This is a genomic window from Pseudomonas sp. KT_2_4, assembly GCF_041410225.1.
Taxonomy (GTDB): Bacteria; Pseudomonadota; Gammaproteobacteria; order Pseudomonadales; family Pseudomonadaceae; genus Aquipseudomonas; species Aquipseudomonas paracarnis.
On record NZ_CP166962.1, the window covers coordinates 2,973,568 to 3,028,183 of the forward strand.

The window sequence follows — 54,616 nt, forward strand, 5'->3', positions numbered from 1 at the left end:
TGTCGTAGTCGGGCATGCCGACCATCAGGCGGGCGGCCTGACCGAGGTATTTACCGAGGCGACTGATGTCATTGAACATGCTTGCAATCCTCGTTTACGCGTCCGGTACAGCCTGGAACGGGGCTTCTTTATCCGTACGTTCTTTGTTACCCCAGGCGGCGACGCCGACTTTGAGCGCATAGAACAGGATGCTGAACACCACGAACAGGAACAGCGCCGTCAGCGTTGCGTTGGTGTAGGCGTTCCAGATCACGTGCTGCATCTGGTCGATGCTCTTGGCCGGGGCGAGGATCTGGCCGTTAGCCAGGGCATCGCTGTATTTCTTGGCCAGCGACAGGAAGCCGATCGCCGGGTTGGCGTCGAACAGCTTGATGAAGCCTGCCGTGGTGGTGCAGATCAGCAGCCAGACAGCCGGCAACATGGTCACCCAGATGTAGCGCTGACGCTTCATTTTGATCAGCACAACGGTCGCCAGCATCAGCGCGATACCGGCCAGCATCTGGTTGGAGATACCGAACAGCGGCCACAAGGTATTGATGCCACCCAGCGGGTCGATCACGCCCTGGTACAGCAAGTAACCCCACATCGCCACGCAGCCTGCGGTAGCAATCAGGTTGGCAGTCCAGGACTCGGTGCGTTTGAGCGCAGGCACGAAGGAACCGAGCAGGTCTTGCAGCATGAAACGACCGGCGCGGGTACCGGCATCCACTGCCGTAAGGATGAACAGCGCTTCGAACAGGATCGCAAAGTGGTACCAGAACGCCATGGTGTTTTCACCCGGCAGCACGCTGTGCAGGATCTGCGCGATACCTACCGCCAAAGTCGGCGCGCCGCCGGCACGTGCCAGGATGGTGGTTTCACCGATATCGTGGGCAACGGCCGACAGCGCCTCAGGCGTAATGGCAAAGCCCCAACTGCTGACGGTTTGCGCCACGGTGACCACGTCGGTGCCGACAATGGCAGCCGGGCTGTTCATGGCGAAGTACACGCCAGGCTCAATCACCGAGGCGGCAACCATCGCCATGATGGCCACGAACGACTCCATCAGCATGCCGCCGTAACCGATGTAACGGGCATGGCTCTCACTGGCGAGCAACTTGGGCGTGGTGCCCGAGGAGATCAGCGCATGGAAGCCCGAGACCGCGCCACAGGCAATGGTGATGAACAGGAACGGGAACAGGCCGCCCTTCCACACCGGGCCGGTGCCGTCGATGAACTGGGTGAGTGCCGGCATTTTCAGATCAGGCATGGTGATCAGGATGCCAATCGCCAGGGCGATGATGGTGCCGATTTTCAGGAACGTCGACAGGTAGTCGCGGGGCGCCAGAATCAGCCACACCGGCAGCACAGCGGCCACGAAACCGTAGCCGATCAGCATCCAGGTGATCTGGATACCGGTGAAGGTGAACGCCTTGGCCCACACCGGATCAGCGGCAATCTGCCCGCCCAGCCAGATCGAACCGAGCAGCAACAGCACGCCGATGATCGAGATTTCACCGATGCGGCCCGGGCGGATGTAGCGCATGTAGATGCCCATGAACATCGCGATCGGGATGGTCGCCATCACCGTGAAGATGCCCCATGGGCTCTCGGCCAGGGCTTTGACCACGATCAGCGCCAGCACCGCGAGGATGATGATCATGATCAGGAAGCAGCCGAACAGCGCGATGGTCCCGGGAATGCGGCCCATCTCTTCGCGCACCATATCCCCCAGGGAACGGCCGTTGCGACGGGTGGACAGGAACAGGACCATGAAGTCTTGCACCGCACCGGCCAGCACCACCCCGGCAATCAGCCACAGGGTACCGGGCAGATAGCCCATTTGCGCCGCCAGCACCGGGCCGACCAACGGGCCTGCACCGGCAATCGCCGCAAAGTGGTGACCGAAAAGAATGTGTTTGTTGGTCGGCACGTAGTCCAGACCATCATTGTTGACCACCGCAGGGGTTGCCCGCCGGGGATCGAGTTGCATCACGTTGTTGGCGATGAACAGACTGTAGTAACGGTACGCAACCAGGTAGATGGCCACCGCAGCGACCACAATCCACAAGGCGTTGATCGCCTCGCCGCGGCGCAAGGCCACTACGCCCAGGGCGCACGCTCCTACAATTGCCAGCACCAGCCAGGGTAAGTGGCGTAGCAGGCTATTATTATTTTTCATTTTTATATTCCAGCCAGGGTGGACAGAAAGGACAGCCAGCCCGAGTTTAGCGCTACTGGCCTTAAAGACCAGCCCCCTACGTTGGTCTAGAGCCTTCAACCGTTAAAAAAAGCCGAAATAAACGCCCCTTGATGGCCCCGGGCTACACTCCTCCCATTCACAGAGGGCTATACCATGACCGAACATGCGTCTGAACGTCGCCGTTTTCGCCGAATCGCCTTTGATGCCACGGCCGAACTTCGGCAAAACGGCAGCGAATGGCCGGTGAAACTGGTGGATCTGTCACTCAAGGGATTGCTGGTGGAACGGCCTGACGACTGGAAGGGGAATAAAGCGCTGCCCTTTGACGTCGACATACGCCTGGAACAGAAGACGCATATAAAGATGCAAGCGCGGCTGACCCATGAAGATCAGGGCCAATTGGGCTTTGTGTGCAAGCACATTGATCTGGACTCGATCAGCCATTTGCGTAGGTTCGTTGAGTTGAACCTGGGTGATGAGCAAGAACTGGAGCGCGAGTTGGGCGCCCTGCTGGAGCTCTAGCCGCCAACATGAATCAAGGGTGGGAGCTGGCTTGCCTGCGATGGCGGTGTATCAGACAAGGATGGGTAAGCTGACCCGCCGCTATCGCAGGCAAGCCAGCTTCCACAGGTGTTCAGCAGTGTTGCGGATTATTCGAACAGCGCATCCAACGCCTGTTCTAAGCGTGTCACTGCAATAATCTGCAACCCCGGCGGCGCCTCCTTCGGCGCATTGCCCTTGGGCACAATCGCCCGTTTGAAGCCATGCTTGGCCGCTTCCTTCAAGCGCTCCTGCCCACTCGGCACCGGGCGCACTTCGCCCGACAACCCCACCTCCCCAAACACCAGCAAGTCATGGGGCAACGGCCGATTACGCAGGCTGGACATCACCGCCGCCATCAACGCCAGGTCGGACGCGGTCTCCAACACCTTGACCCCGCCCACCACGTTGAGGAACACATCCTGGTCGTGGGTCGGAATGCCGCCATGCCGGTGCAGCACCGCCAGCAGCATCGCCAGGCGGTTCTGGTCCAGGCCCAGTGTGACCCGCCGTGGGTTGGCCAAATGGCTGTCATCCACCAGCGCCTGGACTTCCACCAGCATCGGCCGGGTGCCTTCCCAGGTGGCCATCACCACACTGCCTGGGACTTCTTCCTGAGCGCGGGTGAGAAAAATCGCCGAGGGGTTCGAGACTTCTTTCAGCCCCCGGTCGGTCATGGCGAACACCCCCAGTTCGTTGACGGCGCCAAAACGGTTCTTCACCGCTCGCAGCAAGCGCAGGCGACCGTCGGATTCCCCTTCGAAATACAACACGGTGTCGACCATGTGTTCCAACACCCGTGGCCCGGCCAGTGCGCCTTCCTTGGTCACGTGGCCGACCAGGAAGATCGCCGTGCCGCTCTGCTTGGCGTAACGCACCAACAGCGCCGCGCTTTCGCGCACCTGGGACACACCGCCGGGTGCCGATTGCAGTTGTTCAGTGAAAATCGTCTGGATCGAGTCAATGACCATGACCTTGGGCTTTTCGATGCGCGCCGTGGCGATGATGCTTTCGATGCAGGTTTCGGTCATGACCCGCAGTTGGTCCTGGGGCAAGCCCAGGCGCCGGGCGCGCATGGCCACTTGCTGCTGGGACTCTTCGCCGGTGACATACAGCGCAGGCATGCGGCTGGCGATGCTGCACAGGGTTTGCAGCAGGATCGTGGACTTGCCGATGCCCGGGTCACCACCAATCAATACCACCGAGCCGTCCACCAGGCCACCGCCCAGCACCCGGTCCAACTCGCCGGAGGCGGTGGAAAAGCGCGGGATCTCTTCGACGCTGACTTCGGCCAGGGTCTTGATCTGCGCCTGTTGCCCGGTCCAGCCGGCACGACCGGTGGGGGCCGCGGCACCGCCGCTCTCGATCATGGTTTCAGTCAGGGTGTTCCACGCGCCGCATTCGGAGCACTGGCCCGCCCATTTGGGAAAGGTCGCGCCGCACTCTGTGCAGCCGTACATGCGCTTGGCCTTTGCCATATGAGAACCTCCAACCGAAAAACCGCGATGATAGCTCAGCGCGACGCTGGGGTCCGGATTTCGCCATTAGCCAAACGTGAAGCGCTGTTACCTACGGGGTCTTCGGCGTTCAGGTCGGCGCCTTTGGCTTGCAGCGCCCCCAACAATTCGACGCGCTTGAACAACCCGGCGTACATGGCAGCGGTCTGCCCTGCGCCGTTGCGCTGGTCGGGGTTGCAGTCGGTGGCCAACAGGCGCTGGGCGATTTTCAGCTCACCTTTGAAGATGGCGCCCATCAACGCTGTGTTACCGCGCTTATCCTGCACGCAGGCGTCGGCGCCGGCATCGAGCAGACGCTCCACATACGGGCCCTGGCCGTGATAAGCAGCCAGGATCAATGCGGTGTAGCCCTTGTCATCCTGGGCATTGAGGCCGTAGCCGGACTCTATGAAGGTGTTGAGCATGTCGAGGTCGCCACGACGGGCGGCGTCGAAATAGTAGTCCTGCAACTGTGCCTTGAGCGCCACCGGGTCGGGGGACTCGGCATGGGCAGCGAAGGCCAGCATGGCCATCAGTAAACCGATAGTGATGCGCATAGGGTGTTCTCCTGCCAAAGGTCGACGCCCGTGAAGGCGCCGACCATAACCAACGAATCAGTCAGTCAGTTTTTCCGCCAGCGCCTTTACGCGAGCCAGGTCGCCCTTGGCGACCTTGGCCACGCCAGTGCCGTACTCGGGATCGGCCTTGTAGAGGAACGACAGGATGATGTGCTTGCTCTCGTCATCGGTGGTGGCCAATGAGCCGCCGAAGTTGTTGATCAGGTCTTCGCGCTCTTTCTTGGTGTAGGAACGGTACAGGTCACCGGCCTGCTTGAAGTTCTGCTCACGCTGGATCTTGGCCTGCTGGGTGCTGCCCGACAGCGGCGCCTGGCTGTAGCGTGCGGCTTGCGGCTCTTCGCGCGGCAACAGGCGGCTTGGCTGGTAATTCACACCGGTGGTGGTCTTGCCAAAGTTCATCGCGCCATCCTGGTTGCCGTTGTTGACGGTGACCCGTGGAGCGTTGATCGGCAACTGCAGGGCGTTCGCGCCCAGGCGGTACATCTGCGTATCGGCGTAGGAGAACACCCGCCCCTGCAGCAAGCGGTCTTCCGACGGCTCGATACCCGGTACCAGGTTGGCCGGGGCCATCGCGACTTGCTCGGTTTCCTGGAACACATTGGCCGGGTTGCGGTTCAGCACCATTTGCCCGACTTTGCGCTCGGGCACATTCGGCCAGATCTTGGTGGCATCCAGTGGGTCGAAATCAAACTTGGCCAGGTCTTCAGGCTTGAGCACCTGCACATACAGGTCCCACTTAGGGAAGTCGCCTTTGTTGATGTGCGTGACCAGATCATTGGTCATATGGCTGTAGTCACGCCCTTGTACTTCGGTAACTTGCTTGGGATCAAGGTTCTTGATGCCCTGCAGGCTCTTCCAATGAAACTTGACGTAGTGCACTTCACCTTTAGTGTTAATCAACTTGTAGGCATGTACGCCATTGCCGTCCATTTCGCGGTAACTGGCGGGGGTGCCGGAGTCCGAGTACAACTCGGTCAGTGTACGAGTGGACTCTGGAACATGGGAGAAGAAGTCGAAACGGCGCGAGTCATCGTCCAGGTTAGTGCGCGGGTCCGGTTTAAAGGCATGGACCATGTCCGGGAACTTGATGGCATCGCGAATAAAGAACGTTGGGAAGTTATTACCGACCAGGTCCCAGTTACCTTCGGCGGTATAGAACTTGGTGGCGAAGCCCCGTGGGTCCCGCAGGGTTTCCGGGGAGTGGTTGCCATGCACCACCGCCGAGAAGCGCACGAACACCGGCGTGGTTTCACCGGCGGCGAACACTTTAGCCTTGGTCAGGTCGCTGAGGTTGTCGGTCACGGTGAAGGTGCCATGGGCGCCCGTGCCGCGTGCGTGCACCACGCGCTCCGGGATGCGTTCGCGGTCGAAGCGCTGCAGCTTCTGGATCAGTTGCACATCCTGCAGCAACACCGGGCCATTGGCGCCGGCGGTCTGGGAGTTCTGGTTATCACCGACGTTGGCCCCGTTATCGCGGGTCAGGTTGGCGGCTTGCACAGAGAGGGAAAGCAGGCTGGCGGTTACCAGTGCCAGCGCATGGCGCGCCGACACGGGCCTGCGGCTGATTGGAGTGTTCATCGAGGTTTCCTCTGGTTTTTTTAGCGCACATTCTGTTGTGCTTGTCAGAGGCTAGTGACCTGCGAGTCAGAAGATAAATAGAAAAACACCACAGACCCGATTAAGAAAAAAATCTGGTAACTCGCTGAAATAGCGGCTAATTCGCGCGCGATTGATGGCACTTTGCAAACTATTTGCGATTTGATGTGTCGATAAAAACCGACAGTGTTAACAGTTGTGTCGAGCAAGCGCTGTTCGACTGAATTACACTGACCTCCACCCTCCTCAACTGTAACAAGGAATAACCTATGGGCGTGATCAGTGAGTTCAAGGCCTTCGCGGTCAAAGGTAATGTGGTCGACATGGCCGTCGGTATCATCATCGGTGCTGCCTTCGGCAAGATTGTTTCCTCATTTGTAGGCGACGTGATAATGCCTCCCATCGGCCTGCTGATCGGTGGTGTGGACTTTGCCGATCTGGCCGTCACGCTCAAGGCCGCACAGGGTGATGTCCCCGCTGTTGTCCTGGCCTACGGCAAGTTCATCCAGAGCATCATCGACTTTGTGATCGTCGCGTTTGCAATCTTCATGGGCGTGAAGGCGATCAACCGTCTGAAGCGCGAAGAAGCCGTGGCCCCAAGCCTGCCGCCGACGCCGAGCAAGGAAGAAGTGCTGCTGGGCGAGATCCGCGATCTGCTCAAGGCACAGAACAACAAGCCGCTTTAACCGGCGGATGCAAAAAAGGCGCCTCGCAAGGCGCCTTTTTTCTACCAATAATTTTCTACCGCCACCTGGCCAGGCCGTCGGCTCAGGCTCAGTTGCATGTCCCGCTGCTTGAGCAACTGGCGCGTGTCATCGACCATCTGCGGGTTGCCGCAAATCAGTACGCGCGAATCCTGCGCCGTCAGCTCCACGCCGGCGGCCCGCTCCAATTCGCCATTTTCGATCAAGGCCGTAATACGCCCATTCAACGCGCCCGGATGCTGCTCGCGGGTGACGATGGGAATGTAGGTGAGCTTGTGGGCGTACTCGGCCAGGTACTCGCGCTCACCCAGTGTGTCGATCAGCGACTGGTAGGCCAGTTCCTTGGCTTCCCGGGCGCTGTACACCAGGATGATGCGCTCGAATTTTTCCCAGACTTCGAAGTCCTGCAGGATCGACAGGAACGGCGCAACGCCCGTACCGGTTCCCAGCAACCACAGGTCGCGCCCGTCGACAAAGCGGTTGAGGGTCAGAAAACCCGTAGCCTGGCGCTCTACCAGCAAGGTATCGCCCGCCTTCAAACGGCTCAGTTCACTGGTGAACTCACCACCGGGGACCACGATGGAAAAGAAATCCAGATGCTCGTCAAACGGCGAAGACACGATGGAATAGGCACGCCAGACGGTGCTGCCATCCGCCTTGGTAACGCCCAGGCGCACGAACTGGCCGGCGGTAAAACGAAAACCGGCATCGCGGGTGGTGCGCAGGGTGAACAGGCTGGGGGTCAGCGATTGCACATCGAGCAGGGTCTGGCGGGTAAATTTTTCAGCACTGGCCGTCATGGGGGGCTCCGTTTTGCACAGGCCTTTAGTGTCCCTCAAAACAGCCCGCGCAAACACCGATGATTGGTACTGGCTTTGCAATCGCTCAAAGCACACTCAGCTGGGCTGCACGTTTTTTGCCCATCACGGGGTCAACCATGCACTCCACTCCGGAACTAACTATTTGGCTATTAACGTGCCCCGAATACCTCACTAGAAGCAACGGCACTTACAGCGACATCATTTTGATACCACCTTCAAAACATTGAAAAAAAAGCCCCTGCCAAGCGCTCCTATACAAAACTTCGAGTCTTGTACAAAACCGGCGAACTAAACGAGCCCTGTAGATAAATTTTTTTTTAAACTCAGTTGTAGGACTTACCCTACACTTCTTTTCGAGCTGCATTGGGAGATCAGGACGTACCCAGGTTACATAGACACCTATGGAGAGTCACCGATGGTCAATTGGCATAATACCCGGCTACCTAAGCTGGACGGCGAGAGTGAAATCACCAGTGTGTTTGAGATGGTGATAAACCACACCTATGAACTAGGCTTCGAATATTGCTCCTTTACCATGAGCACCCAATCACAATACCCCCCTACAAAACCAATTTTATTCAATAACTATCCAAATGAATGGCTCAGTATTTATAAAAAAGCACACTTCTTCGATGTAGACCCCGTTGTAACCCACTGTAAAACTTCGGTACTGCCCATTCTCTGGGAGCAAAAAACCTTTGCTGACGCCCCCCAGCTGTGGGAGTTGGCCCAGGCATGCGGAGTGCATTTCGGCTGGACCCAACCTGTGCATGATTTCCAGGGGGTGTTCAGCATGCTGACCTTGGTTCGCAGCAAGGGCAAGGTCACCCCTGCAGAGCTCTACGAAAAAACCGCCCAGGTGTTGTGGCTTTGCCATGTGATGCATGCGGTGGTCGCGCGCAAGTACGCCAACGCACCCGAGATCAAAGCGCCCAGCAAATTGACTGCCCGGGAAACAGAAATACTCAAGTGGTCCGCGATGGGCAAGACCGCCTCCGAGATTGCCGCGATTCTTTGCCTGTCCGAGCGCACCGTGGGCTTTCATATCAGCAGTACCTTCAAGAAGCTGGGCGTGCATAACAAGATCCAGGCGGTGCTGCGTGCCGCTAAAGCCGGGCTGTTTTAGCCCACGCAAAACACCGCATGTCATCGCGTTGAAAAAAACGTAATATTTACGGCCAATTCTGAGTGTTGAGGGTGCGCTTCGCGTGGCCCCCGCCGTTCACTCAGACGGTCCGTCGATTACCCAGAGCCTTGCCCCGCCATGCCCCTGCTTGACAGCCCTTTCGCCCAGCTCGACCTGATTCGTCAGCCAGAGCAACACAATGATCCGCTGCAAGCCTTCGATGCCGCCGACGAATACCTGCTCAGCCACCTCGCCGCGCAACAGCCCACTGCCGCCACCCGCGTGCTGGTCCTCAATGACAGCTTCGGCGCCCTGGCGGCCAGCCTTCAGGGCCAGGTACAGGTAACCTCCAGCGGCGATTCGTTCCTCGCCGCCCAGGGCCTGGAAAAAAACCTGGTGCGCAACGGCAAGCCCTTCGATACCGTGCCCTTCATACCGGCTAGCCAGCTCGCGACCGGGCCGTTCGATCGCGTGTTGATCCGCGTGCCGAAAACCCTGGCGTTGCTGGAAGAACAACTGATCCGCCTGCAAGGACAACTGGCGCCCGGCGCCGAGGTGATCGCAGGTGCGATGGTCAAGCATTTGCCCCGGGCCGCAGGTGAATTGCTGGAGCGTTACATCGGGCCCATGCACGCCTCATTGGCGGTCAAAAAGGCACGGTTGCTGATCGCCAGCGTCGAGCAGCGCCCTGCCGCGGTCTCGCCCTACCCGACCCGCTATACCCTGGATGCGCCGGTCATCGAGTTGTGTAACCACGCCAACGTGTTTTGCCGCGAAGGCCTGGACATCGGCACCCGTGCCTTCCTGCCGCATCTGCCAAAAAGCCTGGGCAGCGCCCGCGTGGCGGACCTGGGCTGCGGCAACGGCGTACTGGCGATTGCCAGCGCCCTGCAAAACCCCGACGCGCACTACACCTTGGTGGATGAGTCGTATATGGCAGTGCAATCGGCCGCCGAAAACTGGCAAGCCGCCTTGGGTGAACGGGACGTCAGCGTACGTGCCGACGATGGCCTGGCCGGCCAGGAGGCGCAATCGCTGGACGTGGTGCTGTGCAACCCGCCGTTCCACCAACAACAAGTGGTCGGTGACTTCCTCGCCTGGCGTATGTTCCAGCAGGCACGCGAAGCACTGGTGGTCGGTGGCGCCTTGTACATCGTCGGGAATCGTCACCTGGGCTACCACAGCAAGCTGGCGCGGCTGTTCCGTGGTGTCGAGCAAGTAGCGGCCACGCCCAAGTTCGTGATCCTCAAGGCGCGTAAATAAAAAAGCCCTGCTTTTCGATCAAGAAAAGCAGGGCTTTTTCGTAGGAGTATCAGTGCGTGCCCAGGCCTGCCGCATTCATGAACATGCGCATCAGGCTGGCCACCACGAACAGGGCCAGCACGCTGCCGGTCCAGATCATCGCCAGCCATCCCAGGCGCCGCCACAATGGCTGCTTCTCGGCCTGTTCAATTTCGTGCAACGAAGGTTTGGACATGTTTCAATCCTCCTAGTGATAGCCGTCTTCGTGGGTGACCTTGCCGCGGAACACGTAGTAGCTCCAGAAGGTGTAGCCCAGGATGAACGGGATGATGAACAACGTGCCCACCAGCATGAAGCCCTGGCTTTGCGGCGGCGCGGCGGCATCCCAGATCGACACGGACGGCGGGATGATGTTCGGCCACAGGCTGATCCCCAGGCCACTGTAGCCGAGGAAAATCAGCACCAGCGTCAACAGGAACGGCGTGTAGTGCGCATTACGTGCCACGGCGCGGATCAGCCCGTACATGGTAACCAGCACCAGGATCGGCACCGGCAGGAACCAGAACAGGTTCGGCAAGGTGAACCAGCGCGACGCGATTTCCGGGTGGGTCAGCGGCGTCCAGATGCTGACGATGCCGATCACCGCCAACACCACGAAGGCCAATGGCCGCGCCAGGTTGTGCATCTGCTCCTGCAACTTGCCTTCGGTCTTCATGATCAGCCAGGTGCAGCCGAGCAAGGCATACGCCACGATCAGCGCCACGCCGCAGAACATCGTGAAGGGTGTGAGCCAGTCCAGTGAGCCGCCGGCGAACTGGCGATCCACCACCGGAATACCGTCGATAAAGGCGCCCAACGCCACCCCCTGGAAGAAAGTCGCCGCCAGCGAGCCGCCAATAAACGCCTTGTCCCACAGGTGACGCTTGTGGTCCTTGGCCTTGAAGCGGAACTCAAAGGCCACGCCGCGGAAGATCAGCCCGATCAGCATCAAGATCAGCGGCAGGTACAGCGCCGACAGCACCACCGAATAGGCCAGCGGGAACGCGCCGAACAACGCCGCGCCGCCGAGTACCAGCCAGGTTTCGTTGCCGTCCCATACGGGCGCCACGGTGTTCATCATCACGTCACGGTCGACTTTGCCCGGGATAAACGGAAAAAGAATGCCGATCCCCAGGTCGAAGCCGTCCATGACCACGTACATCATGATGCCGAAGATGATGATCACGGCCCAGATCAGCGGAAGATCAATACCCATCTCAATTCCCCTTGTGCTGGATGTGGTCGTGGTCGTTATCACTGCCATCGTCGGCAGCAGACAACGGACGCGCCGGGGTGCGTTTCTGGCCAGGGCCACCGTGGGCTGGCTCGGTGCTGTCGTGGGTCACGGGGCCTTTGCGTACCAGGCGCATCATGTAGCCCAGGCCCGCACCGAACAGCGCGAAGTACACCACCACGAACAACACCAGGGTAATGGTCATCTGCGTCAGGCTATGCCCGGAGGAGGCATCCGCCGTGCGCATCAACCCGTAGACCACCCAGGGCTGGCGACCGATTTCGGTGGTGAACCAGCCGGCAAGAATCGCAATCAGGCCAGACGGGCCCATCCACAACGCCAGGTACAGGAACGGTTTGGACGTGTACATCTTGTCGCCCCGGCGCAGCCACAGGCTGAACAGACCGGTGAAGATCATCAGGAACCCCAGGCCGACCATGACCCGGAACGACCAGAACACAACGGTGGAGTTGGGGCGGTCTTCAGGCGGGAACTCCTTGAGCGCCGGCACCTGCTTGTCCAGGGAGTGAGTCAGGATCAGGCTACCCAGGTACGGAATCTCGACCGCGTATTTGGTTTTCTCGGCTTTCATGTCCGGCCAGCCGAACAGGATCAGCGGCGTGGGTTCGTTGCCGATATTTTCCCAGTGGCCTTCAATCGCAGCGATCTTGGCCGGCTGATGCTTGAGGGTATTGAGGCCGTGGAAGTCGCCGATCACCGCCTGGATGGGCGCAACGATCAAGGCCATCCACATCGCCATCGAGAGCATTTTGCGGATCGCCGGGTTGTCCTTGCCGCGCAGTAGATGCCAGGCCGCCGACGAGCCGACGAAGAAGGCCGTGGCCACGAACGCCGCTGTGGCCATGTGCATCAGGCGGTAGGGGAACGAGGGGTTGAAGATCACCGCCAACCAGTCGGTCGGTATCACGCGGCCATCGATGATTTCAAAGCCCTGGGGCGTCTGCATCCAGCTGTTGGAGGCGAGAATCCAGAACGTGGAGATCAACGTACCCACGGCCACCATCACGGTGGCGAAGAAGTGCAGCTTGCGCCCCACCTTGTTCCAGCCAAACAACATCACCCCCAGGAAACCGGCCTCGAGGAAGAAGGCCGTGAGCACTTCGTACGTCAGCAACGGCCCGGTGACGGCACCGGCGAAGTCTGAGAAGCGGCTCCAGTTGGTGCCGAACTGGTAGGCCATGACCAGGCCCGATACCACACCCATGCCGAAGTTGACGGCAAAGATCTTCGACCAGAAATGATAGAGGTCACGGTAGGTGTCGTTGTGGGTCTTGAGCCACAAGCCCTCCAGCACCGCAAGGTAACTGGCCAGGCCGATGGTGATCGCCGGGAACAGGATGTGGAATGAGATGGTGAACGCGAATTGAATTCGGGCGAGATCTAGCGCCTCCAAACCGAACATAAGTCTTCCTCTGTCAGGTAATACCGGCTGCTGGCTGGGAGCCTGCACCCACTGCCCCCACGGATATGGAGTGTGGCGAATTTCAATTCGTTTCTTTTATTACCCATCGCGTGGGGAATCTGGCCTTTCGGCCACCAGAACAATCCCGGGGCAGGTTTTGATCTGGATCAAGCATCGTTGAAAGAGTAGTCCCATTTTTGCCGTAGGACTGTGTGGTCTTTTGCCGCGTGACAGCTTGCCTCAGCTCAGTTCTTGCAACTATTTGTTACAGCTTGATGCTAATCTCGCCATTCTCCCGTTGCCGACCTGATTCCCGATGCCCAGTGAACCTGCGTTGCTGTTACGTCACCACCGCCCTTTCATCGCGTTCTGGCTGGCGCGGATCTTCACGGCCAGCGGCTTCCAGATGCTCACTGTGGCAATTGGCTGGAACCTCTACCAGCTGACCGGCAACGTCCTGGACCTGGGCCTGGTCGGCCTGGTGGAATTCATACCGCGCGTACTGTTCATGCTGCACACCGGTCACGTGGCTGACCGCTATGAACGGCGCCGGGTCGCCGCTATCTGCCAGACGTTACAGGCACTCATTGCCTTGTCCCTGGCCATCGGCGGCCTGACCGGCAACGTGACCCGCGAGATGATCTTTATCCTCGCCTTCCTGCTGGGCGCCGCACGTTCGTTTGAAATGCCTACCACCCAGGCGCTGTTGCCGAGCATCGTGCCCAGCGCGCTGTTCCCCCGCGCTGTGGCCGCCTCGCAATCGGCCCAGCAACTGGCGACCATCGTCGCACCGGCCGTGGGCGGTTTGCTTTATGCGTTTGGCAGTGTGTGGGTGTACGGTCCCACCGTGGCGCTGTACCTGATTGCCTGCGTGCTGACCCTGAACTTGCCCGCCCGCCAGACCCCACTGAACAAAGCCAAGGCCACGATGGACTCGCTGCTGGCCGGTATTCGCTTTATCCGCAGCCGCCCGGACATTCTCGGCGCCATCTCCCTGGACCTGTTTGCCGTGCTGCTGGGCGGCGCCACCGCGCTGTTGCCGGTGTTCGCCAAGGACATCCTGCTGACCGGCGCTTGGGGCCTGGGCCTGCTGCGGTCGGCCCCGGCCGTGGGGGCATTGCTGATGTCATTGTGGCTGGCGCGGTTCTCGGTAGACCGCCAGGTGGGCCGCGTAATGTTCACCGCCGTCGGCGTGTTCGGGGTGGCAACCATTGCCTTCGGCCTGTCGACTTCGTTCTGGTTTTCACTGGCGGTGCTGGTGGTACTGGGCGCGGCAGACATGATCAGCATGGTGATCCGTGCGTCGTTCGTGCAGTTGGAAACGCCAGATGAAATGCGCGGGAGGGTGAGTGCGGTCAATGGCCTGTTTATCGGTGCGTCCAATCAATTGGGCGAATTCGAATCCGGGATTACCGCCCATTGGTTTGGCACCGTGCCTGCGGTGGTGATGGGCGGGGTTGGCACTTTGGTGGTGACCGGGGTGTGGATCAAGCTGTTCCCGACGCTGGCCAACCGTGATCGTATGCACGTACCGGTCGAAGAAAAGAGTACTTGAGAACGTTTTGACCATTGCACGTTTACCGGGGAGGATAAGTAGGAACCAAGCCGATCCCAAAGGTTGCAAAGAGCTACACAGCCAATGGAACTTTACCTACAGCATCACCACTCAGGGGCTACCTAGTTCAGTCATAAAACCTGAGGTTTTTCATGCTAGTCGGCTCCCCTCGCCCTAACACCTACCCCGCACTGCCCGAGCCTGCTTCGGCAAATGTTGGTCAGCGCCAGAAACGCTCAATCGATTCCAGTCCACCTCAAAAACAGGAACTAGTGAAGGAGACCGTGCCAGACCCAGACTCAGGCAATGGATATACTCAAATCACTGTTAACCCTGATCCGGGCAAAAGCGTCGGGGTGGGGCAGAAAGCCCCCGCGACCGTCGACCTTGGCCCAAACACCAGCGTCGACCCAGTCACACAAAAGATAAGTGACGACTTCAAAAGCGTTCAACAAGAAGCCTCGATTTACCTGAAGAACAAATTTGCCGAGATGGCGGCCAAAGCCAAGACCCCTGCCGAAAAAGAAAAGTGGGATATAGATCCCGATAACACCTACATAGTGACGTACGACTACAACACCCAGGGTGAAAGACCTTATCCCGCGAAAATCATCAAGCGCATCTCATTGACCGAGGCACTCATTACCAACGATCAGGACGTACCAAAGGGTAATGGTTACCCAGTCGCTTTCTACCCAGGCGGCCCTGAGGTCATCGTTAAGCCTGAATTAAAAACGCATACACCTGGCATCTTGAGCTTCAGCCGGTTCAACCCCTACACTGAAAAGGCTGACACTACCCATACCTTTCAAGGCATTTACCGAGAGTCCGCCGAAGAACCTGCACTGGTTTACAACGCAGGAAACCAGAGTGCGCTCACTCCCGATGAGTTCAGGAAAATGATTTGGAAGGCGGACTATAAAAAGCCTTACGATCAATTCCTGAATGAGTTCTGGAACCAGAACGAGAAAAACTATCCGTTACTCTCCAAAGCGTCTCTGATCAAGGCCGCCAAAACCCAGCATCAAGAGCACAGCCTCACTAAGGACGCCCACGACTTGGTCATGCGGGCCCTCGGTTTGTCAGGCGAAGAGACCGCCTGGCCGGACATCAAACTTGAAGACCTGCAAAAAAAACCTCCAAAAGATCCCAACATCGAAATGGGGATGCTGAAAGTCGGAAACTTTCAATCTACCGATCTTATGTACATCACGGACAAAAAGGTCAGATACGATGCCAACGGCAACAAGCTTCCACCCCTGACGCTTTTGTACATACCCGGAAACTCTTCCCCCATTCACACTTTCAACAGCCAGGCTGAAATGAAGGCATGGTTCGCCAAGCAGATGGCCGATCCCGTGAAGCGCGAAGCGATGGTCGCGCACTTCCCCCTCAAAGATAAACCTAACGGCTATGCGCAAGCAGGCACAGAAGAGACGCTGACCGGGCTCGGTACCTGGCCTGAAAAGCGCGAGACCCCGGGAGGGTTATTGTCCTATGACCATCGGGCGTTCAGCGGTTACTGGGACCCACAAAACTACATTAAGGCAGAACCCAGCCATTCGCCCTTCGACGAACTCACAAAGCGTCAGAAAGACCGATCTTATGCAGATGCTGCCGTGGATATCACCAGTGACAGCGACGTCACCAAGAAAAATATTCTCTCTGGTTTTGAAAAGGCTACAAAAGTAGCGATGTTCCTGACTCCACTGGCTTTCGCGATGCCTGAAGTGGGACTGGCATTGGATGCGTTCTATCTGGCCAGCGGAGCCACCAATACGGGTATTGGTATCGATGACAAAATACATGGCAAACCGACTGGCAACCAACGAATCATATTCGGCGTGTTCAATGCCGCAACTGTGGCGATACCGCGTATCGTAAAGGCTGGCAAAGCGGGGGAAGGTGCCGTTAACGAACTCAAGGCGCCTACGGTAAAACCCGGCGAGGCACCTTCGCCCCCCCACTACCCGCCAGATACCGCCCCCCCCTGTAGGGGCCGGCGAATCGACAGTCAATCGTCTACGTCCATCTCAATGGAAGGACATCAGCAGCCATGTGGTACCAGAGGGTGAGCAACTGATCTCAGGCGTTACCCCAAACGCCAAAGGCATCTATCAAATCAAGGGGCCCAACGGCGAAGACCGATGGATGATCCGAATAACCGATGACGCAGGAAACAGCCAAGTACATGAGATCGACGGCCGGTTTAAGCTCAGTGATGGTTATGCCCAGATCATTGACCCATTGACCAAAAAACCTGTGATGACCGTGCAGGCCACTGCGCAGGGAGAGTGGACGCCGATCAATGGGCCTGGGGGGATAAAATTCCCTTGGCAATCAGGAAGCTCTCGAACGCAGCCATTTGATCCCGGCGCTTACGACTATCCCCGCGAGGGGGAAGCCTCTTCATCAGAAGCGTCCGGGAAAATAGATAAACGGCTGAAGCAAGATGCAGATCACTACCTAAAAAAAGCAAAACCGAAAACGATGCCCATTCATTCGGACCTGCCATCCAACACACCGCCCAAAGAAGTCATCAATTCCGTACTCCAAAAATCACCCGGTATGATTTTTGGCGAAGACCATACGCAATCGGCGGTGTTGCGAGTGCTTATGGATGAAGCGCCTACATTCAAAGCCAATAATGTGAGCCTGCTGTATTCAGAGGGCTTTGAACACTCTTTGCAGCCAGACCTTGATAGGTTTTTCGAGACGGGTGAGTTTTCTCAAGCATTGAGGGAACGGTTGAGGTTAATTGACCGCGCGCATGTCGCCCATGAGCCCTACACCAATAAAAATCTTCTTCTGACGATGCGAAAATATGGCATTCGAGTTAAAGCAATTGACGTGCCCTCGGTGGAGCCCATCGCCAGGCGTATTAAAAACATGAACTATTATGCGGCCAACGTGATCGAGCAAGATCAAGCTGCCGCCCCCCGAACAAAATGGATTGCACGGGTCGGCAGCTACCATGTGTTTAAGTATAAAGATGTTCAAGGCCTCGATACACTGACAGGCGCAACAGGGGTTACTGTGGACAACGCGCCTGCGAATGTCTCAACCTCTGTCGTTCAATCCCGAGACAAAACGCAGATCTATATTGACCTCGCAGAGCGTTGAAAATGTGCAACCCCTTAAGGGGCTGTGTCAGAGCACCTTATCCAGCGTTACAGGAAACTCCCGCACCCGCTTGCCGGTGGCATGGTGAATCGCATTCGCCACCGCCGCCGCCACGCCGACGATACCGATCTCCCCTACGCCCTTGGAACCCAGCGCATTGACCACCTCGTCGTGTTCTTCGACAAACAGCACGTCAATCTCGCCGATATCGGCGTTAACCGGGATGTGGTATTCGGCCAGGCTGTGGTTCATGTAGCGTCCCAATTGGTGGTCGACCTGAGTCTCTTCATGCAGCGCCATGCCAATGCCCCATACCACGCCGCCGAGGATCTGGCTGCGGGCCATCTTGGGGTTGACCACGCGCCCGGCGGCTACCGCGCTGACCACACGGCTGACCTTGATGGTGCCCAGGTCTTCATCGACGCGCACTTCGACGAACACCGCCGAGTGGGTAGCGCTGGCATAGCTCTCGCGCTTCTTGTCGGGCTCGCTGTCGACCTGTACCTGCAAGGCTTCTTCACCGCTGTCCTTGACCAGTTGCGCCAACGACACACTCACGTCACCGCTCTGTAGCTGGCCGTCTTCAAACCGAATGGAATCGGCATCCTTAAATACCGGGTAAGTCTGCCGGGCGATCTCCAGCAACTTGGCATTGAGCGCTTCGCACGCTTGCTGCACGGCGGTGCCGACGGAAGACACGGTAAACGAACCGCCCTGCAACGGCGCCGTGGGCAATGACGAATCCCCCAGCAGAAAGCTGATATCGGCCATCGCCACGCCACTGGTTTGAGAGGCAATCTGGGTCATCACTGTGTAGGTGCCCGTGCCGATGTCCGTGGTGGCACTGCTCACGGTGAGTTTGCCGTTGCTATCGATGCGGGCCTTGGCGCTGGCTTTCATCTGCATGGCTTCCCACACCCCACCGGCCATGCCCCAGCCGATTAGTTGGCGGCCGTCACGCATGCTGCGCGGTTCCGGGTTGCGCTGGCTCCAGCCGAAACGTTCGGCGCCTTCGCTGTAGCACTCGCGCAGGGCCTTGCTCGACCAGGGTTTGTCTTCGTTCTGGTTGCGTTCGGCGTAGTTGATCAGGCGCAATTGCACCGGATCGATGGCCAGGGCGCAGGCCAGTTCGTCCATGGCACACTCCAGGCCGATCACGCCCAGTGCCGCACCGGGCGCGCGCATATCCAGCGGAGTAAAGACGTCCAGCGGCACCAGCTTGTAGGTCAATTGCACGTTGTCGCAGTGATAGAGCATGCCGCTCCACTCCACCACGTGCTCGCTGAAATCCTCAAAGCGCGAGGTCTGGCCAATCGCGGTATGCCCCAGCGCCAGCAAGCGACCATTGGCGGCGGCGCCCATCTGCAAACGCTGCAAGGTGCGCGGGCGATAGCCGAAGGTAAACATCTGCTGGCGCGTCAGGGTGACGCGCACCGAGCGTTTGAGCGCCATGGCCGCCATCACGGCGAGCGGCAATTGGTATTGCGGGCGCAAGCCCGAACCGAAGGCGCCCCCGACAAAGGCAGCGAAGATGCGCACCTGGTTCTTATCCAGGCCAAAGACTTTTTGCACATAGGCCTGGCAGTTCTGCGGGCCCTGGGTTTTGTCGTGAATATGCAGGGTGCCGTCGGGCTGATACAGCACGGTGCTGGCGTGGGGCTCCATCGGGTTGTGGTGCTCGATGGGCGTGCTGTAGTGCAAGTCCAGACTGATTGCGGCACCGGCCCATTCAGCCTCGAAGTTGCCTCGCGGTTTGGGTGGGGTCTGGGGCGACGGGTGCGCCGCCGCTTGCTGGGTGAGCAGGTCGGTTTCGAAGGCTTCAGGCGCGTAGTCGATCTGCACCAGCGAGCCGGCGTGCCGCGCCAGTTCGAGGTTATCGGCAATCACCAAGGCCAGGGGCTGGCCACTGTAGAGTACGCGGTCGTTATACAGCGGGCGAAAAGGCGAGCCATCGGCCGCATCAGCATCGGCGAACGCCTCGTCATAGCTGGCGATTTTCGGCCGATTGAGGTGATGGATCACGTCCACCACACCCGGCAACGCCAACGCCTTGGACGCATCGATGCGCAGCACCCGGCCTTTGGCGATCGTGCTCGACACTACGCTGCCATACAGCAGGCCGTCCTCGGGAAATTCACCGGCGTAGCGCGCTTGGCCGGTGACCTTGAGCAGACCGTCGACGCGGTCCAGGGGTTTGCCGATGGCGCTCATGGCTGTTCTCCTGCGACGGCGGCGTCGCTCAGGGCACGAATGATTGCGCGTCGCGCCAGCTTGACCTTGAAGCCGTTGTGTTCCAACGGTTCGGCGTCTTGCAGCAGGGCGTCGGCGGCGGCGCTGAAGGTTTCGCGGCTGACCGTGCGGCCGATCAGCAAGGCTTCCACTGCGCGGTCACGCCAGGGTTTATGCGCCACACCGCCGAGGGCCAGGCGGGCGTCGATGATTTCATCACCGTCCAGCTCCAAGGCGGCGGCCACCGAAACCAGGGCGAAGGCATAGGAGGCACGGTCACGGATTTTCAGGTAATGGCTGTGGCGGGCCAGGTGATCGGCGGGCAGCTCAATGGCCGTGATCAGCTCATCGTCGGCCAATTGGTTGTCACGTTGCGGCGCATCGCCTGGCAAGCGATGGAAGTCGGCGAACTCGATCACCCGCGCACCGCCACGTCCCTCTACATGCACCCGCGCTGCAAGCGCCGCGAGGGCCACGCACATGTCCGATGGATGGGTGGCCACGCACTGCTCACTGGCGCCGAGGATCGCATGGATACGGTTCAAACCGTCGCGCGCCGGGCAGCCGCTGCCGGGCTGGCGCTTGTTGCACGGCACCGCGGCGTCGTAGAAGTAATAGCAACGGGTGCGCTGCAACAGATTGCCGCCGGTACTGGCCATGTTGCGTAACTGCGGGGACGCCCCGGCGAGGATGGCCTGGGACAGCAACGGGTAACGCTGCTCAATGAGCGGGTGCCAGGCCAGGTCGGCGTTGCTCACCAACGCACCAATGCGCAGGCCGCCCTCGGCAGTTTCTTGAATGTCATGCAGCGGCAAGCCGGTGATGTCGATCAGGTGCTCGGGATGGCTGATGTTTTCCTTCATCAAGTCCAGCAGGTTGGTGCCACCGGCGATAAAGCGCGAGGCGGCGCTGCTCATCTGAACGGCCTGCTGCACATCGGTCGGCCTGCTGTAGTGGAAGGGGTTCATGATTCACCTCCCTGGCGACGGCATGCCGGCAGCGCGTCTTCGATGGCATCGCGGATGTTGTTGTAGGCGCCGCAGCGGCACAGGTTGCCGCTCATCAATTCCTGTATCTGCGCACGGTCGTGGGCGCGGCCTTCATTGGCCAGGCCCACGGCAGAACAGATCTGGCCGGGGGTGCAATAGCCGCACTGGAACGCGTCGTGCTGGATAAAGGCCTGTTGCATGGGGTGCAGTTGGTCGCCGTCAGCCAGGCCTTCGATGGTGGTCAATTCGGCGCCGTCGCACATCACGGCCAGGGTCAGGCAGGCATTCACGCGTTTACCGTCACGCAACACGGTGCAGGCGCCGCACTGGCCGTGGTCGCAGCCTTTTTTGCTGCCCACCAGGTCCAACTGCTCACGCAGCAAGTCCAGCAAGGTGGTCCAGGGCAACACGTTCAGTTGGCGAGCCTGGCCGTTGAGTGTCAGGCGTATCGGGTGGGCAACGAACGGCTGGGCCGCCGCGCCATGGGGGGTCGCGCTCATAAACACCTCACGGGTTGGTGTACATCCGCGGCGTTCAGGAAAATCGCCGTCTTAGGGGTACGACTTCCGGGGGTTTTGAGCGTTCAAGATGATTGATCAGCGGATATTGAGCTGGGCTTTCAGGGTGTTTTGCGGTGGGTTGATCGAGGTATTGGTGAATTCGAACCAGCCCTGGGCCTGGACGTTCAGGTCGAACACATAGATGTAGCCCATCAAGGTGCCCACGCCGTTGCACGCCTCACTGATGTTGCCGACCTGGCACACCGCTGTGCGTTGCCCATTCAACTCTGCGCCGTTAAAGCGGCCCATGGGGCTGTTGCCCAGGCCGACTTCCATCACCGAGACCTGGGTGGGCCCGCGGTGCTCGCACATCTGGGTGGTGTTGACCCGCTCCGGGATCGCTTCGCTGCAGTCGGCCGATTCCACCTTGAACACCCGCACCTCGCTCAAGGCCGGTGCAGTCGCGCCCCACGCCGGTGCTGCGCCCAGCCACAGGCTGATACTGGCGATCAGAGCTAGACTCCACGGGTTGGCTTTTTTCATGCTGTCGATGACCGGCTGTTGAACGTCGGCGCAGTATGCCTCAAGCCCATGCGCCACACAGCCTCGGCTGCTGGTATGATGCGCCGCTTTTTCCGATCCTCTCTGAAACCACAAGCGTTTGGCGCAGTTTGTGCTTTGACTTAGAGGTCAACAAATCACGACGCACACTAGCGTCACAGGGAGCCGGCATGCTGGAAAAGCTGTTTCAACTCAAAGCCCACAACACCAATGTGCGCACCGAGATTCTCGCGGGGATCACCACCTTCCTGGCCATGGCCTACATCCTGTTCGTGAACCCGAGCATCCTCGGCGAGACCGGCATGGACAAGGGCGCGGTGTTTGTCGCCACCTGCCTGGCGGCGGCCATCGGTTCGACCGTGATGGGCCTGATCGCCAACTACCCGATTGCCCTGGCACCGGGCATGGGCCTCAACGCCTTCTTCACCTACACCGTGGTCCTGCACATGGGCCACACCTGGCAGGTGGCGCTGGGCGCGGTATTCATTTCGGCGGTGCTGTTTTTCTTGCTGTCGATCTTCCGCATTCGTGAGTGGATCATCAACGCCATCCCCCTGCCGCTGCGCTCGGCGATTGCCGCCGGCATCGGCCTGTTCCTGGCGCTGATCGCCCTGCATAACGCCGGTATCGTGGTGAGCAACCCGGCCACCATGGTGGGCCTGGGCGACCTGAAACAACCGGCGCCGATCCTGGCGACCCTGGGTTTCGTGCTGATCGTCGCGCTGGAAGCCCTGGCCGTACGCGGCGCGGTGCTGATCGGCATCCTGGCGGTGACCGTCGCCTCCATCGTCCTGGGCTTCACGCCGTTCATCGGTGTGACCTCAGTACCGCCGTCCCTGGCGCCGACCTTCCTGCAGTTGGATATCAAGGGCGCGCTGGACATCGGCCTGGTCAGCGTGATCTTCGCCTTCCTGTTCGTTGACCTGTTCGACAACTCCGGCACCCTGATCGGCGTCGCCAAGCGCGCCGGCCTGATGGGCAAGGACGGCCATATGCCGAAAATGGGCCGTGCACTGATCGCCGACAGTACCGCTGCCATGGCCGGTTCCCTGCTGGGTACCTCGACCACCACCAGCTACATCGAATCGGCCGCAGGCGTGAGCGCCGGTGGCCGTACCGGCTTGACCGCCATCGTGGTCGCGATCCTGTTTTTGCTGGCGCTGTTCTTCTCGCCATTGGCCGCCAGCGTACCGGCCTATGCTACCGCGCCAGCCTTGCTGTTTGTGGCGGTGCTGATGAGCCAAGGCCTGGCCGAAATCGACTGGGACGACATTACGGTGGCAGCGCCGGTGGTGATCACCGCCCTGGCGATGCCCTTCACTTACTCCATCGCCAACGGCATCGCCTTCGGTTTCATCGCCTGGACCGCCATCAAGCTGCTTTCGGGCCGCTACCGTGAGCTGAACCCGGCACTGGTGATCCTGTCGATCCTGTTTGTGATCAAGCTGGGCTGGTTCAACGCATGACTTTCGACGCCGCAAGCTACACCGCTCAACTGCAAGACAAGGTCACGCGCCTGCGTGACCTGCTGGCACCGTTCGACGCGCCCGAGCCGCAGGTCTTCGACTCGCCGCTGCAGCACTTCCGCCTGCGCGCGGAGTTCCGCCTGTGGCGCGAAGGCGGCGAGCGCCACTACGCGATGTTCTCCCAGGAGGACAAGCGCACGCCGATTCTCATCGAAGAGTTCCCCATCGCCAGCCAGCGCATCAACCAGTTGATGCCGCAACTCAAGGCCGCCTGGCAAGCCAGCGCCGCCCTGAGCCACAAGCTGTTCCAGGTGGAGTTCCTCACCACCCTGGCCGGCGACGCGATGATCACCCTGTGTTATCACCGCCCGCTGGACGAACATTGGCACACCGCCGCAAACAAATTGGCCGCTGAGCTGAATGTGAGCATCATCGGCCGTTCCAAGGGCAAGCGCGATGTGATCGGCCACGACTACGTGGTGGAGAAACTCGACGTCGGTGGGCGCACCTTCAGCTACCGCCAACCCGAAGGCGCGTTCACCCAGCCCAACGGCACGGTGAACCAGAAGATGCTCAACTGGGCCTACGAAGCGCTGGGCGATCGCCCGGACGATTTGCTGGAGCTGTATTGCGGCAACGGCAACTTCACCCTGCCGCTGGCGACCCGCGTGCGCAAGGTGCTGGCCACCGAGATCAGCAAGACCTCGGTGAATGCGGCCCTGAGCAACCTGGATGAAAATGGCGTGGATAACGTCACCCTGGTGCGCCTCTCCGCCGAAGAACTCACCCAAGCCCTGAATGACGTGCGCCCGTTCCGCCGCCTGCACGGCATCGACCTGAAAAGCTACGAATTCGGTAGCGTCTTCGTCGACCCGCCCCGCGCTGGCATGGACCCGGACACCTGCGAGCTGACCCGGCGCTTCGACAACATCCTGTACATCTCCTGCAACCCGAAGACGCTGGCGGCGAACATCGCGCAACTGCACGACACGCACCGGATCTCCCAGTGTGCAATGTTTGACCAGTTCCCGTGGACGCACCATATGGAGTCGGGTGTGTTGCTGACCCGCCGATAAATCTGCGGGTTGTAGGAGCGAGCTTGCTCGCTCCTACAGTTCCCCTGTTGGTTATTCAAGTGTCTGTTTTCTCTGGGGGCTGCGGTACTTCCTTGCGTGGCCGGCCCCCCTTCTTGCCATTGGCCCGGGCCGCTGCGGTCTTGGCCGCGCTGCTTTTGCGACCATTGCGCGATGCCACCAGGCTGGTTGCCAGGTCCATCAGCGGCTGGCTTGTAGCGATCAAACCAGTGATCGAAACATCCAGGTCTTGCGCTTCACAGCTAATCGCCTTGCCTCCGAAAGTCACTTCCAACTGCTGGAAATCCTTCTCTGAAAACCCTTCGAACTCCGGCAGGCCAGCCACCGGCAACACAACGCGGCTGCCATCGCTGAAGCCAATGGAGAGGCAATCGTTTTCATAACGTACGTTACTGGCGTTGGCGTACAGGCGTTTCAACCTGCGTCCTCGGGCGATTGCCTTGTCAACGTCGGCTTCAGTGAGAGGTACATAAGGTGTGACTTTGGCTTTTATGATCTTTTTCATAAATCGATCTCCACAAAACCTGGGGCTCTGACCAGATTCAAAATTGTTTTCTGCCCTACGACATCGTGTCGGGCACGTGCAATCACGTAAACACCACGCTGAATGACCAATCCAGGAATGAGTTCATCCGTTTCCCAATTCCAGGAATGATTCTCCAGGCAAACCGTCTGCAGTTTTTCCCACCAGATCCTGCGTGCCCGCGCCAAGTAGTGCCGCTGCATGATCGTCGCGCGTATTTCCTTCAGTACCGCCATGGGTGGCCGTCTGCGTTCAGGCTCTACATCCCACAACTCAACTTCCCCATCCAGGAAACTGAAACGAAACCGCGCATCCCATCCCTTGCCCCTGACATGCACATGGGGCGGGCAATGCTCATCCCTGATAAACACCGAAATGACATAGCCTTTGTAAGCACCTACTCTCATCGTAACCCATCCGTTAGGTTATTTTCCGTCAGGTAACAATTTCCCTCTGCCACCCGACAACCGGCTCCTATTCCCGAAGCTGTTTCACAGATTAGTAAGCACAAAAAACCCGCGAATGCCGGGTTGTAACCAGGGATGCCAACGACTGGAACGACCCGGTCAATGCTCGAAAGTCCGCCTCGTTCAGCAACCTCGCGCAATACTTCAACCGAATGCCCATCAGCCGGTAATCCAGCAATTGCACTGATTAAACGTTCGATCACCGAACAGATCCGCAGCCATCCATTGACCAAATTAACCAACCAGTACATTTTGACTCCACAACCAATAAGAACTGTGGAGAAGCCTCTATGCCGCCCATCGTGCTGGTGCTCAACGGCCCCAATCTCAACCTGCTCGGCACCCGCGAGCCTGCCACTTATGGCCATGAAACCCTGGCCGACATTGCCACCCTGTGTGGTCGCAGCGCCGACAAGCTCGGGCTGAAGATCGAGTTTCGCCAGACCAACCACGAGGGCGAATTGCTTGACTGGATCCACGGCGCCCGCAACCGCTGCGCGGGTATTGTGATCAACCCGGCGGCCTGGACTCACACTTCGGTCGCGATCCGCGATGCCCTGGTGGCCAGTGAAGTGCCAGTGATCGAAGTGCATTTATCCAACGTGCATGCCCGTGAAGCCTTTCGTCATCACTCGTTTGTGTCACCGATCGCCCAGGCCGTGCTGGCCGGGTTTGGCAGCCATGGCTACCACCTGGCCTTGGAACATTTCAGCCTGACGCTGAAGGGACGCACGTAATGAAACCACGCATTCTCGCTGGCCTGATCGGCGCCGGCATCCAGGCCTCACGCACACCGGCACTGCATGAGCAGGAAGGCGACGCCCAAGGCTTGCGCTACCTGTATCGCCTGATCGACCTGGAGCCGCTGCACCTGGACCTCAAAGCCCTGCCGGAATTACTACGGGCCGCTGAGTTGATGCACTTCACCGGTTTGAACATTACTTACCCGTGCAAGCAGGCGATTCTGCCGTTGCTCGATGAGCTCTCCGATGAGGCCAGGGGTATTGGTGCGGTCAACACCGTGGTGTTCAAGGGCGGCAAACGCATCGGTCATAACACCGACTGCCTGGGGTTCGCCGAAGGCTTTCGGCGCAACTTGCACAACGTGCCGCGCCAACGCGTGGTGCAGATGGGCGCCGGTGGTGCGGGCGCGGCAGTGGCCCATGCACTGTTGGCAGAAGGCGTGGAATACTTGAGCATCTTCGATGTCGACCGCACTCGCGCCCAGGACCTTGTGGATAACCTTGCCCAGCAGTTCGGCACCGGTCGCGCTCAGGTCGGCAGCCACTTGGAAAACGCCATGGCCGAGGCCGATGGCCTGGTGAACACCACGCCGATGGGCATGGCCAAGCTGCCCGGCACGCCTGTGCCTGCGACGTTGTTGCGGGCTGAATTGTGGGTGGCGGAAATTGTGTACTTCCCGCTGGAAACCCAACTGCTGCGCGACGCGCGCGCCTTGGGTTGCCGTACCCTGGATGGCGGCAATATGGCGGTGTTTCAGGCGGTGAAGGCATTTGAGTTGTTCAGCGGCGAAGTGGCGGATGCAGACAGAATGCTGGCGCACTTCCAGAGCATGAATATCTAGGTATGCAACCCCATCATGATCGTTCCCACGCTCTGCGTGGGAACGATCAATTCTCAGGCTTGCAGGTAGCGCAGCACCGACTCGCAAATCATTTCCCGATGGCGCTGCTTGATCGCCTCATCCGACAGTTCGATCTGGAAAATCTCGCTGAAGGTGTGCCGGTTGGACACCCGGTAGAAACTGAACGAGTTGATCAGCAAGTGCACATCCAGCGGCTCCAGCCCTTCGCGAAACAGCCCCAACTCAGCCCCGCGGCGCAGGGTCTCCCCCAACCCTTCCAGGATTTTGCTGTTCATCGCCTTGATGGTCTCGGTGCGTTTGACGTACTCGGCGTTGTGGATGTTTTCGATGCTGACGATGCGCACGAAATCCACGTTCTGGTCGTGGTGATCAAAGGTGAATTCCACCAGCCGGCGAATCGCCTCACGCGGCTCCAGGGCGGTGAGGTTCATGCGCGTTTCGGTGTTGCGGATATCACCGTAGAGCTTCTCCAGCACCTCGACGTATAGCTGCTCCTTGCTGCCGAAGTAGTAATAGATCATGCGCTTGGAGGTGTGAATGCGCTCGGCGATGGCGTCTACGCGAGCGCCGGCCAGGCCCTGTTGAACAAACTCGACAATGGCTTCCTGGAGAATATTCTCCCGGGTCTTTTCCGGATTGTTCTTGCGACTCTTGCGCGGTGCGTCAGCTACCGCGGGGAGATCGGGACTCGAGGTCATGGTGCGCTCACGGCCATTGTTGTGCAGGCGCTGATTATGGGCCGCGGCGCTCCCCGAAGGAAGCACCTGCCTTGCGGTTATAGCCGAGCCTGGCGTACCGCCCCACTGCGCGACTTGGCCATCGCCGCCAGACGCACCGCCACGTTGGCAGCGCCGTAGCCGGCATAGCCATTCTTGCGCTGGATGATCTCGAAGAAAAACCGCCCCTCGAACGCCTCGGTGTACACATGGAACAACTCACCGCCCTGGGCGTCGCGGTCGTACAGCACGTTGTAATACGCCAACTCACTGAGGAACTCCTCGTCGAAATCGAAGCGTGCCGCCAGGTCGTCGTAATAGTTGAGCGGGATATCCAGCAACGGCACACCGGCTTCTTTGGCCCGGCGTACCTCGGCGAAAATATCCGCGCAATCGAAGGCAATGTGGTGCACGCCCGAACCGCGATAGCTGGAGAGCGCGTGGGAAATCGCGGTGTTGCGGTTTTCGGAGATGTTCAGCGGCAGACGGATCGAGCTGCAGCGGCTACGCAACGCACGGCTTTTCACCAGGCCGTAAGGGTCGGGCAGCACCACTTCATCGTCGGCTTCAAAATCCAGCAGGCTCTTATAAAACAATACCCAACTGTCGAGGCTGTCGGCCGGCAAGGCCATGGCCATGTGGTCGATGCGCAACAAGCCGCCGCTAGCGGGTGCGGCCGTTTGCAGGTTGAAATCGGTGTCGTACAGCCCGCCTTCGCTGGGGTCGACCAGGTAAATCAGGCTGCCATCCGGTGCACGCACGGCGGCCAATTCCAGCTCGTTGGGGCCGACCAGGCCGCGATAAGGCTGGCCCTTGTAGGCCACCGCCCGCTCCAGGGCCTTGGCACTGTCCTTGACCCGAATTGCCGTGGCGCACAGCGACGGGCCATGGGCCTCGAAAAAGTTGTGGGCGAAGGAATAGGGTTCGCAGTTGAGGATCAGATTGATATCGCCCTGGCGCAACAGGCTCACATTCTTCGAGCGATGCTGGCCGGCCTTGGCAAACCCCAGGCGTTCCAGCCAATTGCTCAGTTTGGCGCCAAGGCTTTCATCCACGGCAAATTCGAGGAATTCGATCCCGTCGTACTCGCTGGCCGCCGGGGTTTCAAACAGGATGTCCACTGGCGCAGCGGGTGCCTCTTGCGCCAGGCGCTGGCGGGTTTTTTCCTCGAGGTACAGCAACGAGCGCAAGCCATCTGCCGCATTCGCACGAGTGGGCGCGGCGCGGAAGCCATCGTTGAAAATTTCCAGGGACAACGGCCCGGTGTAGCCACTTTGGATGATCGGCGCGAGAAAGCCCGCCAGGTCAAATTCGCCCTGGCCGGGGAAGCAACGGAAATGCCGGCTCCACTCCAACACATCCATGGCCAGGATCGGCGCGTCGGCCATCTGCACGAAGAAAATCTTGTCGCCCGGGATCTGGGCGATGCCACTCGGGTCGCCCTTGAGCGACAAGGTGTGGAAGCTGTCGAGCAACACGCCCAGGCTTGGGTGATCGACCTGGCGCACCAGGTTCCATACCTGCTGCCAGGTGTTCACATGCTTGCCCCAGGCCAACGCTTCATAGCCGATGCGCAGGCCGCGCTTGGCCGCGTGTTCGACCAGCAGGCTCAGGTCATCGAGCAGAATGCGTTCGTCACCCACGCTGTCGGCCGAGGCGTTACTGCACACCAGCACCAGGTCGGTGCCTAGCTCTTGCATCAGATCGAATTTGCGTTCGGCGCGCTCCAGGTTGCGCGCCAGGCGATCACGGCGGCAGCCTTCGAAGTCGCGAAACGGCTGGAACAGGGTGATGGCGATGCCGAGGTCGGCACACATCTGCCTAACTTCCCGAGGGCTGCCGTCGTAATACAACAAGTCGTTCTCAAAGATCTCCACCCCATCAAACCCGGCGGCGGCGATGGCTTCGAGTTTTTCCGGCAGGGTGCCGCTCAAGGACACAGTGGCGATAGAACGTTGCATGGAAGACTCCCGGCAATTGTTGTTTGTGGCAAATTATTCGCCCCCAGCCTACAGGCAGCAATTAAAATGTACGAACCGGTTAGTTTTTGGTGCGATTATCGAACACTAAGCCCCTTTGGCGAATTTACGACTTTTTAACCACTGCGCACCATCGACCGGGTAATTCGCTCACGTAACAAAGACCCAGAACACACCATAAGAATTTCAAAAAACGGGTACAAACCTCATGCCTCTGCAAAATTCAGCCCTGGCCGCGCGCCCGGGCAACCCGCACGCCGGCATCGGCGACAAGATCCGCGGTGCCCTGGCCGTGGGTAAAACGCGCTGGGGCATGCTGGCCCTGGTGTTCTTTGCCACCACCTTGAACTACATCGACCGCGCCGCCCTGGGCGTGATGCAACCGATCCTCGCCAAGGAAATGAGCTGGACGGCGATGGACTACGCCAACATCAACTTCTGGTTCCAGGTCGGCTACGCCATCGGCTTTGTGCTGCAAGGCCGCTTGATCGACCGGGTTGGCGTCAAGCGCGTGTTCTTCTGCGCCGTGCTGCTGTGGAGCCTGGCCACCGGCGCCCATGGCCTGGCCACCTCGGCGGTCGGCTTTATGGTCTGCCGGTTTATCCTCGGGCTGACCGAAGCCGCCAACTACCCGGCCTGCGTCAAGACCACACGCTTGTGGTTCCCGGCGGGTGAACGTGCAGTGGCCACCGGCATCTTCAACGCCGGCACCAACGTCGGCGCGATGATGACGCCCATGCTGCTGCCGTTGATCCTGCACGTGTGGGGCTGGCAGGCAGCGTTCCTGTGCATGTCGGCACTGGGCGGTATCTGGCTGGTGCTCTGGGGCTTGAAGTATTACAACCCGGAAGACCACCCCACGGTTAAACAATCCGAATTGGACTACGTGCAACAGGAAGTCGAACCCGAACAACCCCGCGTGCCGTTCAGCCGCATCCTGCGCATGCGTGGCACTTGGGCCTTCGCCCTCGCCTACTCGCTGACCGCGCCGGTGTTCTGGTTCTACCTGTATTGGCTGCCGCCGTTCTTGAATCAGCAATACAACCTGGGCATCAACGTGACCCAGATGGGCATTCCGCTGATCATCATTTACCTCACCGCCGACTTTGGCAGCGTCGGGGGCGGGATCCTGTCGTCATTCCTGATTGGCCGTGGGATGAACTCGATCAAGGCGCGGCTGTTGTCGATGCTGCTGTTCGCCTGCTGCATCGTCGGCGTCATCATGGCGGCCGGCTCCAGCCAGCTGTGGGTCGCGGTGTTTGCCATCTCCCTGGCCATCGGCGCGCACCAGGCCTGGACCGCCAACATCTGGAGCCTGGTGATGGACTACACGCCCAAGCACATGATGAGCACGGTGTTCGGTTTCGGCGGCATGTGCGCGGCCATCGGCGGCATGTTCATGACCCAGATCGTCGGCCATATCCTCACGGTGACCAACAACAACTACACGGTGTTGTTCACCCTGATCCCGGCGATGTACTTCATCGCACTGGTGTGGATGTACTTCATGGCGCCGCGCAAGATCCCTACCGTAGACGTTTGATCTACCTGCGCCGCTGCTGCCAGGCAGCGGCTAACCCGCTCATGCAGATCACCCCGATACCCACCACCGTGGTCATATCGGGGGTATGGCTGAACACCAGCCAGCCCAACAACCCCGCAAACACGATCTGGCAATAGCCAAACGGCGCCAGCAAGGCCGGCGCCGCGAAGCGGAACGCCTGGGTGAGCATCAGGTGCGCGGTCATCCCGCAGGTGCCCAGCGCCAGCATCATCACCGCGTGCCACAGCGTCGGCACTTGCCAGAAGAACGGCACCATTGCACTCATCACCAAGGTGTTGCACAGGCCGGCGAAGAAGTTGCTGGTGGTCGGGCTGTCGTATTGGCTGAGGATGCGCGTGAGCAACTGGTAGAAGCAGAAGAACAGCGCCGAACACAGCGGCAGCAACACCGCCGGGGTAAACAGCTCGCCGCCGGGGTGGATAATGATCACCACGCCGATAAACCCGCAGATCACCGCTAGCCACTGGCCACGAGTCACGTGCTCACCGAGCAACGGCACCGACAGCGCCGTCACCAGGATCGGCGCCAGGAAGTTCACCGCAGTGGCTTCGGCCAGCGGGATGTAATGCAGCGCCGTGGTGAAGAACAGGCTGGTGCCCAACAGGCATAACGCGCGCACCACCTGCATGCCCGGCCGCTTGCTGCGCAACACGCGCAGGCCCGATTGCGGCAGGAAGATCCCGGCCATCAGCAAGGTGTGGACCATGTACCGCGCCCACACCACCATCACGATCGGGTAAAACCCGGCCAGGTATTTGGACAAGGCGTCGTGGCTGGAGAACAGGAACGTCGCCAGCACAATCAGCAGGATGCCTTTGAACGGATGGTTGACGCCGGAGAGCGGGGTACTGACAGTCATTGAATTCTCTTGTGTGGCGAGCGGGACGCTGAGCGCTGAACCAAGTCGCGCTCAACCCGGTAATCTAGCAGCCGGGCCGGAGTCTGCCCCAAGAGCATAACCAAACACCGGGCGAACAGCGCACTAAATCGATGGATCCGAGTCCAACGCTGCACGCTCGCCCCGGCGTTGCACACTATTTAACCAAGGCCTTGCCGCTATGAAAAAAATCCTCTTTGCCCTGTCTGCCCTCGCCCTGCTCGCCGCCTGCGATAAAACCCCGAAAGAAGCCCCCAAGCCCGCGCCGGCTTCCGTGCAAGCGACCCTGGTGCCCGAGACTCCGCCGACCGATAAATGGGTAGGCAAGTGGGTCGGTGTCGAAGGCTTGCACCTGACCATCGCCAAGGACGACAGCATTGGCCGTGGCCACTACCTGCTGACCATGCAATACGGCCTCGACGCCGATGACGCCGGCACCTTCAAAGGTGAGGCCACCGAAGACGGCATCGCCTTCATCCGCCCCGACGGCCCGCAGTTGTTGCGCGCTGGCGACGGCGCCGCCACCGGCTTGAAATGGCTGGCAGATAAAAAAGACTGCCTGATCGTCGCCACTGGCGAAGGCTATTGCCGTTAATACCGACCATAATCAATCACGGTTTGCACACAGAGGATTGCTCCCATGCTATGGAAAAAAGGCCGACGCAGCGACAACGTGGTGGATGCCCGTAACGACAGTGGTGGCGGCGGTGGCGGTATGCGCTTCGGCGGCGGCAAGGGCCTGAGCCTCACGGCCATCGTGCTGATCGTCGGCATTGGCTGGCTGACCGGCCAGGACCCGATGCAGATTCTTGGCCAATTGACCGGCCAGATGGAACAGGCGCCATCGGTCAGTACCCAGCCGCGTCAAGCGCCGCCAGCCAACGATGAGCAAGCCGACTTTGTGCGCGCTGTGCTGGGCGATACCGAAGACACCTGGGGCCAAGTGTTCCAGGAAAATGGGCTGGCCTATAAGAACCCGAAACTGATCCTGTTCCGTGGCCGGGTGAACTCAGCCTGTGGTGGCGCCACCTCGGCCAGCGGCCCGTTCTACTGCCCGGCTGACCAGCAGGTGTACCTGGACCTGGATTTTTTCCGGGAAATGTCGCAACGCTTCCAGGCCGCCGGTGATTTCGCCCAGGCCTACGTGATCGCCCACGAAATCGGGCACCACGTACAAACGTTACTGGGCATCTCGTCCAAGATCCAGGCGGCGCGCCAACAGGGTCGGCAGATGGAAGGCGACGGTGGCCTGCTGGTTCGCCAGGAACTGCAAGCCGACTGCTTTGCCGGCGTGTGGGCCAACCATGCGCAAAAACGTCTGAACTGGCTGGAACCCGGCGATATCGAAGAAGCCCTGAACGCAGCCAATGCCATCGGCGATGACCGCTTGCAGCAACAAGGCCAGGGGCGCGTGGTACCAGACTCGTTCACCCACGGCACCTCGGCCCAGCGCGTGCGCTGGTTCAAGACCGGCTTCGCCCAGGGCCAGATCACTCAATGCGATACCTTCGCGGCCAAGAGTCTCTAAATGATCAAACGATGGGGGTTACTGCTGGGTGTGCTCGTGTCCTGTTGCACCTTCGCAGCCGAACACGGCGTCAAGGTGGTCAGCCCCGATCGCTTTCATCTGGAGGCCGGCGACCTCAGCCTGGGCCTGAGCCAGGATTGGCGCGAACCACTGCCCAAGGTCACACGCGCGTTGATCATCGTGCATGGCCGCCTGCGCAATGCACAAACCTACCTGCAAAGCGGCATCGACGCCGCCGAGCATGCCGGGGTGGGCGGTACTACGCTGGTGATCGCGCCGCAGTTTCTCAATCAAGCCGACGTGAAGCGCAATCACCTGGGCCACGAGGTGGTGCGTTGGACGGGTAACGACTGGATGGCCGGCGAAGCGTCCACCGGCCCAGGGCAGATCAGCTCTTATGGCGCTCTGGACCAGATCATCAAGTACTTGGGCAACCACAAACTGTTCCCGGCGCTGAAAGAAATCGTGGTCGCCGGGCATTCCGGTGGCGGCCAAGTGGTGCAGCGCTTCGCCCTCACCGGCCACGACCACCCGTTGCTGAACTCCGAGGGCATCCGCCTGCGGTATGTGGTGGCTAACCCGTCGTCCTATGCGTACTTCAGCCCGCAGCGCCCGGTGACGTTCGACATCGCCAATTGCCCAGGCTTCAACGACTGGAAGTACGGCATGCAAAACCTGCCGGATTACGTGGGGGGCCGAGGTGCCCAGCAACTGGAACAAGACTACGTCTCACGCGACATCACTTACCTGTTGGGCCAGCAGGACACCGACCCCAACCACCCGGCATTGGATAAAAGCTGCGAAGCCGAAACCCAGGGTGCGTATCGGCTGATGCGTGGCCACAACTACTTTGATTACCTCAAACAGCGGCATCCGCAGTTGGGCCACCGGCTGGTAGAAGTGCCGGGGGTGGGACATGACGGGGACAAAATGTTTACCTCGCCAGAGGGAGAAAAGGTACTGTTCGCCCAGTAGCACCTGAAGGAACCCCATCAAAATGTGGGAGCTGGCTTGCCTGCGATGACGGACTGTCAGTTGATAAAGTGTCAGCTGACCCACCGCTATCGCAGGCAAGCCAGCTCCCACATTTGCTCTCTGTCGCCCGGGTTAGATCATTCGGCGCAACGCCGCACAATCCTCGGCATGCCAATCCGCCAATTCCGGCCAAGGGTTCTCCGGCAAGTTCACCAACACCGTCTTGGTGCCCGCTGCCCGGCCACAATCCAGGTCAAAGCGGTAATCCCCGACCATCACCATGTCGCGGGGTGCTACGTCCCAAGCCGCCGCCAGTTTCAGCAACCCACCGGGATCCGGCTTGTGCGGCGCATCATCGCGCCCCAGCACATCCTCAATGGCAAAGCAGTCCGCCAGGCCTATCGCCTCCAGGGTGATATGGGCCAGCTCCCGCGCATTGCGGGTCAGGATCCCCAAGCGATAACCGCGCCCGGCCAATTCGCGTACCAATTCCACCGCGCCTTGCGCCGCCACCGAACCCAGGGCCAGCTCGCGCTCGTGCTCCAGCAACCAGGCGTGCTTGGCCGCTGCAACCGGCGCCGGCAAGGCCGCCAGGTGCGTGAGGATGTCGTCTTCAGGTGGAATGTCCAGCGCCACGCGGATAGCGGCAAAATCATGCACGGCCACCGTGAGGGTGCCGTCCATGTCGAACACCCAGTGCCTAACGTCGCCGAGGCTCATGCCCAATCCTTGCGATGGCGGATCAAACCTTCCTGGGTCACCGACGCCACCAGTTGCCCGGCGCGGTTGTACACGCTGCCCCGGGAGAACCCCCTGGAGTTGCCAGCCCACGGGCTGTCCATGGCGTACAACAACCAGTCATCGGCACGCAGGTCGGCGTGGAACCACAGCGCGTGATCGAGGCTGGCGACCTGCATGTCTTTCTGCCACACGGTCTTGCCATGGGGCAGCAGCGAGGTGGTCAGCAGGCCAAAGTCCGAGGCATAGGCCAACAGGTATTTATGCAACGCCGGTGTGTCCGCCAAGGCACCGTCGGCACGAAACCACACGTACTTGACCGGGTCGGACGGCTGCGGGTTGAACGGGTCTTTTTCGGTGACCGGGCGCACTTCGATGGGCTTGGGGCACAGCAGCTTGTCGCGCATGTGCTCGGGGATCAGGTGCGCACGTTGCTGGGTCAGCTCCAGTTCCGACGGCAGGTTTTCCGGGCCCACTACCACCGGCATGGTGGTCTGGTGCTCGAAGCCTTGTTCGTCGTACTGGAACGAGGTCGTGCAGGTGAAGATCGGATTGCCCTTTTGAATCGCGGTGACACGACGCGTGCTGAAACTGCCACCATCGCGCACGCGGTCCACCGAATACACCACCGGCAACGCGGCATCGCCAGGGCGCAGGAAATAACCGTGCAGGGAATGTACATGCCGCGCTTCTTCTACGGTCTGGCTGGCCGCCGACAGTGACTGGCCGAGCACTTGGCCGCCGAACAGCTGGCGAAAGCCCAGGTCCTGGCTGCGGCCGCGAAAGAGGTTCTCCTCGATCGGCTCCAGGGTCAGCAAGTCCACCAGATCTTCCAATACTTGGCTCATAGAGCAACTCCTACAATCAATAGGGCATTCCGGGCTGCTTATCCGTGCAGCGTGTCCAACCATTGGGCGCGGGTGATGCGGTACAAAACATGCGGTCGCAGCGGGTCACCGGCTGCGACTTTCGGGTGTTCAAAATCTGCCTGCGGATCGTAATGCATACCGATGGCCTGCATGACTTTTTGTGAGGGCAGGTTGCTCTCGGTGGTGAAGGCCAGGATTTCGTCCAGTTGCAAGCGGTCAAAACCACAGCGCAACGCTGTCCAGGCGGCCTCACTGGCATAACCCAGGCCCCAATGTTCGCGGGCCAGGCGCCAGCCGATTTCCACCGCCGGGGTAAAGCCGGCTTCAAAGCTGACATTCGCAAGCCCGGTCAGGCCGATAAATTCGCCCGTGTCCTTGCGCTGCAAGGCCCAAAAACCAAAGCCATATTCAGCAAAATGCCCGCGAATCCGGCCGATAAGCGCGGCGCTTTCCAAGTGGCTCAATTGAGCCGGAAAGTAGCGCATCACCTGCGGGTCGGCGCACATGCGCGCAAAGTCCGGCAGGTCGCTGTCGCGCCATTGGCGCAGCACCAAGCGTGCACTTTCCAATTCCAGTATCGGCTCCATGGGTCCCCCCTGCCTTGCCATGTGCGTGAGTGTACAGCGCTGTTAAGATTCGTCGCAGGTTCCCGTCAGAAAATCCCATGCCCTTGCCATTGATCTACCACGAAGACTACAGCCCTGAGTTCCCGGCGGACCACCGGTTCCCAATGGACAAGTTTCGCCTGTTGCGTGACCACTTGGTGGACAGCGGCCTGACCGAAGACAGCCAATTGCTGCGCCCGCCGCTGTGCCCGGCAGACATTTTGGCCCTGGCCCATGAACCGGGGTATATCGAACGCTACATGAGCGGCGAACTGTCCCGCGAAGACCAACGCCGCCTCGGCCTGCCGTGGAGCGAAGCCCTGGCCCGGCGCACGGTGCGCGCGGTGGGCGGCTCGATCCTGGCCGCCGAACAAGCCCTCGAACATGGCCTGGCCTGCCATTTGGCGGGCGGCACCCACCATGCCCATTACGATTATCCGGCGGGTTTCTGCATTTTTAATGACCTGGCGGTGATCAGCCATTACCTGTTGGCCAGCGGCCGGGTCAATCGCGTGCTGATCTTCGATTGCGACGTGCACCAGGGCGACGGCACCGCACGCATCCTGCACGACACGCCGGACGCCATCACCGTGTCGCTGCACTGCGAAAAGAACTTCCCGGCACGCAAGGCCCAGAGCGACTGGGACATCCCGCTGCCCATGGGCATGGGCGATGCCGACTACCTCAAGGTGGTGGATGACGCGCTCAACTACCTGCTGCCGCTCTACCAGCCGGATCTGGTGCTGTACGACGCCGGCGTGGATGTGCACAAGGACGACGCCCTTGGTTACCTCAAGCTGACAGACGAAGGCGTCGCCGCCCGTGATGAAAGCGTGATGCGCCACTGCCTTGGCCGCGACATACCGGTGATGGGCGTGATCGGCGGCGGTTACAGCAAGGACCGCCCCGCCCTCGCCCGCCGCCACGGCATCCTGCACCACAGCGCGCAGCGGGTGTGGACGTCATCAGGCTGTCATTGAGCTGTGGGCGTTACCCACAATGCCTGTGGAACGGCCTGTGGATAACTTGAGCGTAAGCGGCTGCAAGCGAGTAGCCGCATGGCCTGTAGGAAAGTGTACGTTTTTTGATCAGGCAGCGGCGTCATGGTCGGGTAGAATGCTCGGCCTATTCACATCACCGTAGCCCTGCCCATGCCTCAGACTTCTGCCCACCACGTCTCCATTATCGGCGGCGGCCCTGCCGGGCTGATGGCCGCTGAAGTCTTGAGCCAGGCGGGCGTGCGCGTGGACCTGTACGACGGCATGCCTTCAGTGGGGCGCAAGTTCCTGCTGGCCGGCGTAGGCGGCATGAACATCACCCACTCCGAGGCGTACCCGGCGTTCCTGTCGCGCTACGCTGAACGCGCGCCGCACATGGCGCCGCTGCTGCGCAGCTTTGGCGCCGAGGCGTTGTGCGAATGGATCCATGGCCTGGGTATCCAGACCTTTGTCGGCACCTCCGGCCGCGTATTTCCTACCGATATGAAAGCCGCGCCACTGCTGCGCGCCTGGCTCAAGCGTCTGCGGGAGCAAGGTGTGGTTATCCACACCCGGCATCGTTGGACGGGTTGGAATGACGAGGGCGATTTACTTATCCACAGCCCGGACGGCGAAAAAGTTGTCCACAGCGACGCTGTGCTGCTGGCCCTGGGCGGCGGCAGCTGGTCGCGATTGGGCTCCGACGGTGCATGGCTCAACCTGTTTGAAGGCAAAGGCCTGCCCTATGTGCGACTGCAACCGAGCAACTGCGGGTTTGAAGTGTCGGCATGGAGCGCGTTGATGGTCAGCAAATTCGCGGGCGCACCGTTGAAAAACGTCGCCATTGGCCTGGGGGATGACAAGCCTCGGTTGGGCGAATGCGTGATCACTGCCACCGGCATTGAAGGCAGTTTGATTTACGCCTTGTCGGCGCCGATTCGCGAAGCGATCAACCGCGACGGTGCGGCCACGGTGCATATCGATTTACTGCCCAGCAAGCCGTTGGACAAGGTGCAGGCCGCATTGGCCAAGCCCCGTGGCTCGCGTTCGATGAGCAAGCATTTGCACAGTCAGTTGGGATTGGATGGCGTGAAAGCGGCGTTGTTGCGCGAGCTGACGCCCGCTGAACACTTCACCGATCCGGCGCAATTGGCGGTGGATATCAAGGCGTTGCCGTTGACATTGGTGAAAACGCGGCCGATGGATGAGGCGATCAGCACGGCGGGTGGTGTGCCGTTTGAAGCGCTGGATGAGCGGTTGATGCTCAAGCCGTTGCCTGGGGTATTTTGTGCGGGGGAAATGCTGGACTGGGAGGCGCCCACTGGTGGGTATTTGCTGACGGGGTGTTTTGCCAGTGGTAGAGCGGCTGGGCGGGGGATTTTGGAATGGCTCCACCGCTGATCGTTCCCACGCTCTGCGTGGGGATGCCGCCAGGGACGCTCTGCGTCCCGCTTTAGGTTCGTGACGCAGAGCGTCACAGGATGCGTTCCCACGCGGAGCGTGGGAACGATCAATCACTTCTTCTTACGCGGCCCAGTGTTAAAAACCGGCACCTTGCGCACCGGCTTGATCGAAGGCTCGGCCGGCGCCACTTCCCCACTGTCCACCCACTTGCCCAGGTTGCGCTTGCCGCCACCGCCGGACGTTTTAGGCTTCTTCGGCTTTTTCGGCTTCTTGACCACCTGCCCGCTGGCATCGGTGTCCGGCACGCGGTGCTCCGGCTCGAAATCCGGTTCCATCTTGCGGGTGAGGGTCTGACGGGTCAGCATTTCGATCGCCGAGAGCATGTTCACCTCATCGGCACACACCAGGGAAATCGCCTCACCGGTGTTGCCCGCACGCCCGGTACGGCCGATACGGTGGATGTAGTCCTCGGCCACGATCGGCAGGTCGAAGTTGACCACCAGCGGCAGGTCTTCGATATCCAGGCCACGGGCCGCCACATCGGTGGCCACCAGGATTTGCACTTCGCTGGCCTTGAAGCGGTCCAGTGCGCGTTGGCGGGTGGCTTGGGGTTTGTCGCCATGGATGCCGTCGGCGTTGATGCCCAGGCCCTGCAACTTGTCCACCAGGGCGTCTACGCCGTTGCGGGTCTTGGCGAACACCAGCACTTGCTTCCAACGGCCTTTGCGCATCAGGTGCACAAACAGCTCCGGCTTGCGCTTCTTGTCCACCGGCACCACCCACTGCTTGACGGTGTTGGCGGCAACGTTGCGTGGGCTGACTTCGATGCTCAGCGGGTCGTTGAGCATTTGCCCGGCGAGCAGGCGGATGTCATCGGAGAAGGTCGCGGAGAACAGCAGGGTCTGGCGCTTTTTCGGCAGCATGCGATAAATGTTGGCAAGCTCTTCGGAGAAGCCCAGGTCGAGCATACGGTCGGCTTCATCCAGCACCAGGGTTTGCAGCTGGTTGAGCTTCAGCGCGTTCTGGCGGAACAGGTCGATCAGGCGGCCAGGGGTGGCGACCAAAATATCCACACCCTTGCGCAGCTTCATCATCTGCGGGTTGATACTCACGCCGCCGTACACCGCGTAAGTGGTCAGCGGCAGGTGCTGGGCGTACTCGGCAACGCTGGCGTGAACCTGCTCAGCCAGCTCGCGAGTGGGGCACAGGATCAGCGCACGCGCCGAGTTGGCGGCGACTTTCGGCCCTTCCATGGTCAGCAGTTGCAGCAGCGGCAAAGCGAAACCTGCGGTCTTGCCGGTGCCGGTCTGGGCCGCGGCCATCAGGTCGCGACCGGCCAGCACGGCCGGAATGGCTTGCGCCTGCACCGGCGTCGGGGTCTGGTAGCCAAGCGTCTCAAGGGCGCGCAGCAAGGGTTCGATCAGGCCAAGGGTGGCGAAAGTCATGTAGTTACCGTAGGAAAAATTCAGCGCAAGGGCGTAATGCGCGGCAGTTTACCTTATTTCGGGTTTGGGCTTGCGCCATTGGGGCAGGCTGATCAGCAACACCGCGCTGATGATCACCAGCATTGCCAGGGCTTCTTCCAGGCCGATGCTCTCACCGACGAACACAATCCCCAGTAACACGGCCACGGCCGGATTCACATAGGCGTAGCTGGTCGCCGCTGCCGGGCGTACGTGCTTGAGCAGGTACATATAAGCGTTGAAGGCGATGATCGAGCCGAACACCGTGAGGTACGCCAGGGCCAGCCAGCCCTCCAGCGGCGGCATGGCCTGCAGGTGCTCGCCAGACAACGCGCTGACCAGCAGCAGCGCCACGCCGGCCACGAGCATTTCTGCGGCACTGGCCATGGCGCCTTGGGGCAGCGGCAAATGCCGGCTCCACACCGAGCCGAAGGCCCAGGACGCCGCCGCCATCAACAGCAACACCGCGCCCAGTGGGCTCGACTGCAAGGTACTGCCCATGTTGAGCATGGCAATGCCGATGATCCCCAGCAGCACCCCGGCCCATTCCAACCGCGTATTACGTGCGCCCCAGAAAAACCCACACAGCAAGGTAAACAGCGGCACCGTCGCCACCGCCAGCGCGGCCACGCCGGACGACACGCCCATATGTTCCGCCACGCTGACGCCACCATTGCCCACGGTGAGCAACAAAATGCCGATCATCCCGGCCGCCTTCCACTGCGGCCAGGTCGGCGCCGGCACCCCGCGCCACCTCAGAAAGCCGTACATCAACGCACCCGCCGTGCAAAACCGAATCCCCGCCAGCAACAGCGGCGGCCAGTACTCCACGCCAATGCGGATCACCAGGTAGGTGGAACCCCAGATCACATACAACGCAAAAAAGGCGGCGATCAACGGTAAGGGAAAGCGACGTGGGCCAGGCATTGGGCGGCTCTATGGCAGGAAATGGGAGACTTATTCTAGAAACGAAGGTGGATAAACTTAAGTTACAAAACCTGTTTAAAACGCCAATACACTTCTCAAACCATGGTTATCAAGGCTATAAACCGTGCTTTCGAAAGCCATGCGCAACCGGAGCCTTATCATGGACAAATACGACCGCATGCTCCTCAGCGCCCTGCTTGAAGATGGCCGTGCTTCCTACGCGCAACTGGCGCGCACCGTGAACCTCTCCGCCCCCGCCGTGGCCGAACGCGTGGCCAAGCTTGAGGCCAGCGGCGTGATCACCGGGTACCAGGCCAAGGTGGATTTATCCAAAGTGGGTTTGCCGATTCAATGCGTGATTGAACTGCGACTGACCAACCATGGCAGCCAAAAGGTTTACGACGCCCTGGCGGAAATACCCGAACTGACCGAATGCCACCGGGTCACCGGCGACCCGTGCGTGATCATGCAAGCGGCGGTGGGCTCGATGCCCGAGCTGGAAAACCTGATTAACCGGGTGGCGAAGTTCGGCTTCAGCAAGACCTCGATTATTTTGTCCAGCGCCATAGAGCGGCGGGTGCCGTTGGGGCAATTGGAAGCCAATGGCAAAAATGCTGGCTGATCTGCCCAAGCGACGCGGTCAACTGTGGGAGCTGGCTTGCCTGCGATGGCGCCAGTGGCTTCACCGGTTGCCCGCCGCGCCCCCTGTAGGAGCGAGCTTGCTCGCGAAAAACCCGAGGGCGCCGCGTGCATTCAGGACGCCAGCGTCACCGTTGGCGTTCTTCGCGAGCAAGCTCGCTCCTACAAAGGGCTCGATCTGCGCTGGACGATCAGATCGACTATCTGCTCGATGGTCGTGATGTGATCCCAATCCTCCTGCGTCGCTTGCAACTTGAACTGCCACTTGATCTGCATGACAAAGCACGTCAGATCGTCATCAATGATGTCGAAGTCATGGATGAAATCGGTTTGCTCCGTCACATCGCTTCGGTCGATAAAGCCGATGATATCGACGAATAGCTGGATCACTTTTTCGCTGATGTCGGCTCTGGTCAGGCTACCTTCCATTTCTCGCCTCATAGGCACACTTACCAATACTGACTAGGTCAAAGACTGCAAGCCCGGCAGCAACGAAGGGTATGCCTCGCCCGATGATGCCAAATACCCGAACCGTGCCAAACGTTGCCTTTGCCATTCTGGCCATGGTGGGTTGCCTGATCAATGTACGAGGGAAAAAGCGCATGCCGATCAGGCTAGCCAGGTTCGTGGTTTTGCTGGAGCCGACGTGAACCCAAGCACCCACCGCAATTTTGCTTATCGGTATGCCCGCCGCGCCAGTGATCACGGTGGCTGCCGTGAGGCCGTAGTGTTGCTGTGTACATTTCCAGAGTTCATCAAACGTCGTATCCGGCACAGCGGGGTCAGCGTGAATCGGCTTGAGTAACTGGTAATGAGGGCCATGACTCCAACCTGGCGAACTCGGCAACACCATGACTGCCGGGCAGCTTGTCATCGTGTTGCCCACATGAAACGCCATGCTTGAACTGGAGCCCAGATCAATGCCATTTGATTCAAGTTCCAACTTGCTTCGCATAATCGCTGTATGAAGATCGCTTTCCTGCATGACTGTAATCCCTGTGCATGAGTGACAGACGGGATGGTAGGTCGCAGTAAGACGCGATAGAGGAGTAAAGAGGAAAACCAGAAAGGTCCTAGGTCATAGCCGGATTTGGCCTACCGACCATTCAGCGCTCAGGTGAAAGAGACCTCAAAACCTCCGTGTTTCAGTGGCCAGCAAGACCGATCCCTTTCATTTGCGGGACGTTTCCGAGAGAATCCCACGGCCTTGTTTCCGTCGGATTCGGTAGCTAGTCTCGCTCTGTCATCGAATGTTCGGTGACCGGACGTGCAAGTCCGATGGCAAGCAAGATCATAAAACCTACAGCCAATATGCCTGTTATGGCGGCTGTGCGTGGGAGGCCTTCGGGCCTGCTGGGTTTGGATCCTTGCCCCGGTCTTGCACACCTACGCACAGTTGCCACCCTAATTCGCGTGCAAGCGAACGGTGTCGACTTCTTCCAGCAAGGAGTTTCACCATGGTCAAAAAAGTCACCCCCGATCCACCCCAGCCCAAAACCGACTTCCTCAGCGAAGACGCCCTGCTCCACCGTCGTGCCATCGACTACTACCTCAAGGCATCCGCCCCGGATGCGCCGATCTTTATCCTGAATGACAACCTGAGCTTCGAAGACGCCCTGGCCCATGCGGCGGAGTTGTTGCACTGCGCGGTGGAGACAGCGAATGCGTCGGGTGAGGTGATGAAGGCGCCGCAGCGGGCGGTGATGCATTTGGTGGAGATGGCGAAGGGGGTGGTGGACCAGGCGCTGGAGTGCGCACAGCCTCGATAGTCGACGCATAACCCCCTGTGGGAGCGGGCTTGCCCGCTCCCACATTGGCACTCCAGTGTTTGCTGATCGTTCCCACGCTCTGCGTGGGAATGCCGCCCTGGACGCTCTGCGTCCGCTCTTAAAGTCGTGACGCGGAGCGTCACCAGATGCATGCCCACGCGGAGCGTGGGGACGATCAGCGCCAGGCCTTAAAACCCGCGATGTTTCTTCAGGTGCTCATTGATCTTCGCCGCCGGCACTTTCTGCAAGGTGCACAACAGGTCATGGGACAGCTCCCGCAGGCCGTGGGTCTGGCGCAGTTCCCGGGCCAGGTGCGCGGTGAGGTTGGCGGCCATTTCCGCATCCGCCAGCGCCCGGTGAGCCTGGCCGGTGTGGGGCAGTTTGGCGTAGGTGTTGAGGGTGCCGAGCTTGTGGTTGGGCGCCGCCGGCATCAGGCGGCGAGCCAGGAGCAGGGAGCAGGCAAATTTTTGCAGGCGGGTGCGGCGGATCAGGCCAAGCTCAAAGTCCCAGAACTTCTGGTCGAACGCGGCGTTGTGCGCCATCAAGGGCGTGGTGCCGACGAACTCATTGACTTCGTTCATCACTCGTTCAGCCGGTGGCGCGCTGCGCAGCATGGCGTTGCTGATGCCGGTGAGCTGTTCGATAAACGCCGGTATGCGCACGCCAGCATTCATCAGGCTCTGGTAGCGGTCCACGATTTGCCCGCGCTCAAGGATGACCACGCCAATCTCCGTGGCCCGGCAGTGGCTGCTGGGGGTGATGCCGGTGGTTTCAAAGTCGATGACCGCTATACGTTCCAAACCCGTTCCAACTCCGTTCTACGATCTATTTGAGCAACAACGCGCCTTCGATCGGCACATAGTGGCTGGCGGCGCGTATCAATGAGTTGGCCGTCAGCCCCGGCACGCCGTAGGCCACGGCCCGCACGCCATGCTTGTGGATAATGCGCTCGAGCAGCATGTCGAAATCACCGTCACCGGAGGCCAGCACGACTTCGTCGACATGGTCGGCGGCGTCCATGATGTCCAGCGTGATGCCCACGTCCCAGTCGCCCTTGGCCGAGCCGTCGCTGCGCTGGATGTACGGCTTGAGTTTTACCGTAAAGCCCAGGTTGCGCAGGATCTGCTGGAACTGCTGCTGCTTGCTGTCGCCGCGGTCGATGGCGTAGGCGTACGCCTCGACAATCTGCCCGCGCGCGCTGATGTCAGCCCACAGGGCGGCGTAGTTGAAGTGGCAACCATAGGCCTGGCGCACGGTGTAGTAGAGGTTTTGCACATCGGCGAACACTGCAATTTTTTTCACCGCACTTCCTCATGGACAGCCAGGCGCCAGCGCCCGGAAAGGGCGCCAGTATGCCAGCCAAGGGAGCGTTTCCGGGAAAAAATCAGACCGGAGCGCCGCAGCGCCCCGGCGTGGTGTGTCAGACGAAGGAATCGTCGTCGCCAAAGGATGAGGAATCGTCGGAATAATCGCTGTCGGCGAAGTTATCAGAGTTGCTGCCCCAGCTGTCATTGCCGGCAAACTTCTGGTCATCGTTGCCCCAGTTGCCCTGGTCACTGGCCGGTGCCGGTTGTTCGATGATTTCTTCCACCACCTGCGGCTGCTGGTTGTGATGGAACAGGCTGCTGATGCCTTCGGCCAGCAACACCCCACCGGCCACGCCGGCGGCGGTTTTCATGGCGCCACCGAGGAAGCCGCTGCCGGCTGGCGCGGCGGCCGGTGCTTGCGGCGGTTGGTAGTTCTGCTGCGGCGCTGGCTGACCAAAAGCGGGTCGCGCCGGCTCACGCCAGCCGCCACCTGTGTTGCTCGGCGCAGGCTGTGGCTCACGGGAGCCGCCGCCAAAGATGCTCGACAGGAACCCACCACCGCTGGCCGGCGCCGGTTGCGTGGCCTTGGCCCGTTGCAGCTCGTCCTGCAATTGCTGGATTTGCTGGGCCTGTTGCTTGTTTTGCGCGTCGAGGCTCTGCAGCGCATGTTCCTGCACCAGAATCGACTGGGTCATGTAATAGCCGACGGCGGGTTGGCGAGCCATATGCTCCTTGATCCGCGCTTCGGCCTGGGCGTCGCGGGGGGCTGAGTCCGTTTCGGCTTGCTGCAACCGTGAAAACAGTCCATCGATCAGGGTTTGCTCTTCGCTGTTCATGGCGACCTCGTTAGATTGCCGATAAAAAATTCCGGTCCCGCCTGTGATCAGGCTGGGGGCTTTCCAGTTATGGGGATGTTACGAGTTGTTTCAATGGTCTTTACTCAAGGTTTACGTTTGCGCCCCTTGGACCCTGATCGGTTAAAGTGTGGCCCTCTGCTTCCAGGCCTGTGATGACCCTGATGAATCCGTTAGACGTTTTGCGCGACTCCTTCCGCTTTACCCAGCGCAACCTGGGCGCCATCGTCCAGCTGTGCCTGCCATTGGTGATCCTCGAAGCCTTGTTGCAACAGGTGCTGGACCACACGCTGGGCCCGGATGCGTTTCCCGGCTACAGCGTGGTCGTGGGTTTGTTGGTGTACCCGCTGTACACCGGCGCCCTGATCCTGTTTCTCGATGCCCGCACCCGGGGCGAGTCGCCGCGCACCAAGGACGTGTGGGCCATGGCCTTGAGCCTGTGGCCGCGTTTTGCCCTGCTGACAGCCATGAGCACCTTGCTGATTCTGCTGGGGCTGTCGCTGTATTTCCTGCCGGGCTTGTGGCTGATGGTGGTGCTGGCGTTTGCCGAATACCTGCTGGTGCTGCGCGGTATGCCGGCGTTGGCGGCGATGAAGGAGAGCTTTCGCCTGACCCGCGGGCATTTCTGGCGCATCCTGGTGTGCCTGCTGTGCGTGATGACGCCGTTGTGGCTGCTCAAGGGCGCCAGCGTGGCGGCCTACCCTGAACCGGCGCCGTTGCTGGGGCTGCTGATGGACAGCGCCCACAGCTTCCTACAACTGTTCACCAGCGTGGTGCTGTTCCGTTTATTCATGCTGATCGGTGGCGACGCCGACGTGCGGTGATATGCTCCGTGGCTCTTCTGACACGCATATAAGCCGAGCCGATGACCCGTTTATTGCGCATCACCCTGTTGAGCCTGTTAATCATCACCGGCCTGCTGGCCGCGCTGATCTACAGCCTGACCTGGCGCCCTGCCGACAAAGAGACCCTGCCCGTCAGCTGCGTGGCACCCCGCGCGCCGACGCTGTTGCCGGGGCAGGCGCTCAAGGTCATGACCTGGAATGTGCAATACCTGGCCGGCAAGAACTACGTGTTCTGGTACGACACCCCGGACGGTAGCGGCCCCGACGATCGCCCCACCGTCGAAGACATGGCCTTTAGCCTCGACGAAGTGGCGCGGGTGATTCGCGACGAACAACCCGACATCCTGCTGTTGCAGGAAGTCGACGAAGGCGCCAAGCCTTCCCATTATCAGGACCAGCTTGCGCTGTTACAGGAGCGCCTGGTCGACCTCTACCCCTGCAGCGCCCAGGCGTTCGACTGGAAGGCCGACTTTGTGCCCAGCCTGCATATCTTCGGCAGTGTCGGGCGCAAGCTCGCTACGCTCAGCCGCTATCAGATCGAACACGCCGAGCGCCTGCAACTGCCGGCCGCCGAAACCAACTTCATCAGCCGGCAGTTCCAACCTAAACCTGCGTTGCTACTGACTTACCTGCCCTTGAGCGATGGCGGCCAACTGGCGGTGCTCAATACACGCCTGGACGGCGGCGCACCTGGCCGCTCGGCAGCGCAACAACAAGTGCAAGCCACGGCCAAGCTGCTGGACAAGTTCGAAGGCCGGGGCACGCCCTGGTTGATCGGCGGGGATTTCAATCTGCTGCCACTGGGCCAATACCTGCGCCTGGACGCGGCTAAGCGTGGGCAGTATGCGCCGGACAGCGAGTTGCACCTGCTGTGGGACAAGTACCCGATGATCCCGCGTAACGGCGAGTCCAGCGGGATTGATCGAGAAAAATGGCTGACGCACTTCCCCAATGACCCGAGCCTGGACGGGCCGGATCGCACCTTGGATTATCTGTTCTACAGCCCGCGCATCAAGCGGGTGGAGGCGAAGGTGAGGCAGGAGGACACATTGCGCATTTCCAACCATCTACCGGTTATCGCCCGCTTCCTGCTGCCTGCCGCGCAATAACCCACACCCTTAATCTTTTGTGGGAGCTGGCTTGCCTGCGATGCCGCCGATGCGGTCTTTCAGTGACACCGCAGCGATGCGATCGCAGGCAAGCCAGCTCCCACATTTGAACTGCATCGCGCCTACTTACGCGGCTTGATCCGGGCCGTCGCTTCGGCCACCAACGGGTCATCCGGCCAGTAATGCTTGGGGTAGCGCCCTTTCAAATCCTTCTTCACCTCGGCATAGGTACTGCGCCAAAAGTTCGCCAGGTCCTGCGTGACCTGCACCGGTCGCCGCGCCGGGGACAGCAGGTGCAGCTTCACGGCCAGGCGCCCACCGGCAATGCGCGGGGTGTCTGCCAACCCGAACAATTCCTGCAAGCGCACCGCCAGGATCGGCGGCTGTTCGCTGTAGTCCAGGCGTACCGATGACCCTGAAGGCACTTTCACATGCTGCGGCGCCAGCTCTTCCAGGCGTTGGGGCAAGGGCCATGGCAGCAGGTTGTGCAGGTAGCTGGAAATATCCAGGTTGGCGAAATGGCTGAGGCGCGAGACCTTGCCCAGGTAAGGCATCAGCCAGTGCTCCAGGCCCGCGAGCAGGGCCTTGTCACTGATGTCGGGCCACTCGCTGGTGTTGCCGGCATCCAGTTGGCGCAGCAGCATCACACGGGCTTGCCACTGACGCAGTTCCGGGGTCCAGGGCAGCAGTTCCAGGCCTTTGCGGCGCACCAGGTTGACCAGCGCCTGGTTGCGAGCGGATTCGTCGAGGCCGGTCAGGGGTTCGCGGCTGAGCACCAGTTCACCGACTTTGCGTTGGCGCTCGGCACGCAAGACGCCTTCGCGCTCGTCCCAGTCGAGTTGGTCGACGTTGCGCACTTGCTCGGCCAGCACCGTGTCGAACAGCGCCGGGTCAAAATCCGCCGCCAGGTAGATGCGCTCTTCACGCTGGCCCTGGCGGCTGCCCAGGTCGGCGATCACCAGCCAGGGTTGTTTCATCAGGCTGTCGGCTTCGGCAAACAGCGCTGCTCGGCCATTGGCCAGACGATATTCAGCGCCACCAGGGCGCCGTTGCTGGGCGACGCGGTCCGGGTAGGCCAATGCCAGCAAGGCGCCGAGCCAGCGCGGATGGTCGGGGTTGTCCACCGGCTGGGTCGCCTTGCCGCGCAGGTAGCCACGGTATTGCCGGGCCAGTTGCTTGGCGCGCTGCACGCCCCCCTGGGTGCCGCGCGCACGTTCTTCACCGGACATCAGCGCCAGGCGGCTGTGCAAATCGGCACCGCCGCCGCGCAAGATGTCGCGTTCGCCCAACAAGGCTGCCACGTCGCAGGCGGTGGCGGCGAGGCCCAGGTCCTGGCCACGTAATAACAGATGGGCGATACGCGGGTGAGCCGGCAACTCGGCCATCTTCTGGCCATGGGCAGTGAGGTTTTCTTCGTCCAATGCACCGAGGCGTTGCAACAGATCTTGGGCCTGGGCATACGCGGCAGCCGGTGGTACGTCCAGCCACACCAACTGGTTGGGCTTCACACCCCAACGGGCCAGTTGCAAGGCCAGCCCTGCCAGGTCAGCGGCGAGGATTTCCGCGCTGCCATAAGTGGCCAGACCGTCGTGCTGGTCTTCGGACCACAACCGGTAACACACCCCCGGCTCCAACCGCCCTGCCCGGCCGGCGCGCTGGGTGGCGCTGGCGCGGGAGATGCGCTGGGTGTCGAGGCGGGTCATGCCGCTGCCGGGGTCGAAACGCGGCACCCGCGCCAGCCCGGCGTCGATCACCACGCGTACGCCGTTGATGGTCAGGCTGGTCTCGGCGATGTTGGTGGCCAGCACCACTTTGCGCTTGCCGGCCGGCGCCGGGTCGATGGCGGCGCGCTGGGCGTTGAGGTCCAGCTCACCGTGCAACGGGCATAACAGTACATCAGGGCGATCACCCAAGGCCTCAGTCAGTTGCTGGTTGACCCGGCGAATCTCCGCCTGCCCCGGCAGAAATACCAGCACACTGCCGGGCTCGTCATGCAGGGCTTCGAGGATAGTTTGCACCACGCGCGGCTCGATAAACTCCCCGGCCTGGTACGGCCGGCCCCAGCGCATCTGCACCGGGAACATGCGCCCTTCGCTGCGCAGGATCGGCGCGTCATCCAGCAGGCCGGCCAAGCGCTCGCCTTCGAGGGTGGCGGACATCAGCAGGATCTTCAGCGGCTGCTCGTCGCGAAACAGCTCGCGACCGTTAAGGCTCAGGGCCAGCGCCAGGTCGGCATCGAGGCTGCGCTCGTGGAATTCGTCGAAGATCAACAAGCCCACGCCGTCCAGCGCCGGGTCGTCCTGCAGGCGGCGGGTGAGGATACCTTCGGTGACCACCTCGATACGCGTATTGGGGCCGACTTTGCTGTCCAGCCGAATGCGGTAGCCCACGGTCTCACCGACCTTTTCACCCAGTTCACTGGCCAGCCGCTCGGCAGCAGCACGGGCAGCCAGGCGCCGGGGTTCGAGCATCAGGATGGTTTGCCCGGCGAGCCAGGGCTCATGCAACAAAGCCAACGGCACGCGGGTGGTTTTACCGGCGCCGGGGGGCGCTTCCAGCACGGCTTCATGGCGATGCGCCAAGGCGTCACGCAGGGCGGGTAAAACATCATCGATCGGCAACGAATTCATACTGGCTCCAAAGCAGAGCGGCGAGTATAACGGCGAACTGCCGAGTGCCGATGCGGGTCTTAAAAACACCCACGCTTTGGGCTGTGAATGCAGTCAAAGGTGGGAGCTGGCTTGCCTGCGATAGCGGTGTGACAGTTGCCGCTGTATTTCCTGAACCGTCGCAATCGCAGGCAAGCCAGCTCCCACATTGGTTCATCGGCGCCTGGCCGATCTGGCTTATAGTCACCCTTAAATATGTTCAGGAGACTTTTTCATGCGTATCGCTTCCCGTGTCATCGGCGGTGTCCTCGCCGTTACCCTGCTGAGCCAACTTACCGCCTGCGGGTCGATTTTCTACCCCGACCGTCGTGGCCAGATCGATGGCAAGATCGACCCGACCATCGCGGTACTCGATGCCCTCGGCCTGTTGTTTTATGTGATCCCCGGCCTGATCGCCTTCGGTGTCGACTTCGCCACGGGCGCCATTTACTTCGAACCGGGCAAGACCGCCCAGGTCGCCCCCGAGAAACTGCACGAAGCCATCGGCGCTGACGGCAAGGTCGATAACGCCAAGCTGCAAAGCATCATCCAGAAAGAAACCGGCCGCACCTTGCCGCTGGACGACCCACGCCTGATCCAGTTCAGGGGCAGCGTGCAGCAACTGGCGGCCCTGGGCCTGCAGCCTGCCGCGTAAGGACAGCTCATGACCAGCAGCCCCGAACACGCAAGGCTCTTGCGCCTAGCCACCCGCGCCTCGGTGGGCGTGGCCTGTGTGTTGATTGTGACCAAGGCCATCGCCTGGTGGCTCAGCGGCTCGGTGAGCATGCTCGCCGGGTTGACCGACTCGCTGCTCGACGGCGTGACCTCGCTGCTGAACTTGCTGGCGGTGCATTACGCCCTGCGCCCCGCCGATGACGATCATCGTTATGGGCATGGCAAGGCAGAGTCGCTGGCGGGTATGGCGCAAGCCTTGTTTATCGCCGGCAGTGCGGTACTGATTGCGCTCCAGGCCTATGAACGGCTCAAGCATCCGGAGCCGGTCGGCGCACCGTGGCTGAGTATCGGCGTGATTATCTTGTCGCTGGGGCTGACCATGGCCCTGCTGATGCTGCAACACCGCGTGGTGCGCGAGACCGGCTCCAACGCGGTGCGTGCCGACTCGCTGCATTACCGCTCAGACTTGCTGCTCAATGGCAGCATCCTGATTGCGCTGGTGTTGGCAGGCTTTGGCTTTCATCAGGTCGACGCCTGGTTCGGCCTGGGAATCGCCGCTTACATTCTCTGGAGCGCGATCCAGATCGCCCGGGAAAGCTTTGCGGTGTTGATGGATGAAGAGCTACCGCCGGATGTCAGCCAGCACATGCTGGAGCTGGCCCGTGGCGTGCCCGGCGTACTGGGTGCCCACGACTTGCGTACGCGGGTTTCCGGCAACCACTGGTTTGTGCAGTTGCACCTGGAGTTGCCGGGGGAATTGACGCTGTCGGTGGCCCACGGCATCAGCGACCAGGCCGCCGATGCCATCCACCGGGAATACCCGAAAGCCGAAGTGCTGGTGCACGCCGACCCACGGGAAGTGGTCACCGGTAACAAGGCCTAGTACTGCACCTGATACCCCCGACTGCCCAGGCAGTTGCCCTGGGCCTGGCGGTAGGTTTGCACCACCGCAGGGTCCGGGGCGTAGGTGACGGTGCGCGGGTTGAAGCCACTTTGTTGCACCGCCCAGCGATAACAGTCGTAGCCGTCCTGCTGTACCTGGGCTGGCGACTGGCCGTTGGCCGGGTAAGCCACCACGTCATAACCGTTGCCTTGAGGCGTCGGCGGAGGTGATGGCACCTGCGTCGGAGGTTGTACCACCACGTATTGTTGGGTGCTTTGCTCGTAGGCGTAATAGGCGCCTGCGGCGAGGAACAACAGCGAGCCGCCTACCCACACTTCACGTGCGTAGTCCGGCAGGTAATGCACGCGAATGCCATAGGGCGGCGTCACCACTACGTAGCGTGGGCCTTGGGGGCGATACCAGTAGCCGCCGGAGAAAAAGTAGTCCTGGCCACGGTAAGGCACGCGGTAATTGCGATCGGGGAAACGGTCGATGACATATCCAGGGCGATGCTGCGGGCCTGGGCCCCAGCCATTGCCATGCCCGTCGGGGCGGCCTGGCCAGCGGTTATCACCGGGGCGATCGTTACTCGGACGCGAACCGGGGCCGCCGGCCTCCCAATGCCGGTTGTCATCGGGGCGTCTGGGAATATCACGGTAATAACCCTGGCGCGGCTCCTGGGTCTGGCGCACGGTATCGGGCCGGCCCTGGATCGGCAGGTTATTGGAGGGTTGCGGTTGCGGTGCTGGTCGCCCCGGCTCATGACCTTGAGGCCGACCTTGCCATTGGCCACCCTCGTGCTGGCCGCCACGATCACCCTGCGGGTTTTGTGGGCGTGGCTGATTGTGCTCAGGCCGTTGCCCCTGGCCCGGTGAGTTATCGCGTTCGTCGGCCATCGCCTGGGAGCCGACGCTGACCACCAGCAAACCAACACCTGCCATACGCCAGATGCGCTTCATGCTTTTCCTCACTGCGGATTGGGGCTTGATCATGAGACTGGAAAAGCCTCGCCCGGTTCTGAGACAGGTTATCAGTCACGAGAACTATTTTCTGAAGGCAAAACGCGCACAAAGAAAAAGGGGTGACCCGTCGGCCACCCCTTGAGAATTTCGTCCTGGCTCAACGCTTTTGACGTTGGCTCACCTCACGCCGTCTTGTGGACAGTGTGCAGCCTGGAGGCCGGCTCAACCCTGCTGGGGCGGCGGCCGCAACGGGCCTGATTGGGCGCGTTGCTGTGGACTGTTGTCCAGGCGGTGATTCTGTTGGTAATCATAGGCGTGCCGGGCGGGCAGAGGATTGCGAAGATTGCGTCAATAAACAGTGCTTGCGCAATTTTTAACCCTTCATGGATAATTAACCGCAATAGTTACGACAAAGGCCAACCCAATGAGCAAGCTTGACCGATACGACCTGAGTATTCTGGCGGAATTGCAGCGCGACGCGAGGATCTCCAACCAGGAGCTGGCCGAACGCATCGGCCTGTCGCCTTCGCCCTGCTCACGCCGGGTCAAGCAATTGGAGGACGACGGCTACATCGCCCGCCAGGTCGCCCTGCTCGACCGCAAGATGCTCGGCCTGAGCCTCACCGCTTATGTATTGATCGGCATGGACCGTCACACGCCGGAACGCTTCGAGAATTTCGAGGCCGCCATCCGCACCCTGCCGCAAGTGCTGGAGTGCAGCCTCGTGACCGGGATGGATGCGGACTACCAGTTGAAGGTGGTAGTGCCGGACATGGATCACTATCAGAAACTACTGCTGGGCCATCTGACCCGCATCGAAGGCGTGACCAGCGTGCGCTCCAGCTTTGTGCTGAACCAAGTGCTCAACAGCACCGAACTGCCCCTGACCCACCTGCGCACCTGAGAACAACGATGTTCAACGGTGGGAGCTGGCTTGCCTGCGATGGCGGCGGGCCAGTTTGCCTCACGATCACTGACAGACCGCTATCGCAGGCAAGCCAGCTCCCACAGTTCGATGGTGTAGGACTCAGGTCAATGTTGCGTCTGCGACGCTGCCGTATACTGCTCGCTTGTCTTGCTGGAAGATCCCCATGAACAACATCGACCCCGCCCTGTTTGAAGAATGGATGATGACCGGCCTGGTCACTATCCTGATCATTTTCATGGGCTTTATCGTCTGGGACCTGGCGAAAAAATCCAAGGCCGGGC

The 54,616-nt window shown here is 60.5% G+C and carries 56 protein-coding genes (2 of these 56 running past the window's edge); 25 read left to right on the plus strand and 31 right to left on the minus strand.

The window, feature by feature from the left end; translation table 11 throughout:
• Both AB9N64_RS13700 and AB9N64_RS13705 read right to left on the minus strand, forming a co-directional pair.
• Nucleotides 1-79, minus strand: partial view of a YbdD/YjiX family protein gene (locus AB9N64_RS13700; RefSeq protein ID WP_003194308.1) — the 5' portion only. Its footprint begins 119 nt before the window's first position; the window shows 79 of its 198 coding nt (coding positions 1-79); it begins with the start codon at nt 77-79; the stop codon falls past the left edge of the window.
• 15 nt (nt 80-94) lie between these two features.
• The gene (locus AB9N64_RS13705) at nt 95-2,161 is read right to left on the minus strand and encodes a carbon starvation CstA family protein (RefSeq protein ID WP_014720014.1); all 2,067 of its coding nucleotides are present in this window, start codon (nt 2,159-2,161) and stop codon (nt 95-97) included.
• A 174-nt stretch (nt 2,162-2,335) separates the two neighbouring features.
• On the opposite strand from AB9N64_RS13705, the gene AB9N64_RS13710 reads away from it, so the two are divergent.
• Complete coding sequence (locus tag AB9N64_RS13710; protein ID WP_020301754.1) at nt 2,336-2,704, plus strand: PilZ domain-containing protein; 369 nt, start codon at nt 2,336-2,338, stop codon at nt 2,702-2,704.
• Between the two features lie 128 nt (nt 2,705-2,832).
• Here the strand turns inward: AB9N64_RS13710 and radA are convergent, their stop codons facing one another.
• The 3 genes from radA to katB are packed head-to-tail and all read right to left on the minus strand — an operon-like array spanning nt 2,833 to nt 6,374.
• Nucleotides 2,833-4,200: a DNA repair protein RadA gene (gene radA, locus AB9N64_RS13715; protein ID WP_003194313.1), complete on the minus strand. Its 1,368-nt coding sequence runs from the start codon at nt 4,198-4,200 to the stop codon at nt 2,833-2,835.
• Between the two features lie 35 nt (nt 4,201-4,235).
• A complete protein-coding gene (locus tag AB9N64_RS13720; RefSeq protein ID WP_014720017.1) occupies nt 4,236-4,775 on the minus strand; it encodes an ankyrin repeat domain-containing protein in 540 nt (179 codons plus the stop codon).
• 57 nt (nt 4,776-4,832) lie between these two features.
• Nucleotides 4,833-6,374 carry a catalase KatB gene (gene katB / locus AB9N64_RS13725; RefSeq protein ID WP_020301753.1) on the minus strand — a complete coding sequence of 514 codons (1,542 nt, stop codon included), beginning with the start codon at nt 6,372-6,374 and terminating at the stop codon, nt 4,833-4,835.
• Between the two features lie 287 nt (nt 6,375-6,661).
• Between katB and mscL the strand changes: the two genes are divergently transcribed.
• Nucleotides 6,662-7,078 (plus strand): large-conductance mechanosensitive channel protein MscL, encoded by a 417-nt coding sequence (gene mscL / locus AB9N64_RS13730; protein WP_019818024.1) that lies wholly within the window; start codon nt 6,662-6,664, stop codon nt 7,076-7,078.
• A gap of 41 nt (nt 7,079-7,119) precedes the next feature.
• Here mscL and AB9N64_RS13735 read toward each other — a convergent pair whose 3' ends face one another.
• On the minus strand, nt 7,120-7,896 hold the full coding sequence (locus AB9N64_RS13735; RefSeq protein ID WP_073452119.1) for a ferredoxin--NADP reductase: 777 nt from the start codon (nt 7,894-7,896) through the stop codon (nt 7,120-7,122).
• A gap of 436 nt (nt 7,897-8,332) precedes the next feature.
• On the opposite strand from AB9N64_RS13735, the gene AB9N64_RS13740 reads away from it, so the two are divergent.
• On the plus strand, nt 8,333-9,043 hold the full coding sequence (locus AB9N64_RS13740) for a LuxR family transcriptional regulator (RefSeq protein ID WP_060768002.1): 711 nt from the start codon (nt 8,333-8,335) through the stop codon (nt 9,041-9,043).
• Between the two features lie 138 nt (nt 9,044-9,181).
• Nucleotides 9,182-10,306 carry a methyltransferase gene (locus AB9N64_RS13745; RefSeq protein WP_371360369.1) on the plus strand — a complete coding sequence of 375 codons (1,125 nt, stop codon included), beginning with the start codon at nt 9,182-9,184 and terminating at the stop codon, nt 10,304-10,306.
• Between the two features lie 49 nt (nt 10,307-10,355).
• On the opposite strand, the gene AB9N64_RS13750 is transcribed toward AB9N64_RS13745, so the two are convergent.
• Genes AB9N64_RS13750 through AB9N64_RS13760 form a run of 3 tightly spaced genes read right to left on the minus strand, consistent with a single transcriptional unit; the run spans nt 10,356 to nt 12,981 of the window.
• Nucleotides 10,356-10,520 (minus strand): DUF2474 domain-containing protein, encoded by a 165-nt coding sequence (locus AB9N64_RS13750; RefSeq protein WP_371360370.1) that lies wholly within the window; start codon nt 10,518-10,520, stop codon nt 10,356-10,358.
• Nucleotides 10,521-10,532: 12 nt separating this feature from the next.
• Complete coding sequence (cydB, locus tag AB9N64_RS13755) at nt 10,533-11,540, minus strand: cytochrome d ubiquinol oxidase subunit II (protein WP_014720024.1); 1,008 nt, start codon at nt 11,538-11,540, stop codon at nt 10,533-10,535.
• Between the two features lies 1 nt (nt 11,541).
• Nucleotides 11,542-12,981 (minus strand): cytochrome ubiquinol oxidase subunit I, encoded by a 1,440-nt coding sequence (locus AB9N64_RS13760; RefSeq protein WP_014720025.1) that lies wholly within the window; start codon nt 12,979-12,981, stop codon nt 11,542-11,544.
• 316 nt (nt 12,982-13,297) lie between these two features.
• Here AB9N64_RS13760 and AB9N64_RS13765 point away from each other — a divergent pair, with 316 nt between their 5' ends.
• The 3 genes from AB9N64_RS13765 to AB9N64_RS13775 all read left to right on the plus strand — a co-directional run bounded on the left by AB9N64_RS13765 (nt 13,298) and on the right by AB9N64_RS13775 (nt 17,659).
• Complete coding sequence (locus AB9N64_RS13765; RefSeq protein WP_032904166.1) at nt 13,298-14,536, plus strand: MFS transporter; 1,239 nt, start codon at nt 13,298-13,300, stop codon at nt 14,534-14,536.
• A 152-nt stretch (nt 14,537-14,688) separates the two neighbouring features.
• Complete coding sequence (locus tag AB9N64_RS13770; protein WP_371360371.1) at nt 14,689-16,611, plus strand: dermonecrotic toxin domain-containing protein; 1,923 nt, start codon at nt 14,689-14,691, stop codon at nt 16,609-16,611.
• A gap of 76 nt (nt 16,612-16,687) precedes the next feature.
• The gene (locus AB9N64_RS13775; RefSeq protein ID WP_371360372.1) at nt 16,688-17,659 is read left to right on the plus strand and encodes a membrane-targeted effector domain-containing toxin; all 972 of its coding nucleotides are present in this window, start codon (nt 16,688-16,690) and stop codon (nt 17,657-17,659) included.
• Nucleotides 17,660-17,686: 27 nt separating this feature from the next.
• On the opposite strand, the gene AB9N64_RS13780 is transcribed toward AB9N64_RS13775, so the two are convergent.
• The 4 genes from AB9N64_RS13780 to AB9N64_RS13795 all read right to left on the minus strand — a co-directional run bounded on the left by AB9N64_RS13780 (nt 17,687) and on the right by AB9N64_RS13795 (nt 21,920).
• On the minus strand, nt 17,687-19,870 hold the full coding sequence (locus tag AB9N64_RS13780; RefSeq protein WP_102666358.1) for a xanthine dehydrogenase family protein molybdopterin-binding subunit: 2,184 nt from the start codon (nt 19,868-19,870) through the stop codon (nt 17,687-17,689).
• On the minus strand, nt 19,867-20,856 hold the full coding sequence (locus tag AB9N64_RS13785; RefSeq protein ID WP_102666357.1) for a xanthine dehydrogenase family protein subunit M: 990 nt from the start codon (nt 20,854-20,856) through the stop codon (nt 19,867-19,869). Before AB9N64_RS13785 ends, AB9N64_RS13780 begins: the two co-directional genes overlap by 4 nt.
• Nucleotides 20,853-21,377, minus strand: a complete 525-nt coding sequence (locus AB9N64_RS13790; protein ID WP_019818032.1) for a (2Fe-2S)-binding protein — start codon at nt 21,375-21,377, stop codon at nt 20,853-20,855. Before AB9N64_RS13790 ends, AB9N64_RS13785 begins: the two co-directional genes overlap by 4 nt.
• A gap of 96 nt (nt 21,378-21,473) precedes the next feature.
• The gene (locus AB9N64_RS13795; protein ID WP_014720031.1) at nt 21,474-21,920 is read right to left on the minus strand and encodes a DUF4879 domain-containing protein; all 447 of its coding nucleotides are present in this window, start codon (nt 21,918-21,920) and stop codon (nt 21,474-21,476) included.
• Nucleotides 21,921-22,108: 188 nt separating this feature from the next.
• Here AB9N64_RS13795 and AB9N64_RS13800 point away from each other — a divergent pair, with 188 nt between their 5' ends.
• Nucleotides 22,109-23,404 carry an NCS2 family permease gene (locus AB9N64_RS13800; RefSeq protein WP_003194342.1) on the plus strand — a complete coding sequence of 432 codons (1,296 nt, stop codon included), beginning with the start codon at nt 22,109-22,111 and terminating at the stop codon, nt 23,402-23,404.
• Nucleotides 23,401-24,480 carry a tRNA (uridine(54)-C5)-methyltransferase TrmA gene (trmA, locus tag AB9N64_RS13805; RefSeq protein ID WP_102666356.1) on the plus strand — a complete coding sequence of 360 codons (1,080 nt, stop codon included), beginning with the start codon at nt 23,401-23,403 and terminating at the stop codon, nt 24,478-24,480. Before AB9N64_RS13800 ends, trmA begins: the two co-directional genes overlap by 4 nt.
• 55 nt (nt 24,481-24,535) lie before the next feature.
• Here the strand turns inward: trmA and AB9N64_RS13810 are convergent, their stop codons facing one another.
• From AB9N64_RS13810 to AB9N64_RS13820, 3 genes are read right to left on the minus strand one after another with little or no spacing between them, the layout of a single operon-like run.
• Nucleotides 24,536-25,003 (minus strand): DUF2442 domain-containing protein, encoded by a 468-nt coding sequence (locus tag AB9N64_RS13810; protein ID WP_102666355.1) that lies wholly within the window; start codon nt 25,001-25,003, stop codon nt 24,536-24,538.
• A complete protein-coding gene (locus tag AB9N64_RS13815) occupies nt 25,000-25,428 on the minus strand; it encodes a DUF4160 domain-containing protein (protein WP_038451588.1) in 429 nt (142 codons plus the stop codon). The genes AB9N64_RS13810 and AB9N64_RS13815 overlap by 4 nt, the downstream gene beginning before the upstream one ends.
• Nucleotides 25,425-25,739, minus strand: a complete 315-nt coding sequence (locus tag AB9N64_RS13820) for a hypothetical protein (RefSeq protein WP_155717131.1) — start codon at nt 25,737-25,739, stop codon at nt 25,425-25,427. The genes AB9N64_RS13815 and AB9N64_RS13820 overlap by 4 nt, the downstream gene beginning before the upstream one ends.
• 39 nt (nt 25,740-25,778) lie before the next feature.
• On the opposite strand from AB9N64_RS13820, the gene aroQ reads away from it, so the two are divergent.
• Together aroQ and AB9N64_RS13830 are read left to right on the plus strand one after the other, a co-directional pair.
• Nucleotides 25,779-26,225 (plus strand): type II 3-dehydroquinate dehydratase, encoded by a 447-nt coding sequence (gene aroQ, locus AB9N64_RS13825; protein WP_014720034.1) that lies wholly within the window; start codon nt 25,779-25,781, stop codon nt 26,223-26,225.
• Nucleotides 26,225-27,073, plus strand: coding sequence for a shikimate dehydrogenase (locus AB9N64_RS13830; protein WP_073843961.1), 849 nt, complete (start codon nt 26,225-26,227; stop codon nt 27,071-27,073). Before aroQ ends, AB9N64_RS13830 begins: the two co-directional genes overlap by 1 nt.
• A gap of 53 nt (nt 27,074-27,126) precedes the next feature.
• On the opposite strand, the gene AB9N64_RS13835 is transcribed toward AB9N64_RS13830, so the two are convergent.
• Both AB9N64_RS13835 and quiC read right to left on the minus strand, forming a co-directional pair.
• Entirely contained in the window at nt 27,127-27,792 is a 666-nt protein-coding gene (locus AB9N64_RS13835) for a TetR/AcrR family transcriptional regulator (RefSeq protein WP_014720036.1), read from the minus strand.
• 77 nt (nt 27,793-27,869) lie between these two features.
• Nucleotides 27,870-29,771, minus strand: coding sequence for a 3-dehydroshikimate dehydratase QuiC (gene quiC / locus AB9N64_RS13840; protein ID WP_371360373.1), 1,902 nt, complete (start codon nt 29,769-29,771; stop codon nt 27,870-27,872).
• A gap of 226 nt (nt 29,772-29,997) precedes the next feature.
• On the opposite strand from quiC, the gene AB9N64_RS13845 reads away from it, so the two are divergent.
• Nucleotides 29,998-31,332 (plus strand): MFS transporter, encoded by a 1,335-nt coding sequence (locus tag AB9N64_RS13845; protein WP_058410081.1) that lies wholly within the window; start codon nt 29,998-30,000, stop codon nt 31,330-31,332.
• Nucleotide 31,333: 1 nt separating this feature from the next.
• Here the strand turns inward: AB9N64_RS13845 and AB9N64_RS13850 are convergent, their stop codons facing one another.
• Nucleotides 31,334-32,212: a DMT family transporter gene (locus AB9N64_RS13850; RefSeq protein ID WP_003194370.1), complete on the minus strand. Its 879-nt coding sequence runs from the start codon at nt 32,210-32,212 to the stop codon at nt 31,334-31,336.
• A 199-nt stretch (nt 32,213-32,411) separates the two neighbouring features.
• Between AB9N64_RS13850 and AB9N64_RS13855 the strand changes: the two genes are divergently transcribed.
• Genes AB9N64_RS13855 through AB9N64_RS13865 form a run of 3 tightly spaced genes read left to right on the plus strand, consistent with a single transcriptional unit; the run spans nt 32,412 to nt 34,733 of the window.
• Nucleotides 32,412-32,825 (plus strand): lipoprotein, encoded by a 414-nt coding sequence (locus AB9N64_RS13855; RefSeq protein WP_014720039.1) that lies wholly within the window; start codon nt 32,412-32,414, stop codon nt 32,823-32,825.
• 45 nt (nt 32,826-32,870) lie between these two features.
• Entirely contained in the window at nt 32,871-33,758 is an 888-nt protein-coding gene (locus tag AB9N64_RS13860; RefSeq protein WP_014720040.1) for a neutral zinc metallopeptidase, read from the plus strand.
• The gene (locus AB9N64_RS13865) at nt 33,759-34,733 is read left to right on the plus strand and encodes an alpha/beta hydrolase (RefSeq protein ID WP_371360374.1); all 975 of its coding nucleotides are present in this window, start codon (nt 33,759-33,761) and stop codon (nt 34,731-34,733) included.
• Nucleotides 34,734-34,865: 132 nt separating this feature from the next.
• On the opposite strand, the gene AB9N64_RS13870 is transcribed toward AB9N64_RS13865, so the two are convergent.
• Genes AB9N64_RS13870 through AB9N64_RS13880 form a run of 3 tightly spaced genes read right to left on the minus strand, consistent with a single transcriptional unit; the run spans nt 34,866 to nt 36,927 of the window.
• Nucleotides 34,866-35,453 (minus strand): HAD family hydrolase, encoded by a 588-nt coding sequence (locus AB9N64_RS13870; protein ID WP_166406218.1) that lies wholly within the window; start codon nt 35,451-35,453, stop codon nt 34,866-34,868.
• The gene (gene tesB, locus AB9N64_RS13875) at nt 35,450-36,319 is read right to left on the minus strand and encodes an acyl-CoA thioesterase II (protein ID WP_014720043.1); all 870 of its coding nucleotides are present in this window, start codon (nt 36,317-36,319) and stop codon (nt 35,450-35,452) included. Before tesB ends, AB9N64_RS13870 begins: the two co-directional genes overlap by 4 nt.
• Before the next feature lie 38 nt (nt 36,320-36,357).
• Complete coding sequence (locus AB9N64_RS13880; protein WP_014720044.1) at nt 36,358-36,927, minus strand: GNAT family N-acetyltransferase; 570 nt, start codon at nt 36,925-36,927, stop codon at nt 36,358-36,360.
• A gap of 77 nt (nt 36,928-37,004) precedes the next feature.
• Between AB9N64_RS13880 and AB9N64_RS13885 the strand changes: the two genes are divergently transcribed.
• Nucleotides 37,005-37,925 carry a histone deacetylase gene (locus AB9N64_RS13885; RefSeq protein ID WP_102666350.1) on the plus strand — a complete coding sequence of 307 codons (921 nt, stop codon included), beginning with the start codon at nt 37,005-37,007 and terminating at the stop codon, nt 37,923-37,925.
• A gap of 171 nt (nt 37,926-38,096) precedes the next feature.
• Nucleotides 38,097-39,323: a TIGR03862 family flavoprotein gene (locus tag AB9N64_RS13890; protein ID WP_020301741.1), complete on the plus strand. Its 1,227-nt coding sequence runs from the start codon at nt 38,097-38,099 to the stop codon at nt 39,321-39,323.
• Nucleotides 39,324-39,436: 113 nt separating this feature from the next.
• Here the strand turns inward: AB9N64_RS13890 and AB9N64_RS13895 are convergent, their stop codons facing one another.
• Together AB9N64_RS13895 and yedA are read right to left on the minus strand one after the other, a co-directional pair.
• On the minus strand, nt 39,437-40,771 hold the full coding sequence (locus tag AB9N64_RS13895; RefSeq protein ID WP_073452103.1) for a DEAD/DEAH box helicase: 1,335 nt from the start codon (nt 40,769-40,771) through the stop codon (nt 39,437-39,439).
• A gap of 48 nt (nt 40,772-40,819) precedes the next feature.
• Entirely contained in the window at nt 40,820-41,716 is an 897-nt protein-coding gene (gene yedA, locus AB9N64_RS13900) for a drug/metabolite exporter YedA (RefSeq protein ID WP_014720048.1), read from the minus strand.
• Between the two features lie 160 nt (nt 41,717-41,876).
• Here yedA and AB9N64_RS13905 point away from each other — a divergent pair, with 160 nt between their 5' ends.
• The gene (locus tag AB9N64_RS13905; protein WP_014720049.1) at nt 41,877-42,338 is read left to right on the plus strand and encodes an Lrp/AsnC family transcriptional regulator; all 462 of its coding nucleotides are present in this window, start codon (nt 41,877-41,879) and stop codon (nt 42,336-42,338) included.
• 179 nt (nt 42,339-42,517) lie between these two features.
• On the opposite strand, the gene AB9N64_RS13910 is transcribed toward AB9N64_RS13905, so the two are convergent.
• Nucleotides 42,518-42,784, minus strand: a complete 267-nt coding sequence (locus AB9N64_RS13910; RefSeq protein ID WP_019818047.1) for an acyl carrier protein — start codon at nt 42,782-42,784, stop codon at nt 42,518-42,520.
• The gene (locus AB9N64_RS13915; RefSeq protein ID WP_032873225.1) at nt 42,774-43,340 is read right to left on the minus strand and encodes a hypothetical protein; all 567 of its coding nucleotides are present in this window, start codon (nt 43,338-43,340) and stop codon (nt 42,774-42,776) included. The genes AB9N64_RS13910 and AB9N64_RS13915 overlap by 11 nt, the downstream gene beginning before the upstream one ends.
• Before the next feature lie 472 nt (nt 43,341-43,812).
• Here AB9N64_RS13915 and AB9N64_RS13920 point away from each other — a divergent pair, with 472 nt between their 5' ends.
• Entirely contained in the window at nt 43,813-44,124 is a 312-nt protein-coding gene (locus tag AB9N64_RS13920; protein ID WP_014720050.1) for a DUF6124 family protein, read from the plus strand.
• A 188-nt stretch (nt 44,125-44,312) separates the two neighbouring features.
• Here the strand turns inward: AB9N64_RS13920 and AB9N64_RS13925 are convergent, their stop codons facing one another.
• From AB9N64_RS13925 to AB9N64_RS13935, 3 genes are all read right to left on the minus strand, one after another.
• Nucleotides 44,313-44,924: a PolC-type DNA polymerase III gene (locus AB9N64_RS13925; protein ID WP_014720051.1), complete on the minus strand. Its 612-nt coding sequence runs from the start codon at nt 44,922-44,924 to the stop codon at nt 44,313-44,315.
• 25 nt (nt 44,925-44,949) lie between these two features.
• Nucleotides 44,950-45,426, minus strand: coding sequence for an NYN domain-containing protein (locus tag AB9N64_RS13930; protein WP_003194396.1), 477 nt, complete (start codon nt 45,424-45,426; stop codon nt 44,950-44,952).
• A gap of 118 nt (nt 45,427-45,544) precedes the next feature.
• Nucleotides 45,545-46,267, minus strand: a complete 723-nt coding sequence (locus AB9N64_RS13935) for a DUF2076 domain-containing protein (protein ID WP_032904154.1) — start codon at nt 46,265-46,267, stop codon at nt 45,545-45,547.
• A gap of 182 nt (nt 46,268-46,449) precedes the next feature.
• On the opposite strand from AB9N64_RS13935, the gene AB9N64_RS13940 reads away from it, so the two are divergent.
• Entirely contained in the window at nt 46,450-47,109 is a 660-nt protein-coding gene (locus AB9N64_RS13940) for a YciC family protein (protein WP_032904195.1), read from the plus strand.
• Between the two features lie 41 nt (nt 47,110-47,150).
• The gene (locus AB9N64_RS13945; RefSeq protein ID WP_102666349.1) at nt 47,151-48,239 is read left to right on the plus strand and encodes an endonuclease/exonuclease/phosphatase family protein; all 1,089 of its coding nucleotides are present in this window, start codon (nt 47,151-47,153) and stop codon (nt 48,237-48,239) included.
• 122 nt (nt 48,240-48,361) lie between these two features.
• Here AB9N64_RS13945 and hrpB read toward each other — a convergent pair whose 3' ends face one another.
• Complete coding sequence (gene hrpB / locus AB9N64_RS13950; protein WP_106111423.1) at nt 48,362-50,869, minus strand: ATP-dependent helicase HrpB; 2,508 nt, start codon at nt 50,867-50,869, stop codon at nt 48,362-48,364.
• 253 nt (nt 50,870-51,122) lie between these two features.
• Here hrpB and AB9N64_RS13955 point away from each other — a divergent pair, with 253 nt between their 5' ends.
• Complete coding sequence (locus AB9N64_RS13955; protein ID WP_019818055.1) at nt 51,123-51,542, plus strand: hypothetical protein; 420 nt, start codon at nt 51,123-51,125, stop codon at nt 51,540-51,542.
• Between the two features lie 9 nt (nt 51,543-51,551).
• Complete coding sequence (locus AB9N64_RS13960) at nt 51,552-52,445, plus strand: cation diffusion facilitator family transporter (protein ID WP_014720058.1); 894 nt, start codon at nt 51,552-51,554, stop codon at nt 52,443-52,445.
• On the opposite strand, the gene AB9N64_RS13965 is transcribed toward AB9N64_RS13960, so the two are convergent.
• Entirely contained in the window at nt 52,442-53,404 is a 963-nt protein-coding gene (locus tag AB9N64_RS13965) for a DUF6515 family protein (RefSeq protein WP_102666347.1), read from the minus strand. The two genes, AB9N64_RS13960 and AB9N64_RS13965, sit on opposite strands and share 4 nt — an antisense overlap.
• A 427-nt stretch (nt 53,405-53,831) precedes the next feature.
• Here AB9N64_RS13965 and AB9N64_RS13970 point away from each other — a divergent pair, with 427 nt between their 5' ends.
• Both AB9N64_RS13970 and AB9N64_RS13975 read left to right on the plus strand, forming a co-directional pair.
• Complete coding sequence (locus AB9N64_RS13970) at nt 53,832-54,311, plus strand: Lrp/AsnC family transcriptional regulator (protein WP_003194418.1); 480 nt, start codon at nt 53,832-53,834, stop codon at nt 54,309-54,311.
• A 196-nt stretch (nt 54,312-54,507) separates the two neighbouring features.
• Nucleotides 54,508-54,616: the 5' portion of a DUF2788 domain-containing protein gene (locus AB9N64_RS13975; protein ID WP_025999909.1), read on the plus strand. 101 nt of this gene lie beyond the right edge of the window; only the first 109 of its 210 coding nucleotides appear in the window; it begins with the start codon at nt 54,508-54,510; its stop codon lies beyond the right edge, outside the window.

What these genes read in the sequence shown, in the direction of transcription:
- AB9N64_RS13705 (WP_014720014.1), bottom strand. Translation starts at nt 2,161, where the DNA reads ATGAAAAATAATAATAGCCTGCTACGCCACTTACCCTGGCTGGTGCTG.
- AB9N64_RS13710 (WP_020301754.1), top strand. Translation starts at nt 2,336, where the DNA reads ATGACCGAACATGCGTCTGAACGTCGCCGTTTTCGCCGAATCGCCTTT.
- radA (WP_003194313.1), bottom strand. Translation starts at nt 4,200, where the DNA reads ATGGCAAAGGCCAAGCGCATGTACGGCTGCACAGAGTGCGGCGCGACC.
- AB9N64_RS13720 (WP_014720017.1), bottom strand. Translation starts at nt 4,775, where the DNA reads ATGCGCATCACTATCGGTTTACTGATGGCCATGCTGGCCTTCGCTGCC.
- katB (WP_020301753.1), bottom strand. Translation starts at nt 6,374, where the DNA reads ATGAACACTCCAATCAGCCGCAGGCCCGTGTCGGCGCGCCATGCGCTG.
- mscL (WP_019818024.1), top strand. Translation starts at nt 6,662, where the DNA reads ATGGGCGTGATCAGTGAGTTCAAGGCCTTCGCGGTCAAAGGTAATGTG.
- AB9N64_RS13735 (WP_073452119.1), bottom strand. Translation starts at nt 7,896, where the DNA reads ATGACGGCCAGTGCTGAAAAATTTACCCGCCAGACCCTGCTCGATGTG.
- AB9N64_RS13740 (WP_060768002.1), top strand. Translation starts at nt 8,333, where the DNA reads ATGGTCAATTGGCATAATACCCGGCTACCTAAGCTGGACGGCGAGAGT.
- AB9N64_RS13745 (WP_371360369.1), top strand. Translation starts at nt 9,182, where the DNA reads ATGCCCCTGCTTGACAGCCCTTTCGCCCAGCTCGACCTGATTCGTCAG.
- AB9N64_RS13750 (WP_371360370.1), bottom strand. Translation starts at nt 10,520, where the DNA reads ATGTCCAAACCTTCGTTGCACGAAATTGAACAGGCCGAGAAGCAGCCA.
- cydB (WP_014720024.1), bottom strand. Translation starts at nt 11,540, where the DNA reads ATGGGTATTGATCTTCCGCTGATCTGGGCCGTGATCATCATCTTCGGC.
- AB9N64_RS13760 (WP_014720025.1), bottom strand. Translation starts at nt 12,981, where the DNA reads ATGTTCGGTTTGGAGGCGCTAGATCTCGCCCGAATTCAATTCGCGTTC.
- AB9N64_RS13765 (WP_032904166.1), top strand. Translation starts at nt 13,298, where the DNA reads ATGCCCAGTGAACCTGCGTTGCTGTTACGTCACCACCGCCCTTTCATC.
- AB9N64_RS13770 (WP_371360371.1), top strand. Translation starts at nt 14,689, where the DNA reads ATGCTAGTCGGCTCCCCTCGCCCTAACACCTACCCCGCACTGCCCGAG.
- AB9N64_RS13775 (WP_371360372.1), top strand. Translation starts at nt 16,688, where the DNA reads ATGATCCGAATAACCGATGACGCAGGAAACAGCCAAGTACATGAGATC.
- AB9N64_RS13780 (WP_102666358.1), bottom strand. Translation starts at nt 19,870, where the DNA reads ATGAGCGCCATCGGCAAACCCCTGGACCGCGTCGACGGTCTGCTCAAG.
- AB9N64_RS13785 (WP_102666357.1), bottom strand. Translation starts at nt 20,856, where the DNA reads ATGAACCCCTTCCACTACAGCAGGCCGACCGATGTGCAGCAGGCCGTT.
- AB9N64_RS13790 (WP_019818032.1), bottom strand. Translation starts at nt 21,377, where the DNA reads ATGAGCGCGACCCCCCATGGCGCGGCGGCCCAGCCGTTCGTTGCCCAC.
- AB9N64_RS13795 (WP_014720031.1), bottom strand. Translation starts at nt 21,920, where the DNA reads ATGAAAAAAGCCAACCCGTGGAGTCTAGCTCTGATCGCCAGTATCAGC.
- AB9N64_RS13800 (WP_003194342.1), top strand. Translation starts at nt 22,109, where the DNA reads ATGCTGGAAAAGCTGTTTCAACTCAAAGCCCACAACACCAATGTGCGC.
- trmA (WP_102666356.1), top strand. Translation starts at nt 23,401, where the DNA reads ATGACTTTCGACGCCGCAAGCTACACCGCTCAACTGCAAGACAAGGTC.
- AB9N64_RS13810 (WP_102666355.1), bottom strand. Translation starts at nt 25,003, where the DNA reads ATGAAAAAGATCATAAAAGCCAAAGTCACACCTTATGTACCTCTCACT.
- AB9N64_RS13815 (WP_038451588.1), bottom strand. Translation starts at nt 25,428, where the DNA reads ATGAGAGTAGGTGCTTACAAAGGCTATGTCATTTCGGTGTTTATCAGG.
- AB9N64_RS13820 (WP_155717131.1), bottom strand. Translation starts at nt 25,739, where the DNA reads ATGTACTGGTTGGTTAATTTGGTCAATGGATGGCTGCGGATCTGTTCG.
- aroQ (WP_014720034.1), top strand. Translation starts at nt 25,779, where the DNA reads ATGCCGCCCATCGTGCTGGTGCTCAACGGCCCCAATCTCAACCTGCTC.
- AB9N64_RS13830 (WP_073843961.1), top strand. Translation starts at nt 26,225, where the DNA reads ATGAAACCACGCATTCTCGCTGGCCTGATCGGCGCCGGCATCCAGGCC.
- AB9N64_RS13835 (WP_014720036.1), bottom strand. Translation starts at nt 27,792, where the DNA reads ATGACCTCGAGTCCCGATCTCCCCGCGGTAGCTGACGCACCGCGCAAG.
- quiC (WP_371360373.1), bottom strand. Translation starts at nt 29,771, where the DNA reads ATGCAACGTTCTATCGCCACTGTGTCCTTGAGCGGCACCCTGCCGGAA.
- AB9N64_RS13845 (WP_058410081.1), top strand. Translation starts at nt 29,998, where the DNA reads ATGCCTCTGCAAAATTCAGCCCTGGCCGCGCGCCCGGGCAACCCGCAC.
- AB9N64_RS13850 (WP_003194370.1), bottom strand. Translation starts at nt 32,212, where the DNA reads ATGACTGTCAGTACCCCGCTCTCCGGCGTCAACCATCCGTTCAAAGGC.
- AB9N64_RS13855 (WP_014720039.1), top strand. Translation starts at nt 32,412, where the DNA reads ATGAAAAAAATCCTCTTTGCCCTGTCTGCCCTCGCCCTGCTCGCCGCC.
- AB9N64_RS13860 (WP_014720040.1), top strand. Translation starts at nt 32,871, where the DNA reads ATGCTATGGAAAAAAGGCCGACGCAGCGACAACGTGGTGGATGCCCGT.
- AB9N64_RS13865 (WP_371360374.1), top strand. Translation starts at nt 33,759, where the DNA reads ATGATCAAACGATGGGGGTTACTGCTGGGTGTGCTCGTGTCCTGTTGC.
- AB9N64_RS13870 (WP_166406218.1), bottom strand. Translation starts at nt 35,453, where the DNA reads ATGAGCCTCGGCGACGTTAGGCACTGGGTGTTCGACATGGACGGCACC.
- tesB (WP_014720043.1), bottom strand. Translation starts at nt 36,319, where the DNA reads ATGAGCCAAGTATTGGAAGATCTGGTGGACTTGCTGACCCTGGAGCCG.
- AB9N64_RS13880 (WP_014720044.1), bottom strand. Translation starts at nt 36,927, where the DNA reads ATGGAGCCGATACTGGAATTGGAAAGTGCACGCTTGGTGCTGCGCCAA.
- AB9N64_RS13885 (WP_102666350.1), top strand. Translation starts at nt 37,005, where the DNA reads ATGCCCTTGCCATTGATCTACCACGAAGACTACAGCCCTGAGTTCCCG.
- AB9N64_RS13890 (WP_020301741.1), top strand. Translation starts at nt 38,097, where the DNA reads ATGCCTCAGACTTCTGCCCACCACGTCTCCATTATCGGCGGCGGCCCT.
- AB9N64_RS13895 (WP_073452103.1), bottom strand. Translation starts at nt 40,771, where the DNA reads ATGACTTTCGCCACCCTTGGCCTGATCGAACCCTTGCTGCGCGCCCTT.
- yedA (WP_014720048.1), bottom strand. Translation starts at nt 41,716, where the DNA reads ATGCCTGGCCCACGTCGCTTTCCCTTACCGTTGATCGCCGCCTTTTTT.
- AB9N64_RS13905 (WP_014720049.1), top strand. Translation starts at nt 41,877, where the DNA reads ATGGACAAATACGACCGCATGCTCCTCAGCGCCCTGCTTGAAGATGGC.
- AB9N64_RS13910 (WP_019818047.1), bottom strand. Translation starts at nt 42,784, where the DNA reads ATGGAAGGTAGCCTGACCAGAGCCGACATCAGCGAAAAAGTGATCCAG.
- AB9N64_RS13915 (WP_032873225.1), bottom strand. Translation starts at nt 43,340, where the DNA reads ATGCAGGAAAGCGATCTTCATACAGCGATTATGCGAAGCAAGTTGGAA.
- AB9N64_RS13920 (WP_014720050.1), top strand. Translation starts at nt 43,813, where the DNA reads ATGGTCAAAAAAGTCACCCCCGATCCACCCCAGCCCAAAACCGACTTC.
- AB9N64_RS13935 (WP_032904154.1), bottom strand. Translation starts at nt 46,267, where the DNA reads ATGAACAGCGAAGAGCAAACCCTGATCGATGGACTGTTTTCACGGTTG.
- AB9N64_RS13940 (WP_032904195.1), top strand. Translation starts at nt 46,450, where the DNA reads ATGAATCCGTTAGACGTTTTGCGCGACTCCTTCCGCTTTACCCAGCGC.
- AB9N64_RS13945 (WP_102666349.1), top strand. Translation starts at nt 47,151, where the DNA reads ATGACCCGTTTATTGCGCATCACCCTGTTGAGCCTGTTAATCATCACC.
- hrpB (WP_106111423.1), bottom strand. Translation starts at nt 50,869, where the DNA reads ATGAATTCGTTGCCGATCGATGATGTTTTACCCGCCCTGCGTGACGCC.
- AB9N64_RS13955 (WP_019818055.1), top strand. Translation starts at nt 51,123, where the DNA reads ATGCGTATCGCTTCCCGTGTCATCGGCGGTGTCCTCGCCGTTACCCTG.
- AB9N64_RS13960 (WP_014720058.1), top strand. Translation starts at nt 51,552, where the DNA reads ATGACCAGCAGCCCCGAACACGCAAGGCTCTTGCGCCTAGCCACCCGC.
- AB9N64_RS13965 (WP_102666347.1), bottom strand. Translation starts at nt 53,404, where the DNA reads ATGAAGCGCATCTGGCGTATGGCAGGTGTTGGTTTGCTGGTGGTCAGC.
- AB9N64_RS13970 (WP_003194418.1), top strand. Translation starts at nt 53,832, where the DNA reads ATGAGCAAGCTTGACCGATACGACCTGAGTATTCTGGCGGAATTGCAG.